This is a genomic window from Rahnella bonaserana (genome assembly GCF_019049675.1).
GTDB classification, from domain to species: domain Bacteria; phylum Pseudomonadota; class Gammaproteobacteria; order Enterobacterales; family Enterobacteriaceae; genus Rahnella; species Rahnella bonaserana.
In genome coordinates, this window is record NZ_JAFMOW010000056.1 from 115,343 (window position 1) to 173,013 (window position 57,671).

Annotated in this window: 47 protein-coding genes, 1 tRNA gene and 1 other RNA gene (2 of these 49 running past the window's edge); 24 read left to right on the forward strand and 25 right to left on the reverse strand. The window is 54.3% G+C overall.

The genetic code is table 11. From position 1 onward, the window contains the following. From J1778_RS06615 to atzF, 9 genes are all read right to left on the reverse strand, one after another. Window positions 1-227: the 5' portion of a hypothetical protein gene (locus tag J1778_RS06615; protein ID WP_217172498.1), read on the reverse strand. Its footprint begins 154 nt before the window's first position; the window shows 227 of its 381 coding nt (coding positions 1-227); the start codon lies at window positions 225-227; its stop codon lies beyond the left edge, outside the window. An 86-nt stretch (window positions 228-313) separates the two neighbouring features. Further along, window positions 314-1,012 carry an urea ABC transporter ATP-binding subunit UrtE gene (gene urtE / locus J1778_RS06620; RefSeq protein WP_217172499.1) on the reverse strand — a complete coding sequence of 233 codons (699 nt, stop codon included), beginning with the start codon at window positions 1,010-1,012 and terminating at the stop codon, window positions 314-316. 11 nt (window positions 1,013-1,023) lie between these two features. Beyond that, window positions 1,024-1,821 carry an urea ABC transporter ATP-binding protein UrtD gene (gene urtD / locus J1778_RS06625; RefSeq protein ID WP_217172542.1) on the reverse strand — a complete coding sequence of 266 codons (798 nt, stop codon included), beginning with the start codon at window positions 1,819-1,821 and terminating at the stop codon, window positions 1,024-1,026. An 8-nt stretch (window positions 1,822-1,829) separates the two neighbouring features. Beyond that, complete coding sequence (gene urtC, locus J1778_RS06630; RefSeq protein ID WP_217172500.1) at window positions 1,830-2,903, reverse strand: urea ABC transporter permease subunit UrtC; 1,074 nt, start codon at window positions 2,901-2,903, stop codon at window positions 1,830-1,832. Then, window positions 2,903-4,471, reverse strand: coding sequence for an urea ABC transporter permease subunit UrtB (urtB, locus tag J1778_RS06635; protein WP_217172501.1), 1,569 nt, complete (start codon window positions 4,469-4,471; stop codon window positions 2,903-2,905). Before urtB ends, urtC begins: the two co-directional genes overlap by 1 nt. Window positions 4,472-4,651: 180 nt before the next feature. Then, window positions 4,652-5,920 (reverse strand): urea ABC transporter substrate-binding protein, encoded by a 1,269-nt coding sequence (urtA, locus tag J1778_RS06640; protein ID WP_217172502.1) that lies wholly within the window; start codon window positions 5,918-5,920, stop codon window positions 4,652-4,654. A 68-nt stretch (window positions 5,921-5,988) separates the two neighbouring features. Continuing rightward, a complete protein-coding gene (locus J1778_RS06645) occupies window positions 5,989-6,711 on the reverse strand; it encodes a GntR family transcriptional regulator (RefSeq protein WP_217172503.1) in 723 nt (240 codons plus the stop codon). A gap of 26 nt (window positions 6,712-6,737) precedes the next feature. Further along, entirely contained in the window at window positions 6,738-10,370 is a 3,633-nt protein-coding gene (gene uca, locus J1778_RS06650; RefSeq protein ID WP_217172504.1) for an urea carboxylase, read from the reverse strand. 10 nt (window positions 10,371-10,380) lie between these two features. Next, entirely contained in the window at window positions 10,381-12,228 is a 1,848-nt protein-coding gene (gene atzF / locus J1778_RS06655; protein ID WP_217172505.1) for an allophanate hydrolase, read from the reverse strand. A 270-nt stretch (window positions 12,229-12,498) separates the two neighbouring features. On the opposite strand from atzF, the gene relB reads away from it, so the two are divergent. The 7 genes from relB to J1778_RS06690 all read left to right on the forward strand — a co-directional run bounded on the left by relB (window position 12,499) and on the right by J1778_RS06690 (window position 17,755). Then, window positions 12,499-12,960, forward strand: a complete 462-nt coding sequence (relB, locus tag J1778_RS06660; protein ID WP_217172506.1) for a type II toxin-antitoxin system RelB family antitoxin — start codon at window positions 12,499-12,501, stop codon at window positions 12,958-12,960. Window positions 12,961-12,963: 3 nt separating this feature from the next. Beyond that, window positions 12,964-14,409 (forward strand): alpha/beta hydrolase, encoded by a 1,446-nt coding sequence (locus J1778_RS06665; protein ID WP_217172507.1) that lies wholly within the window; start codon window positions 12,964-12,966, stop codon window positions 14,407-14,409. Window positions 14,410-14,474: 65 nt separating this feature from the next. Next, the gene (locus tag J1778_RS06670; RefSeq protein ID WP_369920440.1) at window positions 14,475-14,939 is read left to right on the forward strand and encodes a MarR family winged helix-turn-helix transcriptional regulator; all 465 of its coding nucleotides are present in this window, start codon (window positions 14,475-14,477) and stop codon (window positions 14,937-14,939) included. A gap of 131 nt (window positions 14,940-15,070) precedes the next feature. Continuing rightward, a complete protein-coding gene (locus tag J1778_RS06675) occupies window positions 15,071-15,493 on the forward strand; it encodes an organic hydroperoxide resistance protein (protein ID WP_112291684.1) in 423 nt (140 codons plus the stop codon). A gap of 242 nt (window positions 15,494-15,735) precedes the next feature. Continuing rightward, window positions 15,736-17,415 (forward strand): kdo(2)-lipid A phosphoethanolamine 7''-transferase, encoded by a 1,680-nt coding sequence (gene eptB / locus J1778_RS06680; RefSeq protein ID WP_217172508.1) that lies wholly within the window; start codon window positions 15,736-15,738, stop codon window positions 17,413-17,415. 100 nt (window positions 17,416-17,515) lie between these two features. After that, a tRNA-Pro gene (locus tag J1778_RS06685) sits at window positions 17,516-17,592 on the forward strand. Between the two features lie 33 nt (window positions 17,593-17,625). Next, a non-coding RNA gene (locus J1778_RS06690) (RtT sRNA) lies at window positions 17,626-17,755 on the forward strand. Between the two features lie 88 nt (window positions 17,756-17,843). On the opposite strand, the gene J1778_RS06695 is transcribed toward J1778_RS06690, so the two are convergent. Both J1778_RS06695 and J1778_RS06700 read right to left on the reverse strand, forming a co-directional pair. Next, a complete protein-coding gene (locus J1778_RS06695; protein ID WP_217172509.1) occupies window positions 17,844-18,173 on the reverse strand; it encodes a type II toxin-antitoxin system RelE/ParE family toxin in 330 nt (109 codons plus the stop codon). Next, window positions 18,142-18,378 (reverse strand): ParD-like family protein, encoded by a 237-nt coding sequence (locus J1778_RS06700; RefSeq protein ID WP_217172510.1) that lies wholly within the window; start codon window positions 18,376-18,378, stop codon window positions 18,142-18,144. The genes J1778_RS06695 and J1778_RS06700 overlap by 32 nt, the downstream gene beginning before the upstream one ends. Before the next feature lie 953 nt (window positions 18,379-19,331). Between J1778_RS06700 and dppA the strand changes: the two genes are divergently transcribed. From dppA to J1778_RS06735, 7 genes are all read left to right on the forward strand, one after another. Then, entirely contained in the window at window positions 19,332-20,939 is a 1,608-nt protein-coding gene (gene dppA / locus J1778_RS06705) for a dipeptide ABC transporter periplasmic-binding protein DppA (RefSeq protein ID WP_217172511.1), read from the forward strand. A 205-nt stretch (window positions 20,940-21,144) separates the two neighbouring features. Beyond that, window positions 21,145-22,164 carry a dipeptide ABC transporter permease DppB gene (dppB, locus tag J1778_RS06710; RefSeq protein ID WP_152323666.1) on the forward strand — a complete coding sequence of 340 codons (1,020 nt, stop codon included), beginning with the start codon at window positions 21,145-21,147 and terminating at the stop codon, window positions 22,162-22,164. A gap of 10 nt (window positions 22,165-22,174) precedes the next feature. After that, complete coding sequence (gene dppC / locus J1778_RS06715) at window positions 22,175-23,089, forward strand: dipeptide ABC transporter permease DppC (protein ID WP_013573446.1); 915 nt, start codon at window positions 22,175-22,177, stop codon at window positions 23,087-23,089. Window positions 23,090-23,099: 10 nt separating this feature from the next. Then, the gene (dppD, locus tag J1778_RS06720) at window positions 23,100-24,125 is read left to right on the forward strand and encodes a dipeptide ABC transporter ATP-binding protein (RefSeq protein ID WP_217172512.1); all 1,026 of its coding nucleotides are present in this window, start codon (window positions 23,100-23,102) and stop codon (window positions 24,123-24,125) included. Continuing rightward, on the forward strand, window positions 24,115-25,137 hold the full coding sequence (gene dppF, locus J1778_RS06725) for a dipeptide ABC transporter ATP-binding subunit DppF (RefSeq protein WP_217172513.1): 1,023 nt from the start codon (window positions 24,115-24,117) through the stop codon (window positions 25,135-25,137). The genes dppD and dppF overlap by 11 nt, the downstream gene beginning before the upstream one ends. Window positions 25,138-25,256: 119 nt before the next feature. Continuing rightward, window positions 25,257-25,646 (forward strand): polymorphic toxin type 44 domain-containing protein, encoded by a 390-nt coding sequence (locus J1778_RS06730; RefSeq protein WP_217172514.1) that lies wholly within the window; start codon window positions 25,257-25,259, stop codon window positions 25,644-25,646. Next, the gene (locus J1778_RS06735; protein ID WP_217172515.1) at window positions 25,624-26,058 is read left to right on the forward strand and encodes a hypothetical protein; all 435 of its coding nucleotides are present in this window, start codon (window positions 25,624-25,626) and stop codon (window positions 26,056-26,058) included. Before J1778_RS06730 ends, J1778_RS06735 begins: the two co-directional genes overlap by 23 nt. 66 nt (window positions 26,059-26,124) lie before the next feature. On the opposite strand, the gene J1778_RS06740 is transcribed toward J1778_RS06735, so the two are convergent. The 7 genes from J1778_RS06740 to J1778_RS06770 all read right to left on the reverse strand — a co-directional run bounded on the left by J1778_RS06740 (window position 26,125) and on the right by J1778_RS06770 (window position 37,933). Further along, window positions 26,125-27,138: a family 8 glycosyl hydrolase gene (locus J1778_RS06740; protein WP_217172516.1), complete on the reverse strand. Its 1,014-nt coding sequence runs from the start codon at window positions 27,136-27,138 to the stop codon at window positions 26,125-26,127. Window positions 27,139-27,147: 9 nt separating this feature from the next. Further along, entirely contained in the window at window positions 27,148-27,627 is a 480-nt protein-coding gene (bcsD, locus tag J1778_RS06745) for a cellulose biosynthesis protein BcsD (RefSeq protein ID WP_217172517.1), read from the reverse strand. A gap of 18 nt (window positions 27,628-27,645) precedes the next feature. Beyond that, window positions 27,646-31,608, reverse strand: coding sequence for a cellulose biosynthesis protein BcsC (locus tag J1778_RS06750; protein ID WP_217172518.1), 3,963 nt, complete (start codon window positions 31,606-31,608; stop codon window positions 27,646-27,648). A gap of 79 nt (window positions 31,609-31,687) precedes the next feature. Beyond that, window positions 31,688-34,204 carry a cellulose biosynthesis cyclic di-GMP-binding regulatory protein BcsB gene (bcsB, locus tag J1778_RS06755; RefSeq protein ID WP_217172519.1) on the reverse strand — a complete coding sequence of 839 codons (2,517 nt, stop codon included), beginning with the start codon at window positions 34,202-34,204 and terminating at the stop codon, window positions 31,688-31,690. Continuing rightward, on the reverse strand, window positions 34,201-36,300 hold the full coding sequence (bcsA, locus tag J1778_RS06760) for a UDP-forming cellulose synthase catalytic subunit (RefSeq protein WP_217172520.1): 2,100 nt from the start codon (window positions 36,298-36,300) through the stop codon (window positions 34,201-34,203). The genes bcsB and bcsA overlap by 4 nt, the downstream gene beginning before the upstream one ends. 29 nt (window positions 36,301-36,329) lie before the next feature. Further along, window positions 36,330-37,133 (reverse strand): cellulose biosynthesis protein BcsQ, encoded by an 804-nt coding sequence (bcsQ, locus tag J1778_RS06765; protein ID WP_112291838.1) that lies wholly within the window; start codon window positions 37,131-37,133, stop codon window positions 36,330-36,332. Further along, entirely contained in the window at window positions 37,124-37,933 is an 810-nt protein-coding gene (locus J1778_RS06770) for a cellulose biosynthesis protein BcsO (protein ID WP_217172521.1), read from the reverse strand. Before J1778_RS06770 ends, bcsQ begins: the two co-directional genes overlap by 10 nt. A 558-nt stretch (window positions 37,934-38,491) precedes the next feature. Here J1778_RS06770 and hmsP point away from each other — a divergent pair. From hmsP to J1778_RS06785, 3 genes are all read left to right on the forward strand, one after another. Next, window positions 38,492-40,474 carry a biofilm formation regulator HmsP gene (gene hmsP / locus J1778_RS06775; RefSeq protein WP_217172522.1) on the forward strand — a complete coding sequence of 661 codons (1,983 nt, stop codon included), beginning with the start codon at window positions 38,492-38,494 and terminating at the stop codon, window positions 40,472-40,474. Window positions 40,475-40,710: 236 nt separating this feature from the next. Further along, window positions 40,711-42,003, forward strand: coding sequence for a dicarboxylate/amino acid:cation symporter (locus J1778_RS06780; RefSeq protein ID WP_217172523.1), 1,293 nt, complete (start codon window positions 40,711-40,713; stop codon window positions 42,001-42,003). A gap of 313 nt (window positions 42,004-42,316) precedes the next feature. Next, entirely contained in the window at window positions 42,317-43,834 is a 1,518-nt protein-coding gene (locus J1778_RS06785) for a M16 family metallopeptidase (protein WP_217172524.1), read from the forward strand. Window positions 43,835-44,298: 464 nt separating this feature from the next. Here J1778_RS06785 and kdgK read toward each other — a convergent pair whose 3' ends face one another. Both kdgK and J1778_RS06795 read right to left on the reverse strand, forming a co-directional pair. Continuing rightward, entirely contained in the window at window positions 44,299-45,237 is a 939-nt protein-coding gene (gene kdgK / locus J1778_RS06790; protein WP_217172525.1) for a 2-dehydro-3-deoxygluconokinase, read from the reverse strand. 192 nt (window positions 45,238-45,429) lie between these two features. Continuing rightward, entirely contained in the window at window positions 45,430-45,654 is a 225-nt protein-coding gene (locus J1778_RS06795; protein WP_284006203.1) for a 2-hydroxymuconate tautomerase family protein, read from the reverse strand. 303 nt (window positions 45,655-45,957) lie between these two features. Here J1778_RS06795 and pdeH point away from each other — a divergent pair, with 303 nt between their 5' ends. Continuing rightward, window positions 45,958-46,734 carry a cyclic-guanylate-specific phosphodiesterase gene (gene pdeH, locus J1778_RS06800; protein WP_217172527.1) on the forward strand — a complete coding sequence of 259 codons (777 nt, stop codon included), beginning with the start codon at window positions 45,958-45,960 and terminating at the stop codon, window positions 46,732-46,734. A gap of 212 nt (window positions 46,735-46,946) precedes the next feature. Beyond that, window positions 46,947-49,001, forward strand: a complete 2,055-nt coding sequence (locus tag J1778_RS06805) for an AsmA family protein (protein ID WP_217172528.1) — start codon at window positions 46,947-46,949, stop codon at window positions 48,999-49,001. A gap of 69 nt (window positions 49,002-49,070) precedes the next feature. Here J1778_RS06805 and J1778_RS06810 read toward each other — a convergent pair whose 3' ends face one another. The 4 genes from J1778_RS06810 to J1778_RS06825 all read right to left on the reverse strand — a co-directional run bounded on the left by J1778_RS06810 (window position 49,071) and on the right by J1778_RS06825 (window position 53,615). Further along, complete coding sequence (locus tag J1778_RS06810) at window positions 49,071-49,838, reverse strand: CDP-diacylglycerol diphosphatase (RefSeq protein ID WP_217172529.1); 768 nt, start codon at window positions 49,836-49,838, stop codon at window positions 49,071-49,073. A 58-nt stretch (window positions 49,839-49,896) separates the two neighbouring features. Next, window positions 49,897-51,219 (reverse strand): MFS transporter, encoded by a 1,323-nt coding sequence (locus tag J1778_RS06815; protein ID WP_217172530.1) that lies wholly within the window; start codon window positions 51,217-51,219, stop codon window positions 49,897-49,899. A gap of 287 nt (window positions 51,220-51,506) precedes the next feature. Continuing rightward, a complete protein-coding gene (yhjD, locus tag J1778_RS06820; protein WP_217172531.1) occupies window positions 51,507-52,631 on the reverse strand; it encodes an inner membrane protein YhjD in 1,125 nt (374 codons plus the stop codon). Between the two features lie 84 nt (window positions 52,632-52,715). Then, window positions 52,716-53,615, reverse strand: coding sequence for a LysR family transcriptional regulator (locus tag J1778_RS06825; RefSeq protein ID WP_217172532.1), 900 nt, complete (start codon window positions 53,613-53,615; stop codon window positions 52,716-52,718). A 126-nt stretch (window positions 53,616-53,741) separates the two neighbouring features. Between J1778_RS06825 and J1778_RS06830 the strand changes: the two genes are divergently transcribed. Beyond that, entirely contained in the window at window positions 53,742-54,500 is a 759-nt protein-coding gene (locus tag J1778_RS06830; RefSeq protein WP_217172533.1) for an SDR family NAD(P)-dependent oxidoreductase, read from the forward strand. Between the two features lie 2 nt (window positions 54,501-54,502). Here J1778_RS06830 and J1778_RS06835 read toward each other — a convergent pair whose 3' ends face one another. Further along, complete coding sequence (locus tag J1778_RS06835) at window positions 54,503-55,249, reverse strand: flagellar brake protein (RefSeq protein ID WP_217172534.1); 747 nt, start codon at window positions 55,247-55,249, stop codon at window positions 54,503-54,505. A gap of 329 nt (window positions 55,250-55,578) precedes the next feature. Here J1778_RS06835 and J1778_RS06840 point away from each other — a divergent pair, with 329 nt between their 5' ends. From J1778_RS06840 to J1778_RS06855, 4 genes are all read left to right on the forward strand, one after another. Then, window positions 55,579-56,175 carry a cytochrome b gene (locus J1778_RS06840; RefSeq protein WP_217172535.1) on the forward strand — a complete coding sequence of 199 codons (597 nt, stop codon included), beginning with the start codon at window positions 55,579-55,581 and terminating at the stop codon, window positions 56,173-56,175. Window positions 56,176-56,206: 31 nt separating this feature from the next. Further along, complete coding sequence (locus tag J1778_RS06845; RefSeq protein ID WP_132966499.1) at window positions 56,207-56,749, forward strand: tetratricopeptide repeat protein; 543 nt, start codon at window positions 56,207-56,209, stop codon at window positions 56,747-56,749. An 80-nt stretch (window positions 56,750-56,829) separates the two neighbouring features. After that, window positions 56,830-57,285 carry a sigma-70 family RNA polymerase sigma factor gene (locus tag J1778_RS06850; RefSeq protein ID WP_338019638.1) on the forward strand — a complete coding sequence of 152 codons (456 nt, stop codon included), beginning with the start codon at window positions 56,830-56,832 and terminating at the stop codon, window positions 57,283-57,285. Next, window positions 57,282-57,671, forward strand: the 5' portion of a protein-coding gene (locus J1778_RS06855; protein WP_217172536.1) for an anti-sigma factor family protein. 387 nt of this gene lie beyond the right edge of the window; the window shows 390 of its 777 coding nt (coding positions 1-390); the start codon lies at window positions 57,282-57,284; its stop codon lies beyond the right edge, outside the window. The genes J1778_RS06850 and J1778_RS06855 overlap by 4 nt, the downstream gene beginning before the upstream one ends.

The window sequence follows — 57,671 nt, forward strand, 5'->3', positions numbered from 1 at the left end:
ATGTAGCCGGAGTAATGCCCGCCGTCGCCCGGCATGGTCATGCGCGGGATAAATTCAAAGGTTCGGTATTCCCGCACCACATACTGTTTGTTCGGACTCCACTGCTCGGAGACGAGTTTCCCTTGTTTCCACCACTGATGGCCTGCAGCGATGACCGCCAGCAGCACTGCCAGCATTATCCAGCGCTTGCGCTGGCGCACCAGAGCCTCCTGACTTTTGATTTTCATACTTTGTATTCTTTTCAGCGGAATTCGAAAAATGGCTGTAAATGTGGCTGAAAAGTACCAGCTTGTCTTGAAAAAGTCAGTTTCGATTAAATCGCCACCAGCCCCCGTACGCCTTGTGCTTCCATTTCTTCTCCGCGGCCGCGTTTGATGATACTGCCGCGCGACATTACCAGATAGCTGTCGGCGAGTTCGGCGGCGAAATCGTAGAATTGTTCGACCAGCAGAATTGCCATGTCGCCGCGGGCGGCGAGTTGTTTAATTACGGCGCCGATTTCCTTGATGACCGACGGCTGAATGCCTTCGGTGGGTTCATCGAGGATCAGGAGGTTCGGTTTGCAGGCCAGTGCGCGACCAATCGCCAGCTGTTGCTGCTGACCGCCGGACAAATCCCCGCCGCGCCGGTGCTTCATTTCCAGAAGGATCGGGAACAGATGGTAGATTTCATCCGGCACCTGCTTTGCATTGCTGCCGGAAAAACGCGACAACCCCATCAGCAGATTTTCTTCGACGGTCAGACGCGGAAAAATTTCGCGCCCCTGCGGGACGTAGGCAATGCCCGCCTGCACGCGCTGGTGCGGTTTGCGGGAATTGATCACCTGATCCTGCCATCTGATGGTGCCGGATTTCGCCGGGATCAGCCCCATCAGACATTTGAGCAGCGTGGTTTTCCCTACGCCATTTCGACCGAGCAGGCAGGTCACTTCGCCGATTTTTGCCTCAAAAGACAGGCCGCGCAAAATGTGGCTGCCGCCGTAAAACTGATTCAGTTCATTTACCTGCAACATAATGCAATTCCTCAGCGCCCTAAATACACGTCGATAACCTGCTCGTTGGCCTGCACTTCACGCAGTGAACCTTCGGCCAGAACCTGCCCCTGATGCAGCACCGTCACGTGGTCGGCGATGGTTTCCACAAACCCCATATCGTGCTCGACCACCATCAGCGAATGTTTGCCAGCCAGCTGTCTGAACAGCTCGGCGGTGTATTCGGTTTCGGCATCGGTCATGCCTGCTGCCGGTTCATCGAGCAGTAATAAATGCGGCTCCTGCACCAGCAGCATGCCGATTTCCAGAAACTGTTTCTGACCGTGTGACAGCAAACCCGCCGGGCGATGGCGTTCAGCCGCCAGACGCAAGGTGCCGAGCATGTCATCAATGCGGTCGCGCTGTTCGCTGTTCATTTTGGCGCGCAGGCAGACCCACACCGATTTATTGGTTTTCTGCGCGATCTCCAGATTTTCGAATACGGTCAGCGCTTCAAATACCGTCGGCTTCTGGAATTTACGGCCAATGCCGGACTGCGCAATGCGCACCGGATCCAGTTTGGTCAAATCGGTGCGCTGATCGTAAAAAACACGGCCACTTTGTGGTTTGGTTTTGCCGGTGATCACGTCCATCAGCGTGGTTTTCCCCGCGCCGTTGGGGCCGATCACACAACGTAATTCGCCGACGCCAATATTCAGCGACAAATTGGTCAGCGCCTTAAATCCGTCAAAGCTGACGTTAATGTTCTCCAGCTGCAAAACCGGGTCAGTGTGCTGACGATGCCGGTCGGCCAGATGCGGCTGTGTAAACAGGTCTTCGGTCATGGTCATCGGGCTCATCAGGATTTCCTTTTGCGCAGCAGGCCGATCACACCTTGCGGCAGGAATAGCGTCACCAGAATAAACATGCCGCCGAGGACAAATTGCCAGTATTCGGGAATGGCGACGGTGAACCAGCTTTTCGCGCCATTGACGATACCTGCGCCAATAATCGGGCCGATCAGTGTGCCACGCCCGCCGAGCGCCACCCAGATCGCGGCTTCGATGGAGTTGGTCGGCGACATTTCACTGGGGTTGATAATGCCGACCTGCGGCACGTACAGCGCCCCTGCCAGGCCGCACAGCATGGCGGAAATCGTCCAGACGAACAGCTTGAAACCTTTCGGATCATAGCCGCAGAAAATCAGCCGGTTTTCTGCGTCGCGTACCGCCGTCAGCACGCGGCCATATTTACTGCGTGCCAGCGCAAAGCCGAGTGCCAGACTGGCGACCAGCACCAAAACCGTGGCTAAAAACAATCCCACGCGGGTGCCGGTGGCGGTGACCGGAAAGCCGAGCAGGTTGGTGAAACCGGTGAAACCGTTATTGCCGCCGAAGCCGGTTTCATTGCGGAAAAACAGCAACATACCGGCGTAGGTCAGCGCCTGTGTCATGATCGAGAAATACACGCCTTTGATTTTTGAACGGAAGGCGAAATAGCCGAATACAAACGCCAGCGCGCCCGGCACCAGCACGATCAGGCACAGCGCCCAGGCGAAATGCTGCGTGCCCGCCCAGAACCACGGCAACTCGGTCCACGACAGAAACGACATAAAGTCCGGCAGCCCGCTGCCTGCGGCCTGTCGCATCAGATACATGCCCATCGCATAACCGCCGAGGGCGAAAAACAGCCCGTGACCCAGCGACAATAATCCGGCGTAGCCCCACACCAGATCGAGCGCGATCGCCACGATCGCATAACACAGGATCTTGCCGATCAGCGTCAGCGTGTAGGTGGAGATCGCCAGCGGATTTGTGGCGGGAAGCAGCGCCAGAAACGGCATCACAATCAGAATGATGAGCACCAGCGTGCCCACCGAAATCGCAACCTTCGGCGCTTTTTGTACGCCGGTAATCGTCAGCGGCTGGCTCATCAGTCAATCACCCTGCCTTTGAAGGCGAAGAGTCCCTGCGGACGTTTCTGGATAAACAGGATTATCAGCGCGAGGATCAGGATTTTACCCAGTACCGCGCCGATTTCCGGCTCAAGAATTTTGTTCACGATGCCCAGACCAAAGGCCGCCACCACGGTACCTGCGAGTTGTCCGACACCGCCGAGCACCACGACTAAGAAGGAATCGATGATGTAACCCTGACCGAGTTCCGGTCCGACGTTACTCAGTTGCGAGAGCGCGACGCCGCCCAGACCAGCAATGCCGGAACCGAGGCCGAACGCCAGCATATCGACGCGTCCGGTCGGTACGCCGCAACAGGCGGCCATCGCGCGGTTTTGCGTCACGGCGCGCACGTTCATACCAAGACGCGTTTTATTGAGCAGCAGCCAGGTCAGACCAAGCACCAGCATGACGAAGATGATCACCGCGATGCGGTTATACGGCAGCACCAGATTCGGCAACAGCTGAATACCGCCGGAGAGCCAGCCGGGATTCGCCACTTCAACGTTCTGCGCGCCAAACAGCACGCGCACGCCCTGAATCAGAATCAGGCTGATGCCCCACGTCGCCAGCAGGGTTTCCAGCGGACGCCCGTATAAATGGCGGATGACCGTGCGCTCCAGCGCCATGCCAATTCCGGCCGTAATGAAAAAGGCTACCGGCAGCGCGACCAGCGGATACAGCGCCAGCAACCCCGGCGCGTAATGCTGAAACAGCGACTGCACCATGTAGGTCGAATAGGAACCGAGCATTAACATTTCGCCGTGCGCCATGTTAATCACGCCCAGCAAACCGTAAGTGATAGCCAGTCCCAGCGCGGCCAGCAGCAGAATCGAGCCAAGCGACAAACCGGTAAATGCCTGGCCAAGCAGATCGCCGATCATCAGGCGATGCTGCACTGCTTTCAGGCTGGTGAGTGCGGCATTGCGCACTGTTGCATCGGCTTCAGTTTTCGGGTCGGTCAGACTTTGCAGACGACCTTGCGTATCCGGATCGCCCGATGTGCCGAGCAGTTCAACGGCTTTCAGGCGGACCTGCGGACTGGCATCGGCCAGCTGTAAATTTGCCAGCGCGATGGAAAGGGCATCGTGAACCGCGCTGTCTTTTTCCAGTTCAAGACGATGTGTCAGCAGCGGCAACTGATCGGCCTGCGCTTCACGCTGTAAGGCTCTGGCGGCCTGCAAACGAACGGCGCTGTCGGTGCTCACCAGACGGTGTGCGGAAAGGGCATTAGCAATCAAAATACGCAGGCGGTTGTTCAGCCAGACTTTTTTACTGTCACCCTGCGGTTTGACGTCGCCTTCCAGCGGCGTCAGCCGATCGCCATTGCGGATGAATGCGTGTTTTGCTTCGTCGATGACGACGTTTTCCTGCTTTAGTGCCTCGAGCAGCGGCAGCCTTTCCGGCTGAGGATCCGCCGCCCATTGCTGTAATAACGTGGCCTGCTGGCTGCGGCTGGCGGCAGCAAAGTCATTCGCCGCACCCGCCTCGGCCAGCAAAGGAAGACAACAAAGCAGGAAAAGCAGTGATCGGATGAGGATTCTCATAATGTTCTCGCCGCATAAAGTTAATGCTGGTTTGCTCCTCCCCCTGCGAAGGGGGAGGCCGGGAGGGGTTTTTGCAAGCAACACAGTCGCCATTAATACCCCACCCCAACCCTCCCCTTCGCAGGGGAGGGAGCTGACCGGTTTACTCTTCAACCTCTTCGTAAGAAGAAGCTAAAACAATCAGTTAGTCGTTTTCACCGGGGTATCTGGTTTTTTATCGTTACCCGCGATATACGGGCTCCACGGCTGGGCGCGGATCGGTTTATCGGTCTGCCAGACCACGTTGAACTGACCGTTAGATTCGATTTCGCCGATCATCACCGGTTTGTGCAGGTGATGGTTGGTTTTATCCATGGTCAGCGTGAAGCCGGACGGCGCGGCGAAGGTCTGTCCGGCCATCGCGGCACGGACTTTATCCACGTCCGTCGTACCGGCTTTTTCTACCGCCTGCGCCCACATATGGATGCCGACATAGGTCGCTTCCATCGGGTCGTTGGTCACTGCGGTATCGGCGTTCGGCAGGTTGTGCGCCTTAGCGTAAGCCTTCCATTCAGCCACGAATTTCTTGTTGGTCGGGTTATCCACCGACTGGAAGTAGTTCCATGCCGCGAGATCGCCAACCAGCGGTTTGGTGTCGATGCCGCGCAGTTCTTCTTCACCGACCGAGAATGCCACCACAGGGACGTCTGTAGCTTTTACGCCCTGATTGGCCAGCTCTTTGTAAAACGGCACGTTGGAATCGCCGTTGATGGTGGAGATCACGGCGGTTTTGCCGCCTGCGGAGAATTTCTTAATGTTTGAGACGATGGTCTGATAATCGCTGTAACCGAACGGCGTATAGACTTCTTCGATGTCGCTGTCTTTCACGCCTTTGGAATGCAGGAAGGCGCGCAGGATTTTGTTGGTAGTGCGCGGATACACGTAGTCGGTGCCGAGCAGGAAGAAGCGTTTCGCCGCGCCGCCGTCTTCACTCATCAGATATTCCACCGCCGGAATGGCTTGCTGGTTAGGCGCGGCGCCGGTGTAGAACACGTTTGGCGACATCTCTTCACCCTCGTACTGCACCGGATAGAACAGCAGGCCGTTCAGCTCTTCAAACACCGGCAGCACGGATTTACGCGACACCGACGTCCAGCAGCCGAACACCACCGCAACTTTATCCTGCGTCAGCAACTGACGGGCTTTTTCAGCAAACAGCGGCCAGTTAGAAGCCGGATCGACCACCACCGGCTCGAGCTTTTTGCCGAGCACGCCACCTTTGGCGTTGATGTCGTCAATAGTCATCAGCGCCACATCTTTCAGCGGCGTTTCGGAAATAGCCATGGTGCCGGAAAGCGAATGCATGATACCGACTTTAATGGTGTCGGCAGCCTGCGCGCTCCAGGCTAAACCCATGCTGACTACGGTGGCGGAAAGAGCAAAGGCTTTAATAAAACGTCGACGTTGCATAGATGTACCCTCTGGAAAAAGTTAAGAGAACGCTGTTATGTAGGAAGTCGAAAAAACATTTAAAAAAGTCATGACGGGTTGCCCTCGTCACTCTCCGCCCGCGCCCGGTGCAGCATATGCAGGGTAATTTTGCGCACCTCGGCTTTACTGACGGCAATGTGGTCGTGTAACTGGCGCTGTGCCTCCTCAGTCTGTTGTTGGATGATGGCGAGCAAAATGCCCGCGTGCTCTTTATAGGTGGCGTTGACGCGCTCACCTTTGGTGAAATCCAGACGCCGGATAATGCGGATTTTCTCCGTCAGCTCGCGGTGGATACGCGCCATTTCGGCGTTTCCGGCCGCAGCGACCAGCGTCATGTGAAACTCTTCGTCATAGCGCGACACCAGCTGGCCATCAGTCAGTTGCGGCTGATCGATCCAGAAGGCCTTCAGCTCGCCAAGTTGCAACGGCTGAGCGGCGGGCGGCAGGGCACACAGACGCTTCACCGCTTCCAGTTCCAGCACGATGCGCAGGTCATACAGTTGCTCGAAAAAATCGAAATCGAACGGACGAACCTGCCAGCCGCTGCGGAAAAACACTTCGACATAGCCTTCGTGTTCCAGCCAGAACAGTGCCTGACGCACCGGGGTGCGGCTGACCTCCATCCGGTCGGCGATGTCGTTTTCGCTAAACCGGTCACCGGGCAGCAGGCGGAAGCTGAAAATGTCGTCTTTCAGTTGCTGATAAATGCGTTCCGCCAGCCCTTGCGGACGGTTTTTACTGCGTGAAGATGTAGAGCCCGTCAGTTGCATGTAATATTCCCTGTATGTCGGTAGCCTTAAACGGCTGCGTCCAGCCACAGCAAAGCATCGCCCGGTCCGACCGGACGCCCCTGCTGGCAACTGATTTTCAGTACGGTTCCGGCGCACGGCGCATTCACTGACAGCTCCATTTTCATGGCTTCGACCACGATCAGCGGCTGGCCTTCTTCGACCTGCTGGCCCGGCTCTACCAGAATTTTCCAGACGTTGCCGTTCAGGTCGGCGCTGACGACATGCCCGTCCTGATCCGCATCGTCTTCCACTAACTGCACGGCGTTGGCGGCGGCTTCCACCGCGGCGCTTTCGGCTTCATGCCAGTGCGCCACTTCGCGGGTAAAGGCTTCGGTTTGTTTCGAGCGGAAGTCAGCAATATCGGCGGCGTTATCGACAAGAAATTGCGTATATTGCGCAAAATCGAACTCGGTTTCTTCGATGCGGATGTGAGCACGGCCTTCGCGGAACGCCTCGCGCTGGATCTCCAGTTCGGCTTCGGTCACCTCGTAAAACCGCACCTGATCGAAGAAATGCAGCAGCCAGGGTTCGCCGTTTTTAAACTGCTCATTCTTGAGAAACTTATTCCAGATGGGCAGCGTGCGGCCGACCAGCTGATAGCCGCCCGGCGAATCCATGCCATAAATGCACATGTACATGCCGCCGATGCCCACCGTGCCTTCGGCAGTAAAGGTGCGCGCCGGGTTGTATTTGGAACTGAGCAGGCGATGGCGCGGATCGACCGGCACCGCACACGGCGCGCCGAGATACACATCCCCCAGCCCGAGGATCAGATAGCTGGCGTCGAAAATGATGTTTTTTACTTCGTCGCGGCTCGCCAGCCCGTTGGTGCGCTGGATGAAATCGACGTTATTCGGCAACCACGGTGCGTCGGCCCGCACAGTTTGCTGATAGCGTTCGACCGCGCCGAGCGTGGCGGAATCTTCAAATGCCATCGGCATATGCACGATGCGGGTCGGGATTTTGAGCTGGCTGACATCGGCCAGATTGTGTTCCAGCGTCAGTAAATGTTGCAGCAACGCTGTCTGATGCAACACGCGGCTGTCGTAGCGGATTTGCAGCGAACGCACGCCCGGCGACAGTTCTTCAATACCCTGCTGACCGGCGGCTTTGATGGCGTTCATCAGCAGGTAAATGCGCATACGCACCGCCAGATCCAGCACGTTGTCGCCGTACTCAATCAGCACATAGCCATCGCCCGCCTGACGATATTCCACCGCAGGACGTTCAGCCGTCGCCGGTAATGCCGCGAGAATGGTGGCGGAAGCCGTGGTGTCCGGCAGCAACGACGGCACCGGCAGCGCCATCGCGTTGACTGGCATCAGCGAATCCAGCGTGGCTTGCTGCGCCAGTTCCAGCGCCTGTGCCTGTTCAAAACTGACCGGATGAAAACGGATTTTATCGCCCGGTTTCACCTGACCGACTTTCCACAATTCGGCTTTGGCAATGGTTACCGGACAGACGAAACCACCGAGGCTTGGTCCGTCGCGGGTCAGAATGACCGGGAAGTCGCCGGTGAAATTAATCGCACCGATGGCGTACTCGCAGTCATGCACGTTCGACGGATGCAGACCGGCTTCGCCGCCGTCCTGCCGTGCCCACTGCGGTTTCGGGCCGACCAGCCGCACACCAAGACGGTTAGAGTTGTAATGCACCTGCCATTCAGACCGGAAGAAAGTGTCGATAGATTCTCTGGTGAAGAAATCCGGCGCGCCGTGCGGCCCGTAAAGCACGGCGATATTCCAGATGTCGCTGTAAGGCGAAACGATATTTTCCGCCGCCGCCTGTGGCAAACCGACCGGCGCGGGCGTAGTGCAGGCCGCGAGCTCCGGCTGCGAAACGGTGAGCATGTCGGCAACACGCAGCGTCCGGCCGGCATGACCACCAAACTGTCCGAGTGCAAAGGTCGAACGGCTGCCGAGATATACCGGTACGTCGAAACCGTTACGCACGGCAAGATACGTGCGGCAACCCTGCATGGCGCGTCCAATCGTCAGCGTCTGACCGGCTTTTACGTTCACCGGCTGCCAGTAAGAAACAGCTTCGCCATCGAGCGTCGCCGGACAGCGTGCGCCGGTCAGTGCGATCACCGCGTCGCAATGAAAACGCAGCACTGGCCCCTGTAACGTGAATTCCAGACCGGCGGCATCCAGATGATTGCCGACAATGCGGTTGGCGAGACGGAAGGCAAAATCGTCCATCGGACCTGAAGGCGGTACGCCGATATCCCAGTAACCGAGACGCCCCGGATAATCCTGCACGCTGCTGTAAGTGCCGGGCGCGATCACTTCGATGGCGTTTGGTGAGAAGGCAAAACTGTCGAGCATGCGCGTCCACATTTCACCGTCGCGGAACACCGGCGTGGCAACCACCTGACGCAGATAATCGATATTGGTGGCGATGCCGTGCAGGCGGGTGGCGGCCAGCGCGGCAGACATTTTCGCCAGTGCGTCCTGACGGTCGGTACCCTTAACAATCAGTTTGGCAATCATCGGGTCGTAAAATGCCGACACTTCACTGCCGGCAGAAACCCAGCCATCAACGCGCACGTCTTCGGGGAAAAAGACTTCGGTCAGCACGCCCGGACTCGGCTGGAAATTCTTCAGCGGATCTTCGGCATAGATTCGCACTTCCATCGACGCGCCCTGCGGGGCTTTTTCCATTGCAGGCCAGTCCGGCGGCTCGTCTGCGGCGACTTTTAACATGCATTCGATGAGATCCAGGCCGGTGACCATTTCGGTGACCGGATGCTCCACCTGCAAACGGGTATTCACTTCGAGAAAATAAAATTCGTCGCGCGCGGCGTCATAGATAAATTCAACGGTTCCGGCGCTGCGGTAATTCACCGATTCGCCCAGCTGCACGGCGGCGCGATGTAACGCTTCGCGGCTGGCCTGGGGCAGATTGGGCGCAGGGGTCTCTTCCACCACTTTCTGATTGCGGCGCTGCAACGAACAGTCGCGTTCGCCGAGCGCAACCACACGGCCTTTGCCGTCGCCAAAAATCTGTACTTCGACGTGACGGGCGCGATCGATAAAGCGTTCGAGAAACACACCGGCATCCCGGAAAAACTGCTCGCCGAGACGCTTCACGCTGTCCCACGCGGCGCGCAGGGCATCTTCATCGTCACAGCGCGTCAGGCCAATGCCTCCGCCACCTGCGGTGCTTTTCAGCATCACCGGATAACCGATTTCTGCTGCGGCGCTGACTGCATCGTCAAGGCTGCCGAGCAACCCGGTGCCCGGCGTCATCGGCACATTCGCGGCACCGGCTAATTCACGGGCACGGTGTTTGAGGCCAAACTCACGGATTTGTCCGGCGGTCGGACCGATAAACGCAATGCCCGCCGTCCCGCAGGCATCGGCAAATTCTGCGCTTTCGGATAAAAAGCCGTAGCCCGGATAAATCGCCTGCGCGCCGGTTTCTTTCGCGGCGGCCAGAATTTTGTCGATCATCAGGTAGCTTTCACTGGCCTTTTCGCCGCCAAGCGCGATGGCGATATCAGCCTGCGTGACGTGCGGCGCATTGCGGTCAGCGTCGGAATAAACCGCCACGCTGGTGACGCCCAGACGTTTAAGCGTGCGGATCGCGCGGCAGGCGATTTCGCCACGGTTAGCAATTAAAACGGTGTTAAACATGTACGCGCCCTCAGCTTTTTACCGGTGATTTCAGGCTCTGGATGTAACTTCTCCAGCCGCCAAATGCGGTGATATCGGTGGCCTCGCCAGTCGCCCACGGCTCGCAGATAAAGCCTTTGACGATGCGTCCGTCGGCCAGTTCGAGCGAGCCGATACCGAGTGGTGCCGGGATTTCAGCGACGAATTCACCGAAGCGCGCCAGCGGGATATCCCACAGTTCGACGATAATCGCGCTGCCGCCTTCTGCCCGCACCAGCCCCGGTTTTGGCGGTTGGGTATTGGCGAGGGCGTAAAGTTTGTAGGTTGCCGCGGTAGTGGTCTGTTCGACGCGCACCGCATTGCGGCTGGTGAGCTGAAAATTCAGCGGCATGCCGGTCAGGTGTGCGCCAACCACGGCGATGCGCACACTGGCAGCACTGACCGGCGCAGATGTCATGAATTCTTCGGATTTCATTGCCCGCCCGGTTGCGCCAAGCGGCAGGCTCAGGCTGCGCTGCCAATGACGGCCAAAACTGGCCAGTGCATCGTCGTGCCAGGCCGGCGCGATCAGTGTGATCCCGGCGGGCAGGCCGTCGGCACGCAGGCTGGAAGGCAGCGCCAGCGCGGACAAATCCGCCAGATTGGTAAAGTTGGTGTAAATCCCAAACTGCGAGTTGTAGAGCACCGGTTCCTGAACCAGCTCTTGCTGTGTGCGGATGGTCGGTGATGTTGGCACCACCAGTGCGTCAAATCCTTCCAGCGTCAGATTGATTTTGCGTGACAGCTCTGCGCGTAAATATTCGGCGCGCCAGGCATCGCACGCGGTGTAGTTCAGGCCATTGGCGACAATCCCGCGTACTACAGGATCCATCGCTTCCGGGCTTTCTTCGAAAATTTCACCCACCGCCACGGTGCGTTCTGCCACCCACGCGCCGTAATACAATTGCTCGGCCAGTTCGCGAAACGGTGTGAAATCGACGGGGACGAGGGTGATGCCGCTGCTGTTCAGACGTTCCAGCGCCTGATCGAACTCAAATTCCGCCAGCGCGTCGCCGAAGAATTCCAGACTGTCTGGCACGGCAAAGCGCGGATGCGGTGACATGGCGACGGGGGCGGTGTGCGGATTTTTACGTGAATAGGCATCTGCGGCGTCATATCCGCCCGCAGCATGGGCGACGGCCTGAGCATCGGCGACTGTCAGGGCGAAAATCGAGACGGAATCATTGAGGCGGCATGCCGGAACCACGCCGGTATTCGACAGCCAGCCTTTGGTCGGTTTCAGCCCGATAACATTATTAAAGCCTGCCGGAACGCGCCCGGAACCGGCGGTGTCGGTGCCCAGCGAAAAGGCCACCAGCCCGCGTGCCAGCACTGAGGCCGAGCCAGAGCTGGAGCCGCCGCTGACGTAATCAGGATTGAAGGTATTAGCTACCGCGCCGAACGGCGAGCGGGTGCCGACCAGTCCGGTGGCGAACTGATCGAGATTGGTTTTGCCAATCACTATCGCGCCTTTGGCTTTCAGTCTGGCAATCACGGTGGCGTCTGTTTCTGCGGTATAAGCAAATGCCGGACACGCCGCCGTGGTCGGCCAGCCTGCGATATCCATATTATCTTTAACGGCGAATGGCACACCAAACAACGGCAGGGTACTCAGCGAGCCTTCAGCCTGAGCGCGCAGGGTTTCAAGGTGGAGGATTTGCGCCTCAAGCTGCTCTGCGGTGGCGAGATAAATCCAGGCATTGTCGCTTTGACTCAGGCTTCCCATTACCAGAGAAAGCGTGGTGCGCAGGCTGTCCGGCGCATTACGGTAATGCTGCTGCCATTCCCGCAAGGTAAAACCGCGAAAGGGTGATGCGGCGGTGTCTGAAACTGAAGCCATGTTTTGAATCCCATCTGGTATACAAGATTGAATTCATCTAAGCAAAGCCTGTGCCACATCATTATTGATTGATTTTATTAGGTTTGTTTATTGCATCATGACCGGGTTGTATATTTGTTGCACCACGAACGGAATGCAACTGAGCAAAAATGGGGCGAAAATTTGCGCGATGCCTCGCATCAAAAAGATAAATCTGGCTCAGCAGATGTATCGTTATATAGTTGTATGAACCGATGATTTATTATTATTTGCAGAAAGGCTGGTATGGATATGTCTAAAGAAACTATCGACCATTCCACATTAATTTGTCTGGCAGAAGCTGGTGCGGTCAGCCAGTTCAGCGTGGTCGCACAACAGGGAGGATGGATAATAATGATCAGATACGGCGAACATCAGCGGACCCTTATCGCACAACGCAGCGGTAAAGTGCGGGTTTTCAAGCGCTTCGACACGCTGGCGGCTTATTTAAAAGACCTGGGCATAAACCAGTTCGAAGTGGATATTACCGACTATGATCCTGTAGGGAGCGGTAAAGGAACTCGCCCCGACCGGTCGGCAGCGCTAAAAAGGGCGCATGAAGCTGCCGCGATGGATGAAGCCACCTATGATCTGTGGTTCCGGAAACGGGTTCAGGAATCACTGGATGATCCGCGCCCCGTCATTCCTCACGAACAGGTGAAGGCTGAGTTTGCAGCCCGGAAAGCCGCGTTACTTAAGGAACAGGAAAAGTAATTAATGCAACTTCGTCATCTCTCTGAACGCCTGAAAAAGCTGTTACTGGCGCTGATTCTGGTGATTATTACGCTGCTGGCTGTACGCACTTATGACGCCTTACAGGGGCCACCGCTTGAGCCTTGGCACAAACTGGTGCCCGACGAGCTGAGTACAGAGCAACTGGATAAGAGCGACTGGCCGGCGTATCTGCGCGCGGAGCAGCAGGCGTTTGCTGAAGTGAAGCAGCAGGTGACGGACAAACTCGACAGAGAGGACCGTATTCCGCTTAACCGCTATTACGATCGCAGCCCGATTTATCCCGAGCATTTTGCGCAGGACTGGAACCGCTCTTATGAGCTGATGCCCGACGGTAAACCGGTCGGCGCGGTGGTGTTGTTACACGGTCTGACCGATTCCCCTTACAGCCTGCGCCATATTGCGCAGGATTATCGTCGCCGTGGATTCGTCGCCGTCGGTATCCGCCTGCCCGGACACGGCACCGTGCCGGGCGGCCTGACCAGCGTCGACTGGGAACAGTGGCTGGCGGCAACGCGGCTGGCAATCCGCGAGGCACGACGTGCAGCGGGTGCGGATGTACCGCTGCAACTGGTCGGTTTTTCCAATGGCGGTGCGCTGGCCATGAAATACACCCTGGATTCACTCGATGACCCTGAGCTGGCACGGCCTTCGCGCGTGGTGCTGATTTCCCCGATGATCGGCGTGACCAGCTTCGCGCGCTTTGCCGGATATGCAGGCTGGCCGGCAATTTTCCCGGCCTTCGCCAAAACGGCCTGGCTGAATCTGATGCCGGAATTTAATCCGTTTAAATACAATTCATTCCCGGTGAAAGCGGCGCGTCAGTCTTATCTGCTGACCCATGTTTTGCAACAGCAAATCAGTAAAGACGCAGAGTCCGGTAAGCTTTCACAGTTACCGCCTGTGCTGGCTTTCCAGTCAGTGGTCGATTCTACGGTCAGTGCCCGCGCGGTGGTAACCGCCTTGTTTAATCAGCTCCCGGCAAACGGCAGCCAGCTGGTACTGTTTGATATCAACCGCAGTGCGTACGTCGGGCCGTTGCTGCGTCCTTCATCAGAAGCGGCGGTAGAGCGCCTGTTGCCTGCGCCGCCGCGTGCCTATCAGACGACGGTGATTACTAATGCCTCGCCGGATGATGCAGCCACGGTAGCTCAAACCACAGTGGCGGGGCAAAACAGCGCTTCAGTTACGCCACTGGGTCTGAGCTATCCTTCAGAATTCTATTCGCTTTCGCATGTCGCGCTGCCTTTTCCGACAGACGATTCGCTGTACGGGCGCAATCCACAAGGTCCGGCGCAATTTGGGCTTCGGCTTGGGACACTGGCCGCCCGGGGTGAAAGCGGCGCGCTGGTCGTGAGTATGGATCAGCTGATGCGGGTTTCATCTAACCCGTTTTATCCGTATATGCTGCAGCGAATTGAAGGTTTCTGAACCGTCTGGTTGAGATAACATAAAAAACGCTTGCGATAATATCGCGCGCTATATATATTGGCGACATGAACATGACAACAGATACCGACTCAACACAAAACGGCATGCTGCATCTGGATCAACAGATGTGTTTCGCGCTGTACTCCGCGAATCTGGCACTGCATAAGGTTTACCGTAAATTGCTCGGGCAACTCGAACTGACTTACCCGCAATATCTGGTGATGCTGGTGCTCTGGCAGCGTGATGAAGTCACGGTATCTGAAATCGGCGAAAAACTGTTTCTTGATTCTGCCACTTTAACGCCGCTATTAAAGCGTCTGGAAACCGCCGGTTTGCTGATGCGTCAGCGGGCGAAAGCCGATGAGCGCCAGGTGATTATCTCCCTGACCGCCGAAGGCAGGGCGTTACGCGAAAAAGCGCAGGGAATTCCCGAAGCCATTTTGTGTGCGACCGAATGTGAAGTTGGCGAGATTGTGGCGCTGAAGCAGCAGCTTGAAGTCTTACGGGCTAAGCTTCAGGATAAAGCGTAAAACTACGCTTTGAAGAGTGTTAAACAGACGAGTCTGAAGGAGCATCTTGGACTCGTTTGATAGAATCAAATAAGTAGTGTGCGATTAAATCGTTTAGTATTTTATGGCTCTCACTGATTAAGGAACGAAATATGTCTATTGAAAAAGTTGTGTATCGTGCTCATGCCTCAGCCACCGGTGGTCGTGATGGTCGTGCGACTTCTGACGACGGCGTTCTTGACGTCAAACTGGGTGTACCAAAAGAAATGGGCGGTATGGGCGGCGGCACCAACCCTGAACAGCTGTTTGCAGCCGGTTATTCGGCCTGCTTCCTCGGCGCGCTCAAAGCTGTTGCAGCACAGGAAAAAATTAAGATCCCAGCGGACGCGAAAATTGAAGGCGCAGTAGGCATCGGCGCAATTCCTGGCGGTTACGGTATCGAAGTTCAGCTGGATATCACCCTGCCGGGCTTCGAACGCAGCGAAGCAGAAGCGCTGGTGGCGAAAGCCCATCAGGTTTGCCCTTACTCCAATGCTACCCGTGGCAACATCGACGTCACTTTGAATATTAAGTAATTTTTAGTCATACCGCCTTCACCAGGGGCGTTTTAATGAAATATCAGGGAGGCTCCGGCCTCCTTTTTCATGTCTGAAAAACCCGCCATGATCTCTCTGTCTCCCCTGCAGGGCGCTTCTTTCCTGCTGTTCAGCCTGGTATGTATATAAACGTAATCTCGGCATAATCCGTGAACTCGACGGGCATAAACATGTCACAATGATTCAGAATCTTTCAAAAAACTTCCGGAAAACCACATTACATGAATAGAGTGAAGACTCTATCGCAGCAAAATATCTCTTTATTGTTAGCGATTTACATTGGCATCTTCCTGAATGTCTCCGTGTTTCAACGCCGCTTTGCCGCTCTGGTCAATCATTTCACTTCAACTGAACTGATTCAGGCGGTCACCGAAGTTTGTGCCATCGTCCTGTTTACCTTCTTCGTGCTGCGTTTAATTTCGCTGGGTGGAAAATTCTTCTTCCGCATCATCGCCACATTACTGGTGCTGATTTCGGTCGCTGCCAGTTATTACATGGTGATGTTCAACGTGGTGATCGGATACGGCATTGTCGTTTCGGTGATGACCACGGATATCGACCTCAGCAAAGAAATCATCGGGTGGCATCTGTTTATCTGGATGGCGCTGGTCAGTGCGGTTCCGATATTCGTTATCTGGAAAAACAACCTGCGTCTGACGCTGATTGAGCAGATAAAAACGCCGGGGCAACGTGCGTTGCCACTGATCGTTTTACTGGCGACAGCATTACTGGTCTGGCTGCCGCTGCGCTATCTCGACCACGAGCAAAGTGTGAATGAGAAGAAAACCAACGTCGATTTGCCCAGCTATGGTGGCGTTGTCGCGCACTCCTATTTGCCCTCTAACTGGCTGGCCGCGTTGGGTTTGTATGCCTATACGCAGGTTGATGAAAGCCGGGACGCCGGTAATTACTTTGATCCGGCGAAGGAGTTCACTTATGTGCCGCCCGCAGATATCGACGATACCTACGTCGTCTTTATCATCGGTGAAACCACCCGCTGGGATCACTTAGGCATTTTGGGGTATGAGCGCGATACCACGCCGCGCTTGTCGAAAGAAAAGAATCTGGTGGCATTCCGCGGGACGTCATGTGATACGGCAACCAAACTTTCTCTGCGCTGTATGTTTGTGCGCGAAGGCGGTACGGCAGATAACCCGCAGCGTACGTTGAAAGAGCAGAATATTTTCGCGGTGATGAAGTCGCTGGGCTTCACCTCTGAGCTGTTCGCGATGCAAAGCGAGCTATGGTTCTACAACAATGCGGACACCAATAACTTCTCTTTCCGCGAAATCATAGCCTCGGAAAAGCGCAACGACGGCAAGCCGGTCGATGACATGTTACTGGTCAATGAGTTACAGGAATCCCTGAGAACGCATCCGAAAGGTAAGCATCTGGTGATCCTGCATACAAAAGGCTCGCATTATCTCTATTCCCAGCGTTATCCGCGCAGTTACGCACGTTACACGCCGGAGTGTAAGAGCAACACGTGTACCAAAGAGGAACTGATCAACGCCTTTGATAACAGCGTGTTGTACACCGATACCTTTATCGACAACGTGATTGATCAGCTTCGTGATAAGAAAGCGCTGGTGTTTTACGCCTCTGACCACGGTGAATCAATTGATGAGAATTCACATCTGCACGGTACGCCACGTGAGATGGCCCCGCCGGAGCAGTTCCGCGTGCCGATGATGGTGTGGGCATCCGACAGTTTCCTGGAGCAGCCAGATCACAAGCTGGCGTTTGAGCAATTACAGGCGCAACAGCGGGTCGGTGCGAAGAAACGTCACGTTGAGCTATTCGATTCGATTTTAGGCTGTCTGGGTTATACATCGCCAGACGGAGGTATTAATCCTGCGAATAACTGGTGTGCCAAACCTCAGGCAGAACAGAAGCTATAGGTTATTTTGACGGCGTATAGGACAAAATCTGGTCAGTCAGTTCGGATGTTATAAAAAGCCGTTGACGCTCTGAGGGGGTCGCAGTAAGATGCGCCCCATTCGGCGAGTAGCGCAGCTTGGTAGCGCAACTGGTTTGGGACCAGTGGGTCGGAGGTTCGAATCCTCTCTCGCCGACCACATTTGAAAAACCTGCTTTTAAAGCAGGTTTTTTTTCGCCTGTAGTAAAACAGGATGAGAACCTCCGAAGGAGGTTTGAGCCGAGCGAAGCGAGACAACGTTGCTTTAGCAACGGCCCGCAGGGCAAGCATCGCAGATGCGCGTCATCCTCTCTCGCCGACCACATTTGAAAAACCTGCTTTTAAAGCAGGTTTTTTTTCGTCTGTAAAAAGCCCGCGTCCTTCCGGTTGCGGGTTTTAGCTTCTGAGATTTCATTTCATCATCTTCAAATCACCTTTACGGTGATTTTTATGATCCTGATAGAAGTTCTCATGAGAATCCAGGCTCAGCAGATACAGTTCTATTTTCTCTTCCCGCCAGCAGTAGCCCAGTAAAGCCTGCTGTTTTTCGAGCGGAAATTTATGCACTCTTAAATAGCTGAGATCGCCTTTCTTCAGTTCTCCGATCAGCGGATTTCCTTGTATGCGCTCAATTTCATCGTCGACGACAATCTGCTGTGACAAAGGCAATCTTCCAAATGCTCTGGTAAAGCGATGAGATTCAAACGTATCAATCCTTTGACCGCTCAGTCCTTCTGACATAGCGCGTTACCTTGTTGTTATCTATCTCATTTTTGGCTAATAACGTTTCCACAATAAACCTGTAAGTCAGATCGGGATTCTCTTCGGCTACCCGGCCGATTTTTGCCCAGTGTTCGATCTGTTTGGGAATGCTCCGGTGGGAGGCTTCTGCGTGTATTTTCACATCACTCACAAAATCATCATCTAAGCGAATACTGGTTGCCATGGTTTACCTCTGGTCGTTTCATATCCGATAGAAGGGTGCGCCATAACATTGCTTAATGCAACAAATTGTCGCGTAACTTAATTCGTTTCCTCATTTCCTGAGAACCGAGAATAGGCGGCGCTCCCCACGTAAGGAAGGGATTTTTGGCAGGACTTTTGAGGTCTGCGAGGTGTCATGTAATAAGGGTTGTCTGGATATTTTATTTGCACCCGACTTCTGGGACTTTCACGCAAATCGGGCAAGTAGTACGCTCTTACGAACAAGCAAAAAGTAAGCCAGAGTTTAAAAATTCCTTAACATATTCGTTTCAATTCATATCCGTCCTTTCCCTTCCTTATGCCGGAAAAACAGGCTAAACACGTACGCATAATGACCTGCACCAGTAGTGTGCATTTGCGCTATTTTGGGGTTTTTTGGCGGTGCCGGGGCAAACACGTTCCCTGACCGGGCACAGCCGTTTGCTGCACTTCCCAGCATTTTCCGCTGGTTTCCACCCCAATCTCAAAAATAACCGTTCATATATTCATCATTTAGCCAGAAATTTTTAGGGTTTTAAAATGGCCGAAACACCCAGGAATATTCTTTTACAAAGGGGATTGTGTGGTTATTTGCTGCGCAGACTGAACATTCGTCCTGAAATGGTTAACGAAATGTTTTTTTATGTTTGTTTGTTGTAACTCACAGTCTGTGTAAATGCCTGATGGTTATATTGACGTCAAGGAAAGGAGTTGCCAAATTGATAGCCCCAAGGAAGACCAGTGAATATTTCCGGTAAGGTTTTGTAAAGCCAACTTTACAGAACGCAGGAAAAAAATGGCAGTTCACCATGCTCTGGTTGGACTTATTGCAGCGCACGAGCAAACACAGTCACCCGCAAATAAAAATAAAGGGTGACGTGAGCTGTATACACAACACACACATCCACATCACCATTAATCGATGGAGCAGAAGCGATGACAATCTCTTTAGGTAAGTCGGGGCTACTGAAATTCAGTATGGGCCTGATTGCGCTGACCGTTGCGGCCAGTGTCCAGGCAAAAACGTTAGTGTATTGTTCTGAAGGTTCACCTGAAGGCTTTAACCCTCAGTTGTTCACCTCAGGCACCACGTATGACGCAAGCTCCGTGCCTATCTACAACCGTCTGGTTGAGTTCAAGATCGGCACCACCGAAATCCAGCCTGGTCTGGCTGAAAAGTGGGACATCTCTGCCGACGGCAAAACCTACACCTTCCATCTGCGCAAAGGCGTGAAATGGCAGGACAACAAGGAATTCAAACCGACCCGTGATTTCAACGCGGACGACGTTGTGTTCTCCTTCGAGCGTCAGCTGGACAAAAATAACGCATACCACGGTGTTTCTGGCGGCAGCTACGAATACTTCGAAGGTATGGGCATGGGCGATCTGATCAACAAGATCGTGAAAGTCGACGACAACACCGTGCAGTTCGTCCTCAACCGCCCTGAGTCTCCGTTCCTGGCTGACCTGGCGATGGACTTCGCTTCAATTCTGTCTGCGGAATACGCTGACAACATGATGAAAGCGAAAACGCCTGAGAAAGTTGACCTGGATCCAATCGGTACCGGTCCGTTCCAGCTTCTGCAATACCAGAAAGATTCACGCATCCTCTACAAAGCATTCCCGGGCTACTGGGGCACCAAGCCGCAGATCGACCGTTTAGTCTTCTCCATCACGCCTGATGCTTCCGTGCGTTACGCGAAACTGCAGAAAAACGAATGCCAGGTCATGCCGTATCCAAACCCGGCTGACATCGCAGCAATGAAAAAAGATAAAACCATCAACCTGATGCAACAGCCAGGTCTGAACGTGGGTTATCTGTCCTTCAACGTTGAGAAAAAACCACTGGATGAAGTGAAAGTGCGTCAGGCACTGACCATGGCTGTGAACAAAAAAGCCATCATCGATGCGGTTTATCAGGGTGCTGGCCAGCCGGCTAAAAACCTGATCCCACCAACAATGTGGGGCTACAACAAAGATGTGGTGGATTACGAATACAATCCTGAGAAAGCCAAAGAGCTGCTGAAAGAAGCAGGTCATGCAGACGGTTTCGCTATCGATCTGTGGGCGATGCCGGTACAGCGTCCGTACAACCCGAACGCGCGCCGTATGGCTGAAATGATCCAGGCTGACTGGGCGAAAATCGGCGTGAAAGCCAACATCGTGACTTACGAGTGGGGCGAATACCTCAAGCGTGCTAAGAACGGTGAGCACCAGTCTGTGATGATGGGCTGGACCGGCGACAATGGGGATCCGGATAACTTCTTCGCCACCCTGTTCAGCTGTGCAGCGGCGAAAGACGGTTCGAACTACTCCCGCTGGTGCTACAAGCCGTTTGAAGATTTGATCCAGCCAGCCCGTGCTGAATCTGATCACGCCAAACGTGCTGCGCTCTACCAGCAGGCTCAGGTGGTGATGCATGACCAGGCTCCGGCGCTGATCATCGCTCACTCCACTGTGTACGAACCGGTTCGTAAAGAAGTCAAAGGGTATGTCGTAGATCCGCTCGGCAAACACCACTTCGAAAACGTCTCAATGGAGTGATTGACTACTGAGCGCACAGGGAGCTGCGTTGTGCGGTGCTCGCAATTTTCGCCTACCTGATGGTATGTCTCAATTGCTCTGCTCCTCCGCCTTGCTCGCTGAGCGCTCACTACGTCTTTTAGTTCAGCGATATAAAGTTTTGTGAGCTATCAATAAGCCCGGCGAGCTACGGTTCTCCGGGCATTTTATACAGAGAGTACGGGATATGCTGCAGTTCATACTCCGACGTCTGGGGTTAGTTATCCCAACGTTTATCGGCATTACTTTGCTGACTTTTGCCTTCGTACACATGATACCAGGCGACCCGGTCACCATCATGGCAGGCGAGCGCGGGGTTTCCCCCGAACGTCATGCCCAGCTGATGGCAGATATGGGGCTCGACAAGCCTCTTTACCAGCAATATTTCAAATACGTGAACGGGGTGCTGCATGGCGACCTGGGCACTTCCTTAAAAAGCCGCACCCCTGTCTGGCAGGAATTTGTACCGCGCTTTAAAGCCACTCTGGAACTGGGCATCTGCGCGATGATTTTCGCGATCATTGTCGGTATTCCGGTGGGTGTGCTGGCGGCGGTAAAACGGGGATCGATATTCGACCACACGGCCGTGGGGATCTCGCTGACCGGTTATTCGATGCCGATATTCTGGTGGGGGATCATGCTGGTTATGCTGGTCTCGGTACAGCTTAACCTGACGCCCGTGTCGGGGCGAATAAGCGACACCGTCTTCCTCGATGACAGTCTGCCGCTGACCGGCTTTATGCTGATCGACACGTTGTTCTGGGGCGAACCGGGTGATTTCGTGGATGCTGTGATGCACATGATTTTACCGGCTATCGTACTGGGCACCATTCCGCTGGCGGTGATTGTGCGTATGACCCGTTCTTCCATGCTGGAAGTGCTGGGCGAAGACTATATCCGTACTGCGCGCGCCAAAGGCGTCAGCCGTATGCGGGTGATCGTCATTCACGCACTGCGCAATGCGCTGCTGCCGGTGGTGACCATCATTGGTTTGCAGGTCGGTACGCTGCTCGGCGGCGCTATCCTGACGGAAACCATCTTCTCCTGGCCGGGACTCGGCCGGTGGCTGATCGACGCACTCCAGCGCCGCGACTATCCGGTCGTGCAGGGCGGGGTGTTGCTGGTCGCTACTCTGATCATCGTGGTTAACCTGCTGGTAGATGTGCTCTACGGCGTGGTCAACCCGCGTATTCGCCACAAGAAATAAGGGGCGCACAATGTCTCAAACCACTGAGCCGGTCGCTAACGAGTTAGTGACGGCTGCGCCAGTGCCGATGCCGCCTTTGCGCGAATTCTGGCATTACTTCAAGCGTAATAAAGGGGCCGTGGTCGGCCTGGCTTACATCATTATCATGCTGGTCATTGCGATTGGCGCGAACGTGATTGCACCGCATCTGCCTGCTGAACAGTTCCGTGACGCGCTGCTGCGCCCGCCGGTCTGGATGGAAGGCGGTAGCTGGAAATTCCTGCTGGGCACCGACGACGTCGGCCGCGATATTCTGTCGCGTCTGATGTACGGCGCGCGTTTATCGCTGCTGGTCGGTTGTCTGGTCGTCGTACTTTCGCTGATCCTCGGCGTGGTGTTCGGTCTGTTTGCCGGTTACTACGGCGGTGTGGTTGACGCCATCATCATGCGTGTGGTCGATATCATGCTGGCCCTGCCAAGCCTGTTGCTGGCGCTGGTACTGGTGGCGATTTTCGGCCCGTCGATTGTCAATGCCTCGCTGGCACTGACATTTGTTGCCTTGCCGCACTATGTGCGTTTAACCCGCGCTGCGGTGCTGGTGGAAGTGAACCGCGACTATGTGACCGCGTCGCGCGTCGCCGGTGCCGGTTCTGCCCGTCAGATGTTCATCAACATTTTACCTAACTGCTTAGCGCCGCTGATTGTTCAGGCATCGCTTGGCTTCTCCAACGCCATCCTCGATATGGCAGCGTTGGGCTTCCTCGGTATGGGCGCACAGCCGCCAACGCCGGAGTGGGGCACCATGCTGTCGGACGTCTTACAGTTTGCTCAAAGTGCCTGGTGGGTCGTGACCTTCCCTGGCGTGATCATTCTGCTGACGGTACTGGCATTTAACCTGATGGGTGATGGCCTGCGTGATGCCCTCGACCCTAAACTTAAGCAGTAAGGGGTTGGAGATGGAAACAACATTAACGAATGGTGTTCAGGTCGGCAAAACGTTGCTGACTGTGGATAAACTCTCCGTTCACTTTGGTGACGAAGGCACGCCGTTCCGCGCCGTAGACCGTATCAGTTACAGCGTGAAACAGGGCGAAGTGGTCGGGATTGTCGGCGAGTCCGGCTCCGGTAAATCAGTCAGTTCACTGGCGCTGATGGGATTGATCGACTTCCCCGGCAAAGTGATGGCGGAGAAACTGGAATTCGGTGGCCGCAACCTGCAGGGCATCAGCGAAAAAGAGCGCCGCCAGATTGTCGGTGCCGAAGTCGCGATGATTTTCCAGGATCCGATGACCAGCCTGAACCCGTGTTACACCGTGGGTTTCCAGATTATGGAAGCCATCAAGGTGCATCAGGGGGGTAACAAAAAGACCCGTCGTCAGCGCACCATCGACTTGCTGAATCTGGTCGGCATTCCTGATCCGGCTTCGCGTCTCGATGTCTATCCGCACCAGCTTTCCGGCGGGATGAGTCAGCGCGTGATGATCGCGATGGCGATCGCCTGTCGCCCGAAATTGCTGATTGCCGATGAGCCGACCACTGCGCTCGACGTGACCATTCAGGCGCAGATCATCGAGCTGCTGCTTGAGCTGCAACAGAAAGAAAACATGGCGCTGATGCTGATCACCCATGACCTGGCACTGGTGGCGGAAGCCGCGCATCACATCATTGTGATGTACGCCGGTCAGGTGGTGGAATCGGCTAAAGCGACGGAAATCTTCCGTGCACCGCGACATCCGTATACTCAGGCGCTTCTGCGCTCGCTGCCGGAATTCGCCGCTGACAAAGCCCGTTTACAGTCATTGCCGGGCGTGGTGCCGGGCAAATATGACCGTCCAAACGGCTGTCTGCTCAATCCGCGCTGCCCGTATGCAACTGACCGTTGCCGTAAAGAAGAACCTGCGCTGCGTGACCTCGCAGACGGGCGTCAGTCGAAGTGCCATTATCCGCTGGATGATGCCGGGAGACCTACTTATGAGTCCTGATAACACCCAATCTCAGCCGCTGTTGCACGCGATTGACCTGAAAAAACATTACCCTGTTAAGAAGGGCATCTTCGGCCAGGAACGCACGGTGAAAGCGCTCGACGGCGTGTCGTTTACGCTCGAACGCGGCAAAACGCTGGCGGTGGTAGGGGAATCCGGTTGTGGTAAATCCACGCTGGGCCGTCTGCTGACCATGATTGAAGTGCCGACCGGCGGTGAGTTGTATTACCGCGGGCAGGATTTGCTGAAACCTGACGCGACCGCTGAAAAGCTGCGCCGTCAGAAGATCCAAATCGTGTTCCAGAATCCTTACGGATCGCTGAACCCGCGTAAGAAAGTCGGTCAGATCCTCGAAGAACCGTTGCTGATCAACACTAAACTGACCCGCGAAGAACGTCGCGAAAAGGCCCTGGCGATGATGGCGAAAGTTGGCCTGAAAACCGAGCACTACGACCGCTATCCGCACATGTTCTCCGGCGGTCAGCGTCAGCGTATTGCAATCGCCCGTGGTCTGATGCTGGATCCGGACGTGGTGATCGCCGATGAACCGGTTTCTGCGCTCGACGTTTCCGTGCGTGCGCAGGTACTGAACCTGATGATGGATTTGCAGCAGGATTTAGGGCTGTCATACGTCTTCATCTCGCATGATTTATCCGTGGTGGAACATATCGCTGATGAAGTGATGGTGATGTATCTCGGTCGTTGCGTGGAGAAGGGCTCGAAAGAGGCCGTCTTCAGCAATCCGCGTCATCCGTACACGCAGGCATTGCTGTCCGCGACGCCGCGTCTGAACCCGGACGAACGCCGTGAACGCATCAAGCTGACCGGCGAGCTGCCAAGCCCGCTGAATCCGCCAGCCGGTTGCGCCTTTAACGCCCGTTGCCGCCGTGCGTTCGGCACCTGCAAACAGTTCCAGCCGCAGCTGAAACAGTACGGCGACCAGCTCGTCGCCTGCTTCGCCGTTGACCAGGATGAAACCGGCACCACGCAGACCGTTGCCGTAAATCAGTAATATTGCTGATATGAAAAAGCCCGCGAAAAGCGGGCTTTTTTGTGGGTAATTTTCAGACACATTGGCAGATGAGATATTGATATGATGCCGGAATCCCCAAAAATAACAGGACGTTAATTATGGCATCTGTACCCTTATCTGGACCTGGCTCTCAGGTTGTTCAAAACAATATGAGAGAAGCCCGGCAGCATGGAACATCGAGAAACATGGCGACCGCCAGCACCTATTATTGGTTTTATCAGAAAGTGAGGAATCACGGTCCCTGGGATTATAAAGCCTATGATCCTTACTGGGCGGCCTTCGGCAATTTTAACTTTGGTGCGGCAGGAACGGCAGCAGGTATTCCGGCGACAACACTTCTTATGGGGGCTGGGTTTGCACAAGAACGTGCAGGAACATCGAAACCTGAATGGGGAAAATGGACTCAAAAGCCACCTTACGGAGATGACCCGACAGATCAACATAACATAAGAGAAGGGATCGATTATGCCATTCAAAATGGTTATTAGATGGCTACATCGTTTTGTCACTCTCGCCCTATTTCTGCTGGTGATGGGGTTCTGGTGGCTTAATCAGAGCGGGGATAATCCAGCCGGAGATAAACTGCTTCGCACACAAAAAATTAACGATCATATGTGGTTATATCTGACTGAAAGCCAAAGCGGGGGAGCGACGGTTCCTTTCCACTACCGGTATTATCTGGCTGGCGACCTGAAAGGCAGTAACAGTGAAATCGTTAAAAATCTGGCAGAGAGTTTTCCGTTTATCTCAGGGAGTGGAACAATTGCCGGTATCACTACCAGTGCAGATAACCGGGTGATGGTGACTTATAGCGGAAATGTTTTTTCTTTGAGTAATACCGCCAGCTACAAGTATGACGGGCAGAACTATACGACTCATTTTAGCTATCAGATTAATTAAAGGTCTACACATAATAAAAAAGGCCAGTCAGCATCCCCTGACTGGCCTTTTTATTCCAGAGTATGCTTATCCTTTATGACTCGCCCACCAGCTCAGCAGTTGCAGGGTGGAAGAGTAGTAATCGTCTTTCGGTGCCAGATTAGGGCTGATGGCTCCCGCGTTGGCCATGGTGAAATCGCGAATGGCTAACAGGCCCGGCGACATGTTGTAGGCCGCCCTGGTGCCGGTCATCACGTCAATCCACGCCGGTGTCGCGTCACGTGGGGATTTCTGCCACCACAGAATGAACGGCGCCATCTGCGGGCTGCCGGGATGTGCCCAGCCGAGATACAGCGGGATACGCACGGCATCGTAACTGAAACGCGTCGGCCAGCGGCTGGCCGGTTTCAGGGTGCCATCGGCCTGCATATCGACCCAGTCGGTTGGCAGACGGAATTCCCCAAACGCCATTTTACTGAGCATCGCGGTGCCGCTTTGATCCAAATCTTTCCAGACTTTCAAATGGCTGTGAGCGTAAAACGCCTGCCAGGCCGGGAAGATGAAATAGGACGGATTGACCGTCACGTTGCTGGTCTGATTGAAACCCTTCACGCCCGGCAGCATCACTTTGTACCCGGCGTAATCAATCACATTGTATTTAATCAGGGCCGCCTGCAATTTTTCGGAGGCTTTGGTGTAACGGCTGTCGTTCCACTTATCGCCCGCCAGCAGCAGCGCCCAAGCCATCAGCGTATCGCCATCAGAGGCGTTGTTAGTATCCGCCACATGCGGAGTGCTGTTCGGATCGTAACGCCATGAATAGAGGCCGATATCTTTGCGGTAAAGCGTGGTGTTTGCCCACTGCCAGAGTTTGTCGAAAGTCGCCTGATCGTCATTGAAGACCGCCAGCAGCATGCTGAAACCCTGACCTTCGGTGTGGCTGACGTTTTTATTGGCAGTATCGATGATGCGTCCGTCCGGCATCAGAAAGCGGCTTTTATACGCTGACCATCCTGAATCCTGAGCCATTACCGTGGAACTGAAAAATGCGAAAACAAGGCCGAACCACAGCACCAGACTGTAGCGTCGAAATAACAACATAGGGATCCCTTACAAACCATTTTGATAACGGAAAATGAACGCGCCTTCCGGTGTGCTTTCCTGCCAGCGCAGCGGAACATAAGGCTGCCCACCCTGTGACAATAACCATTCAGCGTACAGTCCTTCAAACAGCGAGATCAGCGCGATGCGCCACAGCTCATCATCCTGCCCTTGCGGCGAAACCGGCCACGCAATATGGACCAGCGCGAGCTGTTGCTGAGTGGCTTCCAGTTTCACCACCCCCCAGTCAAAACGGCTGAGAATGTGATTGATATTGTCTTCCAGCTCGCCGAGGGTCGACGAAGCGGGCAGCTGATGCTGGCGCGCCAGATTATTGCCCATCAGCGTGAGAAAACGCCGCCCATCTTCATCATCAGCGGAGGCCAGAATACCTGAAAATAGCACCTGCACCAGGCTTTGCCAGCCCGGTGTGGTATGACGCTGGCGGTAATATTCCTGCGCGACCTGAGTATAGTTATGTTCTTGCATGGTTTTATTTCACCGCGATTAATTTTGACCCATCAGGTAACGGAAGTAGACCTGCGCTGTGCTTTCGTTGTAGTCGCCGAAAGTATCGTAGCCAACCTGTCCGCCAATCTGCATGCTTTTGTTCAGATGATAATTGCCGCCCACGCCCGCGTTCCAGCCGATGCCGTTCTGCGTTTTACCGCCATAATAGGCTTCGGTGCCGTAACCTTCTGCCACCAGATCTTCCAGCTGTTTCTGTAGTTCCGGATTATTCGGGAAGTAAGCGCTCTTATCCTGAGAGTAAGACTGATAACCCACAGCACCGGACAGTTTCAGATCCCAGTCGTCATACTTCTGGGTGTATTCCACCGGGAAGGAGACGCTGACATAGTTTTGCGGGCTGAAGTAACCGCCCTGACCATAGGAGTAGTAGCTGAGGTTTTTGTCGAAGTTCATGTAACCGACGTTGATACCGGTCTTCAGCTCACGATCGTCATAACGGTAAGGGCGGACATAAAGACCGGCATTGGCATTCACCGACTGGTTGCTCTTCACGTTATTACCCAGATAACTGTAATAACCGCCTTCAGCATAGAAACCGGCATCGCCATCATCGTAGGAAAGATTAATGCTGCCGCCGTTTTTGGTGACCTGGCCCCACTCCTTGCCGCTGTAATTATCTTTGGTCCCGACGTAAGACAGAATACTGTCGGTGACGGCACGACGTTCAGCAGTCACGCGCAGGGTGGTGAAGTCCGTCAGTTTCGGTGCCCATTGCACACCCCCGACCAGCGAGTTCAGATCCTGCCCGAGCGGTGTACTGCCGATATCGGCTTTGTAGCTGTCACCGGTCAGTGCGGCGTTCACTTCCACGCCGGTTGCGCTTTGATTCCCTGCAGATGGCGCAGCATACGTCGTCGGATCGGTACCCGTAATGGTGTTGTAGGCCACACACTGATCGGACGTTGCGTTGGCGGAGGTACAATTGGTGCTGGAATTCGCCGAGGCGGCCGCCTGCAATTTGGCAAAAGTGCTGTAGTTGGCGATATCCAGACCGGCTGCGGCCGCTGCGGCCGCCACATCTTTCTGCGCTGACTGTGCTGCGGCCAGAGCGCCCTGGCCGAAGCGGGCGTTAGCCGTGCCGGACGGGCTGCCTGCGCTCAGGGAAACCGGTGTGACGCCAATGCTCAGACGTGAGGTATCAAACGGCACGAAGGCAAAGGTCATCGGCGCTTTGGCTTCGGTCAGCTGGCTGAGACCGCTTTCGCCGTCACGGCCACGAATCGACATATCGCCCTGCGCCCAGGTCGCGGTTTTGCCCTGCAAGTCGTCGAGCATGTCGTCGATCTGTTTTTCTGTTGCATTACGTTGCGCCACTGCTGTCGGTTGTGCGGTGGCTGCCGGAATATTGCCCGGCGTGGAAACCTGATCAGACACCTGCCACGGCAACACGGTGCCGTAAGAGGATTGCGTCGCCGGACGTGAAGCCGAAGTACGCGTTGAGCGGTTGATGAACGGATTGTCGCTTATCTGCAATCCGGCGACCTGCGCCGAACTGTCCGCGCCTTCCAGCCCGATCATCTTACCCTTCGCGGAACGCAGCAATGCCAGTGCCTGCTGATGATCGCCCTGTGCTTCGGCAACGCGCGCTTCTAACAGCAGACGGTCTGGTGTACGTGGCCCGGTCAGGCCTTCCATCAGGGTTTTCGCCCGCTGGTTATCGCCTTCGCCCAGCGCCACGTTAATCGCACCCACGCGGGCATCCTGCGTCGGCGTGTCGTTGCTCATCAGGTAGTTATAGACCTGACCGGCCTGTTTATTGAGTTTGCCGGACTGATACAGGCGCGCCATCGCCAGCATCAGGTCGCGGTTTTGCGGATCAGCCTGCAGCGCGACGACCAGTTTGTCGTAGGCCGCTGCGTACTGACCTTGCTCGCGCAGCTGGTCAGCCTGATTGATCACAAAACCGTTACGCAGATTCGCCAGCGCGGTCGGTGACGTGCCGGACTGAATTTGCGGATTTTGCAGGAAAGCTTGCGCCTCATTGCTCAGACCTGCCTGATTGAGCACGGTAACCTGATCGGCATAATCACCGGCATTGCCGTTAACGCCCTGACGCATATTCTGGCGCACCAGCTGCACCGCCAGCGGAAGCTGACCCGCCGCCGCCAGGTTTTTCGCCAGTGAACCGACATCTGCCGGTGCGGTTGGCGGATTCTGTGCCAGCGCGCGCAAGGTATTAGACGCGGCGGCAGTGTTGCCCTGTTGCAAATAATTTTCCGCATCGGCCATTTGCGCATTGAAGTTGGCGCGCTGCGCCAGTTCACGCATACCCTGATTCTGACTACTGCGCGGAATGCGCGAGAGCAGGGCGTTGGCGGTGGACCAGTTTTTGGTTTCGGAAGCAAAAAGCGCCGCTGCGTACAAATCAGCGGAAGACGCCCCCGGACGCGAAGACGGCGCCATAATGGCCTGCGCCTGCGCGGTCTGGCCTTGCGATTGCAGGATGCGCGCCATGTCCAGTTTCACCCAGACATTCGACGGCTGACGTTCCTGCGCCTGTTGCAGAATATTCAGTGCGCGTTGCGGATCGTTGTTCGCCACCGCCTGTGCGGCCTGACGACGCATTGGCTCAATGACATCTGCCACGGTCGGCGGGTTCATTTTGGCCTGCAATCCGGCTGGCAGAGTTTTCAGCACCTGATTCGCTTCGGCGGTTTTGTTTTGCTGACGCAGCACGTAATACAATCCGGCGCGGGCATCGGCGTTATCGCCCAGTGCGCTGTATTGCTGCTCCGCCCCGGCCAGATCACCTTTGCGGCGAAGAATATCCGCACGCAGCAAGCTGGCAGACTGGCCTTTTTCACCACTGACCTGCGTAAGCGGCGTGATCGCCGCCAGCGCCGCGTCATAACTGCCTGAACCGGCAGCGTCTTTGGCTTTGGCTAACTGTGCGTAAAACGCCGAATCCTGCGCCTGATTGCTCAGTTGCGCACTGTTCGGACCGCCCTGCGCCGCGGCTTTGCTCAGATATTGCGAAGCCAGCTCAAAGTTACCGCTGCGTTGGGCGATATACCCCAGACCGGCCAGTGCATCGGCATCGTTCGGGTTATCAGCCAGCACCGTGTCAAACCTGGATTTTGCGCTGGTGACGTCGCCGCTGTTCAGCGCGGTAAAGCCCTGACCTTTCGCTGCGCCGCCAATATTTTTCTGGAAATAGGCCATCACGCCGGTGTCATTTGGATGACGCGCCTGATAACCCTGATACAAATCACGGTCACCTTCCTGCGGTGCCATCCATAAGAGCGCCTGACGTAACGAGCGGTCCGCTTCGGTGCTGGAACCGGCCATGGTGCTCAGCAGTTTAATGCCGTCGCGACGGGTGGATTCCTGATAAGTCAGCACTTTACCCAGGCCGAGACGCGCCTGGGTGTCGTCCGGGCGGGAGGCGATGCGCTGTTGTAATCCGGCAATGGCCTGCGGCTGGAGCGATTTATCGCCCGCCATCGTCAGATAATATTCGGTCGCCAGACTGTCGAGCGGCTGGTTGCCGTTAAAAATGGTGCGGTACGCCGACAGCGCACCGCTGACGTTTCCTTGCGCCGCCATCTGACGGGCAGAAGCCAGCTGCGCCGGAGGAATCGACTGCATCGCTTTGGCACTGTTGAGCGAGGCCAGACGCGGATCGTCAGGCGAGACGGCGGACAGTTTTTCCCGCCACTGATTAGCCGCAGTTTTATCACCGCTTTGCATGGAATACAGCGACATCAGGTACATCGCCTGCGCGTTGTCCGGCTCCACCAGCAGCACTTTCTGTAAGGCGTCTTTGGCCAGATCATCATGGGCGCGTTCGTGCCAGTAAGCCGCCTGATCAAACAGGGCTTTCATGGCCGGATTAGTGGTGTCCGCTGCAAATGTAGCGGCGCTAAAACTTGCGACTCCGGCGATCCCTACCAGATAAATAGCCCTGATCACCGCCAGGGACAGTTTATGTTTTTTCATTTTCCAGCTCCGGTAATCGCCAGAGGGTCGCCTGAAACACAGGCGACTTTCATTGTTATTGTTATAAAGCCGATGCTTTTCATTTCTGACCCAGACGTTTAGCCGCATGACGACGCAGAACAACGAACAGGCTCAGGCCAATCACCAGCGAAAGCAGGGTGGTAATCAGCGACAAGATCACGATATGTGTGCTGGCATACCAGACGACCATCATGTACCACGGCATTTGTCCGGTCGGGAATTGCTGGCCGACGGAGAAACTGCGGATGCCATTTTCATCGGTAATGATCGCCAGATCACCGCGCACGTTGGCGTTAATTTTTGGCAATTTCAGATCGTTATGGATTTTCAGCAACTGCTGATCGTCTGTGCCGGTCGCTACCACCACCACGTGATCATTAGACCAGCGTGAGCGGTAACTGACGAAACCGCGCCATGCGCCGGTCGAAGACAGATAACGGTCGGCATCCAGCGGCTGGCGGTACCAGTCACCCGTCAGCCAGGCCACCAGACGCTGGACTTCGGTTGGCGTTTTTACCCCCATCGCACCGGCATTCACACTGAACGGCGAGTCAGCGAGCAGTTGCTGATTGAACGGCGTATCGCCAAGCGTAGTGACAGCCAGAATATCTCGGTTAAACAACGGGTTATTCTGCTCGTCGCCCTTCAGACCGAAGGCCACCTGAACATGATTCACCGGCACACCGGTGGCTTTACCGGCGCGTGAAGCAAGGTTCAGCAGGGTGTGGATTTCATCCGCCGTCGGCGTTTGCGGCAACAGCATCAGCGTGTCGGAGAAGTCAGCCAGTTTGGAATACGGATAAGAGGCGCCGACGAAATACGACAGGTTCGGTAACTGGGCGAAGTGATAGCTTCCGCTCAGGTCGATGAAGGATTTCGGATCGATACGGCTCTTGATGTTATCGCTGGTCAGGATGCTGCATGGCGCATCTTTTTTCGGCTTGATGTCGAAATAAAATTGCAGCTGGTTATCGCCGTAAATCAGGTATGGCGCGAGCTGAATGGTATAGCGCTCCTGACGGCTGTCACCGCCAAGACGACGCCAGAGGTTCTCGATCAGTCCGACTTTATTCACCGTCAGGCTGCGCAGATAATTGCTGTTGATGGAGACATTCAGCTTTGAGCTGTCTTCATCAATCCAGTTTTCGGTCGGGAAGCGGTAATCAATGCGCACCGGAATATTATGACCATCCCACATGAACAAGTCCGGTGCAGCGCGGAATGCCACCTGGATACCGTCGTGATAAATCCCGTTGGAAATCAGTGAGTCCTGATCTTTACCCGCCAGTTCACCCAGCGTGACCGGCCGTGACGTGTCAATCCAGCGCGGCGCGTCATAAGGTTTGCTCGAGGGAATGGATTGCTGCGCAACATCCAGATGATCGACGTTATTCGGCATGCCGCTGCTGATCAGGCGATACGCCGCCTGACGCAACTCGTTGTCGTCATTGCCGAGTACCAGCAGCAGTTTGTAGACCGGATTAATCGGGTTATCAATGATCTGAATCGATGCGCCGTTACTGGCCGGTAAGGTCAGCGAACCGATTTTATCGCCCGGCTTACCGAACAGAATGCCGTTCTGATCCGGTAAATCGTTCAGAATGACCGGGAAATCGACGCTGCGATAATCGGACAACATGCCGAGATAAGAAGAAACCATCGCCGCTGCGCTGACATCGCCGGGTTTCATTGATGCGGAGAAACCCATGGTGATTTTGGATTCCTGCATCTGCAGGCCATCAAAAAACGGACGCGGGAAATTACCCAGATTGCGGCCAATATTCAGCTGCTGACCTTCCAGACCAATGCTGGTAGTCGGCAAAATCGTAACCCAGTATTTATCTGACTGATCTTTCTCGCAGGTCATGGTGTTGCTGTCATGCACGCGGAAGCTCAGGTTGTTACTGGACACCACCATCGCAGACGGGATATCCAGGTCGTAAACATCGCCGCCGTTGCTGCTCTGATTCAGCGGCAGATTACCCAGCGGCTGGCCGTTAAGCATCAGTTCAAGCGTGGTATCGCGGGCAATCAGCGCCGGTGAAATTTTCAGCGCCAGCGAAAGATGCGCGTTGGTGACCACTTCGTCCGCAGGCAGGGTGAAGAGAATGCCCGACTGTAACTGGCCGCCGCTGAGCGTCAGCCCGTTTGGCTGGCCCATCTCTGCCACGGTGATATTACTGGTGACCGGCTGAACCAGCGGGATCACCGGTGCCGGCGCTGCGGTCGGATCGGTAACCGGCGCCACAGGCGCAGACAGCGAGCTGCTGTTGTTCACCGGCGTGGTATCGGCCTGCGGCGCGTCAGCGGCAGGGGCCGGTGTGGAATCGGCCAGTGCCGCGTTGCTGACAGGCGATGTATTGTCTTCAGGCATAGGCGTGACCGGCGGCAGCCAGGACGGCGCAGCGGGCAAGCTGGTGGCAGGATCAACCGCCGGTGCCGGCGTTTCTTCTGCCTGCGTGAACGGCAGGCTGCTGAAGGTCAGCAACAGGCCGGTGGTGATTTTTCTGAGCAGGGATGCCCCCGGCACAGCAGAAAAACGGCGCTTTACGGTCGGTTCAGGGGGTCGGTTCATGCTGCTTCACTCTTGCTGGTGGCGTCAGCGGGTTTATCTTTAGCGCGGCGTTCTTTCCACGTGTTGTAGAACAATTCGAACACGCAACGGATGATGCTGAGCAGCGATTTGAACGGGTTATCCTGCGGGTATTCTTCCCCGATCCAGGCGTCCGCACGGCATAACACTACACGCACCAGTTCACGGCGTTTCGAGAGCGGCAGGTTTTCAAATTGCAGGCGAATACGTTCTTTATTGCCGCTGACCTGGCTGACCGGGAAACTTTCCGCGCCTGATGAAAGCTGGATTTCCACTTCTTCAATTTCTTCTTCGAGATACCGCACATCCGGTGTCACCAGCTGTACGCCACCCATCGACATATCAATCGTGGTCGTGCGCAGTGAAATCCCGTTGGCGTAATGAATAATCGCCGGGATCGCCACATCAATACGGATGGTTTTTCGCACCTGACGCGTTTCTTTCGCCACTGCAATTGCCGCCAGCAGGATCAGCACGCTGAAACTGCCCCATGCTACGTTCAGGGCGATAACGCTGGGATCAATGGCAAAGTAATTGTGGAAGATGGCGCGCACCACGCCGTAACCGATACCGATAAACATCAGGATCGCGACAATCAGATGCGGCTTCACAATGTTGAAGTCAAAGAAGCCGACATCAAGTAAACCGCCTTTGTCCGTCACGTTGAACTTGCCGCGTTTTGGCGCTAACAGGGTCACAATCGTTGGCAGGATCAGGTGGAATGCCATGACGGTTTCATAAATTTCACCCCAGAAGGTGTAACGGAAACGGCCATTCATGCGGGAGTTGATATACAGCGACATCACCAGGTGCGGCAGCGCGTAAGCAAAAATCAGGCTGGCGGACGAGGAAATGATATTCAGGTTAAACAGCAGGAACGCCAGCGGAGCGGTCAGAAAGACCACGCGCGGCAGACCAAACTGGAAGTGCAGCATGGCGTTCAGGTAGCACAGACGTTGCTGCCATTTCAGACCACGGCCAAATAACGGATTATCGACGCGGAAAATCTGCGTCATGCCGCGCGCCCAGCGTGTACGCTGAATGACGTGCAGGCCGAGACGCTCAGTCGCCAGACCGGCCGCCAGCGGAATATCCAGAAACGCGGTATTCCAGCCACGACGCTGCATTTTCAGCGCGGAGTGGGCATCTTCTGTGACAGTTTCAACGGCAAAGCCGCCGACTTCCTCCAGCGCCACGCGGCGGATAACCGCACAGGAGCCGCAGAAGAACGTCGCGTTCCAGTTGTCATTACCCTGCTGAACCGGGCCGTAGAACAGGGCGCCTTCGTTGGGCATGGTGCGACCTGCGGACAGGTTGCGTTCGAACGGATCGGGCGAGTAGAAGTAGTGAGGCGTCTGAATCAGCGCCAGACGCGGGTCTTTCAGGAAGCTGCCGACGGTGGCCTGTAAAAACGCGCGGGTTGCCACGTGGTCGCAGTCGAACACGCAAATCAGCTCGCCTTTGGTGAGTTTCATCGCATGATTCAGGTTCCCGGCTTTGGCATGGGAGTTATCATTACGGGTGATATATCCCACGCCGGCATCCGCTGAGAACACCGCAAATTCGTCGCGCTTGCCGTCATCCAGCACGTAAATTTTGATTTTATCTTTCGGATAATCGATGCACTGCGCCGCCAGAACGGTATCGCGAACCACGTCGAGGCTTTCGTTATAGGAAGGGATATACACGTCGACGGTTGGCCACAGCGAAGTGTCATCCGGCAAAGGTTCGATGGTACGTTTTAATGGCCAGGTGGTTTGCAGGTAACCCAGCAATAAAATCAGCCAGACATACAGTTCGGCGAGGAATAAACCGATCCCTAAAATCGCTTCAATCGTAGAATTAAAATGCAGTGTTTCCGTAGCTCGCCAGTAAATATAACGCGTCGACATTATGATGGACATGATGACCATGACCACACTAATGCGGCGGCTTTTACTGATGCCGAGCAGGAATAATAGCCCGATGCTGATCAGGCCAAAAATGTACTGCTTCTGGCTGTCCATCGGGGTGATGATGATAACTGCTGCCACCGGCAGCAGCAGAAGCACAAGCAGGGAAAACAGGAATTTATTCATCGCTTTGGGGTCGCTGTTAACAGTGATAGTTAATAACTGCCAGATTTAGGCGCGGCGTGTAATTCACCATCACCAACTTTAATCCCTAAAATAGCGGCGACTTTTTTGCTGATCAGTTCAATATCGAATGCGGACGCGGATACCGGACTAAAATCAATAATAGAGCGCTGCGAGGCATTCGCCTCTGGCACGCATTCATCCCTGTGGATTGTGCCTAATAATCTTTCATTTAAACGCTGTTCGAAAAATTGTGTGACATCGCGGCTTAATGTCCGGCGGGTGTCACTTTGGTTGACGACGTAATATTCACCCTTCTTATTATTAAGCGGGGTGCCAATTAATTTATTCTTTTCCATTAACGGCAATAAAGATAATGACGCGGTATCGGCAAGCATGACCACAATATGTAAATCCGCAATAGCCTGAACCGCTTTTAATGCCGGACTTGGACCCGGAGGGAAATCAGCAATAATAATTAAACCCGGATAATTTAGGACGGTATTTAATCCGCGCTGTAAAAAATGCGGATCGGTGGCCAGCTGGTGCTCAAATTCAAGACGCTGGTCTTCGTTGACTTCGCCATAAGGTAATACAAACGTATTTGAACCCGCCTTGAGAATAAACTGGCTCCAGTCGGATTCGTTACCCGAACCTGCCACAAAGCCGCGGGTATCGGAAATAGGCACACCGAAATGAAGGCGAAGGGCGTTCTGTACATCAAAATCAATAACCAGCACTTTGCTGCCACTGCGGGCGAGCGAATAGGCCAGGTTGGAGGCCACCGTGGTTTTTCCTACCCCACCTTTCGGTGAACAAACGCAAACTAACGGCATGAGGCAATCATCTCTAACAAGGGTTGAAGCGGGGTGTCGCGATGTAAATAAGCGCTGGCAGGCTGCGGAGCCCGCTGCTTAAACATCTGTTTAAAGCGCTGGTTAGCATCAGCAGACGCCGGGGACGCGGACGCCACTGGCGCTGTGCTGCGCACAGGTGCAGGGCTGTAAGCGGGCGCTGAATGTTGTACCGGCGGCTGGTGATAAACCGTTGCGGCGGGTTGTTGTACTGGCTGTTGCACCTGAACCGGCGCGGGTTGAACCGGATTAGGTGCAGGTTGTTTTGGCGCTTCAGGCATGGCTTTACGCAGCGAATCAAGTAAACCCGACCCGCTGTCAGGAATAACAGACTGTGCGTGCAATGTCGGTGCCGGGTGAACAGGCTGATGCTGTGCGGGCTGAACCGGTGCTGGCGCGGGTGCAGCAGCAGGAGGCAGCGTTTCGCGCAGCGCATCCAGCAAGCCAAATCCGGCAGCCGGAGGAGCCACTTCAGAAGACATTGGCGCGTGTGCCACGGAGGGTTGCGTTATCTGGCGGTTATCCTGGTGTTCATTCACAGGCCGGGCAGCAGATAGGGAAAATTCATCCGCAGAAATAGACTGAGGGGTGGGTTGCGTCGAACGGCCATTATCGAGAGGACCGGCAGGATCTTCGCTGGCGGAAACTTGTTTAATCAACGTCCACTGATTCATTGAACCGGTAATGGATTCACCCGTTGATTTTTCATTAAGCTCTTTATAATCAAGCTTTTCCAACTTCGTCTTATCCATAAAACGTTTAATATCGTCATATTTATTCATAAATCCCGCCCGGTAGGATTATATATATCGGTGTTTTCTGGACGTCAAAACGACCCTGAATGGCCGTTAACAAAGAGTGTGAAAAGTTTAATTTTTTTAAAGTTTTTAGTGGGAATGAGACTCGTCTTAATATATCAGTTCTTTTACAGGATAGAGCAGTTTTTACAAAAAATAGGAATTTCCCGCATAAAAACGAGGGTGATGTAACTGGCTGTCGCAAAAAGGTTTTTGATGTTATTTTACTGCTTGTTTGTCTTAAGGTAGCTGAAAAGTTTGTCTTTATTGTGATGTAGAGCGCATAAACTTCATCAGTGGTGCTGAACCTGGTATGTTCTGGCTGTGGTGATATCCGGTTATGCTTCGTAATGTATGTTTTTCGTAAGTTAATTATCTTAACGGATAGTTAGTTTAGAAGTATTTTGGCAAACATGTTGTTTTTTATAGCCAAAATATTGACTCAGACCTCTTAAAAACGCGTTATAAGGTATACTGCGCAGAAGTACCGTTCCTGTTAAGGTGAGCGGGTCAAAACGTGTCTGCGATTAATGGAGAATAAAGTTGCGGGTCAGGCGTTCATTAACGATCAAACAGATGGCGGCGGTTTCAGGCATCGCTGCATTCACTATCTGTATCTTTATCGTCATCCAGCTGTTTCACTTTGTACAGCAGCGGAGGGACGATTACGCCCAGCAACTTGAAAATATTGCACATTCTGTCCGTGAACCTCTTTCACAGGCGGTACTGGATGTCGATCTGGCAGAAACGCAGGACATCCTTAACACGCTGCAACCGGTGGGTATTCTGAGCCGCGCCGATGTGGTGATGCCAAACCAAATCGCAGCGCTGCATACGCATTTCCCGCCTGGCCGCCCGGTACCGCAATGGGTTATCCGCGGTTTTAATTTACCGGTGACAATTTCAGTTCCTCTCTATTCTGCTGCTGCCAGCCCGACATCGCCTAAGCCGCTGGCCTTTCTGGTGCTTCAGGCAGATTCCTACCGTATGTATCAGTTCATCGTCAGTGCGCTGTCGACCATGCTGACCACTTATCTTCTGCTGGCGTTGATCCTGACAATTTCCGTGAGCTGGATTGTCAATCGCCTGATCGTTAAACCGTTGCGTACGATTGCCAGTGAACTGGAATCCCTGCCCGAAAGTGAGGTGCCTTCTCACCAGCTGACGCTGCCGCAACGCCATGAAGACGATGAAATCGGCATGCTGGTGCGCAGCTATAACCGCAACCAGCAACAACGGGAAAAGTTATCGCAACACAGTGATGACCTGTCACCGCCCGCCGAAAGCAGTCTGAATAATGAAGAACAATTTCTGCAGCACCTGCAACAGCGGCTCAGTTCGACGGAGCCCGTGAAAGGTTTCCACCTGCTGCTGATCGGCATCGAAAGCCTGCGTGATGACGGCCATGTCGATTGCCCGCTGATAGCTTCCATTATGGATGTGCTGCCGGAACACTGTCTGATGGCGCGTCTGAGTTACAACGAATTTGCCCTGCTGGCCGGAGACATTGCGCGTCCCTTTATCGCGATGCGCCTGGCGCGACAAATCATGGAGCGCATCAATGCGCCACAGGAAAGTGATGCCGGCAATATGTCGCTGCACCCGACGGGCAGTATCGGTATCGTCCAGCATACGGGTGAATTCCCGGTGACGGCGCAGCAGATGATGTCTAAGGCGCGTGCCGCCAGACTGTCCGCTTATCAGCAGGGTAAGAATCAGATTCTGTTCTTTGAGCCTGAGCTGACCGAAAAGATTCAGAAACGTTTATTGCAGGAAAACGAAATTCTGCACGCCATGGAGCAAAGCGATTTCACGCTGTTTATCCAGCCGCAAATGAATATGAAAACCGGCGCAGTGGTCGGTGCGGAAGCCTTGCTGCGGCGCAAAATGGCCGACGGCAGCTACGGGCTGGAAAGTGATTTCATCGTACTGGCAGAAGAAATCGGCGTGATGAGCCTGCTGGGTTACAAAATTCTTGAGCTCGGTTGCCAGATCCTGGCGGACTGGCAGCAGCGCGGCATCACATTGCCCTTGTCCGTCAACCTTTCCGGCGTTCAGGTGCAGCAGCGCAATTTCCTGCCGGAACTGCGCAGCCTGCTGAGCCGTTACAAAATCAATCCGGGACAACTGGTTCTGGAAATTACAGAAACGGCGCGGATTGAAGACCTGGATCGCGCTCTTGTGCTGTTGACTGAATTACGTGCAGCAGGCGTATCGATTGAACTGGATGATTTCGGCCTGGGTTATTCCGGTCTTGAGTATCTCAACCGCCTGCGTTCTCTGCCGATTGATGTCATCAAAATCGACCGCAGTTTTGTCAGCGTTTTGCCTGAAGACGAAGTCATGGTGAACATTGTGGCGTCCATTGGGCGTGCAATGAATATCCAGCTGGTCGCCGAAGGGGTCGAAACCGAGGAGCAGCGTTTGTGGCTGCTGAACGAAAATATTCATCTCGGGCAGGGATATTTATTCTCCCCACCGCTTTCCAAAAAAGAATTTGAACGCAAATTCTGTCAGCCTTCCTGAATGCTCTGAATGGCAGGAAACCCCCTCCTGCCGGCTCCGTTTCTGACTCTCTTTGATTTCTTTACTTACTTAAAGCCGGGCTGAATGGTTTCCGCTCTGGTTTTTCATGAGTCGTCATTGCGCAGAGAAACGAAATATTTCCATCATGTTGTGTTGATGTTACTTCAATGCACTCGCCTCATTATCTTTGACCTTAAAAAACCAAGGGCGATGCACTCACTTCAGGATGGTTATTCATGAAAAAATCACTCTTCAAGAGTCTGTATTTTCAGGTTCTTTTAGCAATTACTGTGGGCGTGCTGCTGGGGCATTTCTATCCGGAAATCGGCGCGCAAATGAAACCGTTAGGTGATGGTTTTGTTAAGTTAATCAAAATGATTATCGCACCGGTTATCTTCTGTACCGTCGTCACCGGCATCGCAGGCATGGAAAGCATGAAAGCGGTGGGGCGCACAGGGGCCATCGCGCTGCTCTATTTTGAAATTGTGAGTACCCTGGCACTGATCATCGGACTGGTGATCGTCAACATCGTGCAACCGGGTGCAGGGATGAACGTCGATCCGGCAGCGCTGGATGCCAAAGCCGTCGCGGTGTACGCCGAACAGGCACAAAGTCAGGGCATCATTCCTTTCCTGCTCGATGTGATCCCATCCAGCGTGATTGGTGCGTTCGCCAGCGGTAACATTCTGCAGGTGCTGCTGTTTGCGGTGCTGTTTGGTTTTGCGCTGCATCGCATGGGGCACAAAGGCCAGCTGATTTTCAACGTGATTGAAAGCTTCTCTCAGGTCATTTTCGGCATCATCAATATGATTATGCGCCTGGCGCCTTTGGGTGCCTTCGGGGCGATGGCGTTCACTATCGGAAAATACGGCGTCGGTTCTCTGGTCCAGCTCGGCCAGCTGATCCTGTGCTTCTACCTGACCTGTATTCTGTTCGTGGTGGTGGTGCTCGGGCTTATTGCGCGCTTCACCGGTTTCAGCATCTTCAAGTTTGTGAATTACATTAAAGAAGAATTGCTGATCGTTCTCGGAACCTCGTCTTCGGAATCCGCACTCCCGCGTATGCTGGATAAAATGGAGCGTCTGGGCTGTAAAAAATCCGTGGTCGGCCTGGTTATCCCGACGGGTTATTCCTTCAATCTGGACGGCACCTCGATTTATCTGACGATGGCGGCGGTCTTTATCGCTCAGGCCACCAATACCCACATGGATATCTGGCATCAGATCACCCTGATTGTGGTGCTGCTGTTGTCTTCTAAAGGCGCGGCGGGTGTGACCGGCAGTGGCTTCATCGTGCTGGCGGCCACATTGTCGGCGGTAGGGCACTTGCCGGTGGCAGGGCTGGCGCTGATTCTGGGCATCGACCGCTTTATGTCTGAAGCGCGTGCGCTCACCAATCTGGTGGGTAACGGCGTGGCGACTATCGTGGTGGCAAAATGGTGTGATCAGCTCGATGAAGGGCAATTAAAAGCGACACTGAATGGCCAGAAAGGTCTGACAGAGGCCGAGAAGTCCGCTTCAGGTTTGTGAATAATGGCCTGACCATGGATGAAAGCGTCAAACGATCCTAAAAACGCATTTATTTAGCCTCAAATCCCCTAATATCCACCGGTTGCTTGATGTAACCGGTGGATTATCTTCATAATATGTCCCCAGAACGCTACTTCCGGCTATTATTCCCAGAATATTTTTGACGACTGCGCGACTTTGCAGGAAAAGCGCGGTCTAACGAAGGACTCAATTTTTCGTCCTTAAACTTACGCATTCAGTTCCTGTGGGCGAGTCAACTGACACCGGCAGGACAGCAAATTTAAAATTAGATTGTCATTACGTAGGGGTTCACATGCAGGGCACCAAAATCCGTTTACTCATTGGTGGATTGTTGCTGGCAGCAGCCGCAAGTCATGTGCAAGCTGAAGCATTACAGCCTGATCCTGCCTGGCAGCAGGGGAAGCTGGACAATGGATTTACCTGGCAGTTGCTGACTACGCCGCAGCGCCCGAGCGATCGTATCGAATTACGCCTGGTGGTTCGCACCGGCTCGCTGGCAGAATCTGCTCAGCAATCGGGCTATGCCCATTTCCTTCCGCGTCTGGCACTGATGCACAGCGAAGGATTCAGCACGTCTCAGTTACAGTCTTTATGGCAGCAGGGTATCAATCCGCAGCGCCCGCTGCCGCCGGCTGTCAGTTCTTATGACTTCACAATCTATAATCTGAGCCTGCCAAATAACCGTCCTGATCTGATGAAGGATGCGCTGAACTGGCTGGCGAATACCGCCGGTAAAATTTCTGTGACACCAGCGCTGGTAAGCGCCGCGCGTCAGGAATCTCAGGATCCGGTGGGCTCATTACCTCAAAATACGCAGGATGCCTGGTGGCGTGCGCGTATGGCCGGTTCGACCCTGGTCGGGCACAGTCCGGATCAGTTGCCGACAAAACCTGTCAATATCGAAGCATTAACCCGGTTCTATCATCAGTGGTATACCCCTGATGCGATGACGCTGTTTGTGGTCGGGAATGTGGATGGTCGTGGTCTTAGCGAACAAATCAACCGGACTTTCTCTGTTCTGAAAGGCAGCCGTCAGACACCACAAACCTTGCCGACGCTCTCTGAAGTCACAACCAAATCCATGACCGTGATGGATGAAAATCTGACTCAGGATCGTCTCTCATTAATGTGGGACAACGCCTGGCAGCCGATTCAGGATTCACAGGCGCTTTCCGCGTACTGGCGCAGTGATTTAGCCCGCGAGGCGCTGTTCTGGCATTTGCAGGAAGCCCTGAAAACCGCATTCGAAAATAAGAAAGATGCCACCACACCGGGCCCGTCACTGGGCTTTGACTGTAACGTGCAGTATCAGCGCGCCCAGTGTGCTATCCGTATCGAAGCCCCACAAGCGAAGCTTGCCGAGCTGTTTAAGCGTTTATCCGAAGAGTTGCTGGTTGTGCGTGATAAGGGCATTTCACAGGCCGAGTTTGATGCGCTGATTGCACAGAAGAACGATCAGCTGAGCAAGCTTTTCGCGACCTACGCCCGGACTGATACCGATGTGCTGATGAGCCAGCGTTTGCGTTCACAGCAGAACGGCGTCGTGGATATTGCGCCGGAACAGTACCAGCAGTTGCGTCAGCAGTTCCTTACCACGCTGACGTTGCCGGTGCTGAATCAGGAGCTGAAACAACAGCTTTCCCGCGAACCTGCCATGCTGATTGCACAACCGAAAGGTGAGCCTGAATTGAATGCAGGTGAACTGCGGGCGGTGTATGACAAAGTGATGGCACCGTCGGAGGCCGCTCCGGCAGCGGATGTACCTGCAGCCGAGGTGCCGGCGGCATCGGCGGCGACGAGTGCGCAATAAGGGAGAATCCCTTATTTATTCCCGGTTGGGATGGGTGAAAGTTTCGGTTTTTTAAGTGCAGCGCTCACTTAACTCACCGCGCCGAAACCGATAAAGAGAGGAAAGTGTTTTTCCTCTCTTTAATCTCTCCTCGCTTTTTCACTCCGCGCTATCGCTCGCTGGCTATGTTTCAGCAACCGCAGTGACAGGCTGGAAATCTTGCCGCTGCGCGGTACCTTTGCTCGGGTTTCGAGCCATAGGTCTCGAACCTCTCGCGCAGCAAGCTTTCTGAAACGCCCGTACGATCTTAAATTCAAAACCAATATGCTTTTAGAAAGTTAAAAATGGCGTGATCAAAAATCCTGCTGAACGGAGCGGTTTCGGCGCAGCGAGTTAAGTGATCACTGCAATTAAGTGATCACTGCAATAAAGAAACCGAAATACCCACGGTCAATTTTGGCAGCCCCACTGCAAGTGAAAAACCGTTATCCCCGCCCCGGCATAAACGCCATCGGAATGATCGCCCCGCGATGCTGGATAACGGTGCTCGCCGTCTCATGCCCGCGCACAGCCGCTTCCACCGCACTTCCGCCGGTGAGTCTCACTGCTAAATACCCGGCGCTGAAGGAATCTCCTGCGGCGGTCGTATCGATGACTTTCTCTTTCGGCAATTTTACCGCTGGCACATCGTGCTGCTCGCCTTCGGCGCTGGACACGATGCAGCTGTCGGCTCCGCGTTTTACCACCACTTCGCTGACGCCCAGCGCGTGGGTGCGTGCGATCACTTCCTCATACGGCTTCTGACCCCACAACATATCTTCATCGTCGAGCGTCAGGAAAGCGATATCCGTGCAGGAAAGCATCGCGTTATACGCGGCCTGTGTCCGTTCTTTGCTGGCCCACAGACGCGGACGATAGTTGTTGTCGAAAATGACTTTGCCACCGCGTGAACGGCAGGCTTTCAGCAGGGTCATCAGGCGGTCACGGCTTTCATCGTTAAGGATGGCCAGGCTGATGCCGCTCAGGTAGAGATAATCGAATTCTGCCAGTTTCTGACAAATCTCTTCGGATTGCGGGCTGTCGAGCCAGTAGCGCGCGGCGGCATCATTGCGCCAGTAGTAAAAAGTGCGCTCGCCGGTGTCGTCGGTTTCAATCACATAAAGGCCAGGCAGTTTGTTTTCCAGACGCTGAGTCAGATCTGTATTCACGCCTTCCTGCTGCCACGCCTGTAACATCTCATTGCTGAAACTGTCGGTGCCGAGCGCGGTAACGTAATGCACGTTCAGCGCATCAGGGGAAACCTGGCGGGAAATATAAACAGACGTATTCAGCGTGTCGCCACCAAAACCACGGTGGAGGGCATCGCCTTTCTGAGATAATTCGATCATGCATTCGCCGATTACGGCAATGTTTTTGCGGGTCATTGTACCTGGCCTATGTCTGAAGCATTAAAACGAAAGGAAAGAAAAGACCGTCATTATTGCGCTCTAGTCTCTTCATAAGAATGCGGTCAGTCAAATAAATTAAAACGAGGTTTTATTTTTTTATGCGGCAGGCAAAAAAACGGAGTAAAAATGAAGGGAAATGTGGAAGCGCAACACTTCCACCTGAAGCATCTACTTATTTTCCTGGCGCAGTTCGGTGACAGGACGTCCACCCAGCCCCCAGTTATCGGTGTCGATCTCGTCAATAATCACTGTGGTCGTGGCCGGATTCTTACCCAGCGTATCCACCAGTAATTGCGTTACACCGGCGATCAGCGCTTTCTTCTGCTCGGCTGTCGCACCATCGCGAGTGATTTTGATATTAACGTAAGGCATTTCTCTCTCCGGATTGTGAATAAGGCGTAAACAAAATGTTTCCTCCCTGCCAATGTAAAGCGTGCAGAAAGGAACTTCCAGCCTGGTTTTCGGATTTTTTATGCGCAAATCTCGCAGAGAAATGCGGAGTGATTAAAGTTTCCGCGCGTTACGCCGATAGATAACTCTACTAATGAAAGCCAGGAAACCGGGCTACTTTGCCGCCATGAAACGTCGTGCTTCCCTGAAGTCCGGTCTGTAGACATGGATCCCATTGTAGTCACGCAACACATGTTGCCGCATGTCCCCTGATGATCTGATTCTTATTCATGACGGCAGAAAAATATGATAACTAAGATGATGTTAGGGCTGATTACGCCTTCTTTTACCGCGATTGAACGCGTAAAAGCACAGTCTTACTGGCGTCAGTGTCAGAGAGTGTACCGTTTTCAGCCCATTTATCGCACGACAGGAAAGCTGTTGGGGATTGAATTGCTGACCGGGGTTTTCCACCCGGCGAATCCGCACAAATTTATTTCTCCCGAAGAATATTTTGTTGCGATAGCCGTGGGCAAGCGTCTGCAAATCGTGCAGGAGCAACTCGACCTGTTGCAGCGCTGGCAAAGTCTGTTCATCGACCATGAATTACTGGCTTCTATCAACGTCGATGGTCAGGTGCTGGAAATGCTGCAATCTGACACGGCACTGCGTGCGCAAATCAGCGCGATGCCATACGTGCGTTTTGAACTGGTCGAAAGTGCTGAAAATGCGCTGAGTATTCCGTTGTCGCAAATTGAGCAATCTGACCGTTTATGGCTCGACGATTTCGGTCAGGGGATCGCAAACTTTTCCTCTTTCACCACCTGGCACTACGAATACATCAAAATCGCCCGCGATTTGTTTATTCTTTTGGGACAGAGTGAAGAAGGCTCGCGCCTGTTTTATACGCTGGTGACGCTGATGAACCGCTACAGCAAAGGCGTAATCATTGAAGGGGTCGAAACGGCCTCGGAATGGGCGATGGTCTGTAATTCCGATGCGCTCGCCGCTCAGGGCTATTATCTGGCGCGGCCGACGATGTTCGACAATCTTGATAACCTGCCAATACATTTCAAAGGATAATGGATCACACCTTACCCGCTGAGGCGAAGTCTCAAATTGCCCGGTGCACAAAGGGGGTGTGATTCATTGTTACTCTGTTGATTTAAATAATTTTATAGTCATCTCTCCTGCCTCGTTTTTCTTCTTTTTCACACGCCGGTTCCGGCAAAATGTGACAAATTCAACTATGGTTAAACACTGGGATTCGTTAACTGTCTGAAAGGAACAGCTTTATGACGCGCACAGGTAAAGTGATCTCCTGGGTTGTGGGCATCATTGTGATTCTGTTGATCGCTGTCGTGATTTTCATCGCGACCTTCGACTGGAACCGCCTCAAACCTACCATTAATGAAAAGGTCAGCGCTGAACTGAACCGTACTTTTGCCATTCGCGGCAATTTAGGGGTGGACTGGTCGCGTCAGAAAGATGAGGCGGGCTGGCGGGCGTGGGTTCCGTGGCCGCACATTCATGCCGAAGATATCGTGCTCGGTAACCCTGCCGACGTCCAGACCGGCGAAAAAGACGCGCAGATGGTGAAACTTGCCCGTGTGGACGCCAGTATTGCGCCGCTCGCGCTGCTGCATAAAGAAGTCCTTATTCCGCGTATCTGGCTGAAACAGCCGGATGCTTCGCTGTTACGTCTCGATAATGGCAAAAATAACTGGACGTTTAATCTCGCCAACAGCGACACCAAGGATCCGGCGCAACCGCCTTCCGCCTGGTCATTCACCCTCAATGACATCGTGTTTGACCGCGGACAAATCGATTATAAAGACGCGAAAATGAAAGCTGATTTCCGCGCTGTGATTGATCCGCTGGGCAAACCGCTGCCGTTTACCGAAGTGGTCGGCGATAAAAAAGACGCGGCAAAATCCAAAACGCCGCCGTACGTTTTTGGCTGGAAAGTTGACGGTAAATACAACGGCGAATCGCTCTCCGGCAGCGGTAAAATCGGCGGTATGCTGGCGCTGAAAGACCCGGATGCGTTGTTCCCGTTGCAGGCCGATGTACGTTCAGGCAACACGCGGGTAGCGGTGACCGGGACCTTGCAGGATGCGATGAACCTTGGCGGTCTGGATTTACGCCTGAAATTCTCCGGCCAGACGCTGTCTGATTTGTACGGTCTGACCGGTGTGCTGCTGCCGCAAACGCCGCCGTATTCTACTGACGGACATTTATCGGCGACGTTGCATGGCAAAAACGGCGCGATTTACCGTTATCAGAACTTTAACGGCGAAATTGGCGACAGCGACATCTACGGTTCCCTGACCTATCAGGCCAGCAAACCACGGCCGAAACTGACCGGCGAGGTGGTATCCAAACAACTGCGCTTTGCCGATCTGGCTCCGCTGATTGGTGCGGATTCCAACAAAGATAAAGCGAAACGTGGGGAAACCACCCGCCAGCCGGCGGATAAAGTGCTGCCGGTGGAGAAATTCGACACCAAGAGCTGGCGCGTGATGGATGCTGATGTGAAGTTCAGCGCCAAACGCATCGAGCACGGTAAATCCCTGCCGCTGAGTGATTTAAGCACTCATCTGAAGCTGAACGACGGTGAAATTCTGCTCGATCCGCTGCGTTTCGGTGTGGCGGGCGGGAACCTGAATTCAACGATCCGTCTGGAAGGGGATAAATCGCCAATGCAGGCGCGTGCTGACATTCATGCCCGTAAGCTGAAACTGAAACAGCTGCTGCCAAGCGTGCAGTCGATGGAGCGCAGTCTGGGCGACCTGAACGGTGACGCCACGCTGACCGGCACCGGCAATTCAGTCGCGGCGCTTCTGGGCACCAGCAACGGTGATATGAAAATTCTCATCAACGACGGCGTGATCAGCCGTGGTCTGATGGAACTGGCAGGCCTGAACGTGGGTAACTACGTGGTCAGTAAACTGTTTGGCGATGACGAAGTGGCCATCAACTGTGCGGCTGCCAACGTCAACGTGAGGAACGGACTGGTCACGCCACGGCTGTTTGTGTTCGATACCGAGAACGCGGTCATCAACATCACCGGTAACACGAATATGGCGACCGAGCGACTGGATTTATCGATTAACCCGGAAAGTAAGGGCGTGCGTATTCTGACATTGCGTTCACCATTGTACGTTCGCGGTACCTACAAAAATCCGGATGCCGGCGTGAAACCGGGGCCGCTGATTGCCCGTGGTGCCGCGGCTGTGGCGCTCGGCGCGGTGGTTGCTCCGGCCGCGGCATTACTTGCCCTGATTTCTCCAAGCGACAATGAAGAAAACCAGTGCGGCCCGATATTGCAGCAGATGAAAGAGAAGTAATCGTGTTGGATATACTCCTCCCCGTGCGAAGGGGAAGGAGCTAACCCTGCGCGCCTTCCGGCATCAGAATTACTGAGGCACGGGATCCAGGACCATACACTTGTGGTCCTGGATCTCCTCGGTCGAGGCATTATTGAGTTTCAGTAAATCGCGCTCGCTGGCGAGCAGCAGGAAATCGCCGCCCGGCAGAGTGACCATCGCCATTCCGAAATGCCCCATCTTTTTATCTGCTTCCGGTACACCTTCAGCCAGAAGCCGGAAAGCGCCTTTCTCATTCAGTTCTGCCTGTGTCACTTTGCGCGCCAGATAGGTGTGTCCGAGCAACTTATCCGGCAACTCCTGCCAGTTATATCCCATCTGCGCACCATCTTTACTTAGCGTGGTTTTCACCTGTGGCAGAAGGCAGGAAATATGGATATGCAGCTGGTTCTGCGAGCGGCCATATTGCGAGTTAATCGCCAGAGAGACATTGCTGTCATCAATCGGTTTACCGTATTTATCCGCCATAAAATGCCGCGCATTCCACGCCTGACTGAAAAAGTTCGGTGTTGCCGGTTCCAGTAAAGCAGGGCTTTCCATACCGGTGATCCGCGCGGTGGGCATCAGCAGATATTGCAGTGGTCCGTTCAGGTCTTTCATCACCACAAAACCTTGTTGTTCATCGACCTGCGCGCAGGGTTCAGGTTTGCCCGTGCTTTGCTGATTTGGCACGCATTTTTTACTGATGATGTTCCACAGGGCGTTGGGATTGGAGGTGTGAGGCCAGAAATACCAAAAGGCCGCGGCAATCACGATAAGCAGGATCAGAACAGGCAGGATAAATCGTCGTAAGCGCATAAGAAACCTTCGCTGAAGACACCATGCCGGGCGCATACCGGGCATGGTGTCGGGTCAGTTACAGTGACTGATGGGCGGTTTCTTTGGACAACAGCAGCGCGATCAGGGTCAGCGTTGCCATCGAGGCCAGATAAACGCCCACATAGAACAACCCGTAATGAGTTGCCAGCCAGGTGGCGATATACGGCGCGACGGACGCACCCAGTATCGAAGACACATTATAGGAGAAGGATGCGCCGGTATAGCGAACTTCTGTCGGGAAAAGTTCCGGCAGCAGTGCGCCCATCGGACCGAAAGTCAGCCCCATCACCATAAAGCCGCACAGCAGGAACACCATCACCAGCGCCTGTGAACCGGCACCCAGAATGGTCGGGAAGCACAGGGCGAAGACGATCATCAGCAGCGTAATGCAAATCATGGTTTTGCGGCGGCCAAACTTATCAGCCAGCTGACCGGCAACCGGCACCATCACGCCGAAACCGACCACGCCAATCATCAGCATCAGCAGGAATTCGTTACGCGGAATGCCCAGCCCGACCGGCTTTGCCGCCGTGCCGTAACCCAGCGAATACACGGTCATGATGTAGAACAGCGTATAGGTCGCGACCATGATGAAAGTGCCGAGCAGCGTTGCTTTTTTGTATTTGGTGAACAGCGTGCCGATGGGCACTTTTACCTGTTTACCGGCTTTGGCGATTTTGGCGAACACCGGCGTTTCGTGCAGGGAAACACGCACGTACAGGCCGACAATCACCAGAACCGCTGACAGCAGAAATGGCACGCGCCAGCCCCAGGAAATGAACTGTTCATCAGTCAGCAGCCATGACAGCAGCAGGAACATGCCGTTGGCGAAGAAGAAGCCGATCGGCGCGCCAAGCTGCGGGAAAGAACCGTACAGCGCGCGTTTCTTCGCCGGAGCATTCTCGGTGGCGAGCAGCGCCGCGCCACCCCATTCACCGCCCAGTCCCAGACCCTGACCAAAGCGCGCCAGCGCCAGCAGTAACGGTGCGAAGACGCCAATCGTCGCGTAGGTCGGCAGCAGGCCGATCACCACGGTGGACACGCCCATGGTCAGCAAAGAGGCCACAAGGGTGACTTTACGCCCGACGCGGTCGCCGAAGTGACCGAACAGCGCAGAGCCGATAGGACGTGCAATGAACGCGATAGCGAAGGTGGCGAGAGACTGCAGCGTGGCGGCAGTCGGATCACCCTGCGGGAAGAAAATGTGCGGGAAAACAATTACCGCGGCGGTGGCGTAGATGTAAAAGTCGAAGAATTCGATGGCCGTACCGATGAGCGATGCCACGATGACTTTGCCGCGGGAGTTCTGACTCACCAGGTTGGCGTCAGCTTCTAATTCTGGAGTGATAGTGGCTTGCATAAGTGTTTCTTATTTGTAATGAGTGGGAGGGATCTAATGTAAATAAATGTATATCGAAAAGGCATCTTATGCAGTGCAGGGCGGTATTTCAACGCAGCGGAAGCCCTGAAAAAGGGCGTTAAAAGCCGGATCGGGGGAAAGTTTTATCAGGGCGGGATTTCGCCAATCATAAGTTTGGCGAATGGTTAAAAGGCAGAGTAACTGACTGCAAAACCGCGAAATAAAAGTACGGCTCTCAGTCAGTTATTCTGGTTTTTAGGTCAGCGCCAAGCCTGATTTAGCATTATTCACTGCTTTATAACTTCATTGTCAGGATTAACTGCGGATATATGCATTTCATCTGGCACGATGAGGTTGTCCGGCGTGTATTCACTGTCGTTTCCGGTAGCCGTTTTCTTTGCATCTGCGGCTTTTTGCTTGTGATCCGGCATCGGCGGGTCATCTTTGTATTTTGCCGTCGCTATCCACGCAGCGACAAATAACGTCAGACGGGCGAAGAAATAGAAGAAAGCCATCAGCCCGATGACCGATCCGAACGCCGCGCCGGAAGGCGAAGTCGCCAGTTTCGGCAGCGTCATGGTCATCACGAATTTGATCACTTCAAAGCCAATCGCCGCCAGCAGTGTCCCGCGCAGCAGTGCTTTTTTACGTGGCTTGTGGCGCGGCAGCATCCAGAAAATCCACAGGAACAGCAAATAGTTGGCGGCAATCGAAATCACCAGCGTGATGCTGGTCATCACTGGGCGCAGCCAGTCGATGCCGCCAAGACCCAGTGCATCGACAATGGTTTTTTGCGCAGCCCCGGCAATCGAGGTCAGCGACAGCGTGATAATCAGCGCCAGCACCAGCCCCGTCAGAGAAATAAAGTCGCGGATGTAACGGCGGTAAATCTTTTCCTGATCCTGCGGATTACGTTCCCAGACATCACGCGATTGTGCGCGGATTGCCTCACGCAGATTCCCCATCCAGCTGATGCCGGAATACAGCGCAATCAGCAAACCGGATAATCCCACGGCGGTACGCTGCTGGATGGCGGTGTTCACCGTGCTTTTCAGCGTGTTCGCCAGATTCGGATCGCTGATGCTGTTAACGATTTTGTTGATCAGCTCCGCCAGCAGGTCGGGATTTGAGGCCAGCACAAAACCGACGGCGGCGAAGGACACCATCAGGATCGGGATCAGCGACAGAAAGGAGAAATAGGTAATGGCCGCGCCAAACTGGCTGCCAAGACGGTCATTAAAGCGCTCAGTAGCGCGCAGAAGATGGGCGACCCAGCCCCACGACTGAACGTGTTCCACCAGTCGTGAAAATCTGCCGATGTTTTTATCCACCGTGGAATTACCGGTTTTGATATTAATCAGCGGCTCGGGTTTTTCCTGTGTATCAGGTTCTTGTTTAGAAATGATGGGCATTGATCCATGTTGTCCTTAAAAGTGCATCCGGCTTTAAGTATAGACGCCTGAGCCGCGGCGACTAAGTCGCGACGGTTTAAGCGGTCAGGCAATGAACGTTTGAGTGATGTCGGTCAGCCAGTCCATAAACACTTTCACCCGGCGTGAAAGGTTCAGACGGTGCGGATAAACCAGCGTCACCGGCATTGGCGGCGCGCGAAATTGCGGCAAAATACTCACCAGCTGACCGCCTGCCAGCGCGTCACGTACGCCGAGCAGCGGTGCCTGAATAATGCCCAGTCCGGCCAGACAGGCTGAGACGTAGGTTTCGGTACTGTTGACCGTCACTGCGCCGCCGCTTTTAACCATTTTCACCTGCTTACCGTCGAGATATTCAAACGCGGACGTATGGCTGCCGAGAATTTGTTCGTAATGGACCATCGCGTGCTGCGCCAGCTGGTCAGGGTGATCAGGCGTGCCGTAACGACGCAGATAACCGGGACTGGCACAGTTCACCACGCTGAGTTGTCCGAGCGGGCGGGCAATCAGGCCGGAATCTTTCAGCGTGCCTGTGCGGATCACGCAATCGAACCCTTCGCGCACCACATCCACACGATGATCGGTACAGCTCAGCTCGATTTCCAGTGCAGGATAACGGTTGAGGAATTCGGCCAGGCGCGGCAGCACCAGATTGGTCGCCATGCCGGTGGTCATATCAACCCGTAACCGCCCGCTGACGCTGGCCGGATTGGACTGAAACATCGACTCCAGTTCCTCCATGTTGGCCAGCAACTCTTTACAGCGCTGATAAAACACCTGCCCGTCCTGCGTCAGCTGCACGCGGCGCGTGGAGCGGTGCAGCAGGCGTGCCGACATCCGCGTTTCCAGCTGCTGAACCAGCCGCGACACACTGCCTTTCGGCAAACCAAGACTTTCTGCCGCACGGGTAAAATTACTCAGCTCCGCCACACGCACGAAGACCTGCATTGATTGAATTTTATCCACATTTTGCCCGATTGTTGTTGGTTCTGAGACAGTGAAACTCATTATGAATCATTTATCGCGCTCAGGTAATCCAATAGGCTATGTTTCAACCGATGTATCAGTGTCAAAAAGCCAAAGAGGTCCCAAATGAATCGTAAAATCGCTATTGTGACGGGCGGAAGCCGTGGATTAGGCAAGAATGCCATTGAAAAGCTGGCAAAAAACAACGTTGATATCATTCTGACTTACCACAGCCAGGCGGATGCGGCGCAGGCGGTGGTGCAATCGGTCGACGCGCTGGGTGGAAAAGCCGTTGCGCTGCAACTGAACACCGGCGAGTCAGGCAGCTTTGACGCTTTTGTGGCGCAGGTAAAAACTCAGCTGCAACATGTCTGGCAACGCGACACTTTTGATTTTCTGGTGAACAATGCCGGTGTGGGTCTGCACGAGTCTTTTGCGGATACCACCGAAGAACAGTTTGACCTGATGATGAACGTCCACCTGAAAGGGCCGTTCTTCCTGACTCAGAAACTGCTGCCGCTGATGGCAGACGGTGGCCGCATTCTGAATGTTTCCAGCGGACTGGCGCGCTTTGCGCTGCCGGGCTCTTCGGCTTACGCCATCATGAAAGGCGCGATTGAAGTGCTGACCCGTTATCAGGCGAAAGAACTGGGCGCACGGGGCATTACCGCTAACGTGCTGGCGCCTGGCGCGATTGAAACGGATTTCAGCGGCGGTATGGTGCGCGATAATCCTGAAGTGAACAAAATTGTCTCTGGCAATACTGCACTGGGACGCGCCGGTTTACCGGATGATATTGGCGGGATGGTGGCGATGATGCTGAGCGATGAAGCCGGCTGGATGACCGCCCAGCGCGTCGAGGCTTCAGGCGGTATGTTTATCTAACCTTAATCGTACTGGAAACGTTTTGCTTTCATATGCTGCTGTTTTTCCAGCTCGAAAATAGCCCGTTGCAGGTCACGTTCCTGCGCGGGCGATAAATTTGGAAACTTAAAGCTCAGCCGCTGCGTGCTGACGGTTTCACCTTTATTGCTCACCGATTTACGCGGCATCGCGCCGATGTACTGCAAATCCACTTTGAATTTCCCAAGCTCAGCCAGTTCGATCAGGGAATCTTTCAGTAATGCGCCTGAACTGATTTCCGGCGGCGTCATGCCGTCAATCTCCAGCCCCAGTCCGCCAAGAGAAATATCCCTCACGCGATAAGCAAAGTCCGTGGTGTCCGGCAGTTTTCCGCTGCAACGATAATCCGGCAGCCACGGCACATTCACGCGGAAATACTCACGACGCTGAATGGAATACAACACAGGCGGGACATCACAGGTGAAAGTGGGCAATCCTTCATAGGTTACCTGACGGACTTTACTGCATGAGAATTCGACCTTTGCGCCCGCCGGTTCTGCCACAAAATTTAATGTATCGGCTTCCATTGCCAGACCATTTTCATAATCTGAGCTGCCGAGATCGAACAGGAACTGATGGTTGTCAGCATCGACGTCCAGAATTTTGCTGATAAATTGCCCGCGGGAATGGCTGACCATGACCAGCGTCTGGTTCTTCTTCAGGTCACGCAGAACGGACAAGATTGCCAGCGTGTTCCGCTTCGCAAACGACTCTTTAGATACTTCGCTCACCTGCCACACCTCATAAGGAATAAATGCAATATTATGGCGCAGCCGTCGACGTATAAGGCGCCCAATACGGATTATCGGCCACTCAGAACAAAACTTTATCGCGTAATAACGTGGTTTTTGACCGGCCCAAAGGGAAATTGTGCGCCGCCGGGCGCTGTTTGCGCGTCCCTGATTTATATATAGGCTATCTTTGTGCGTTCTGACGTATCTTTTCTCCTGCGTCTTTATCATTTCAGGCATATCAGACGAAAATTATTTTCCCTCACACCGAATAGAAAGCGGGGCTCAGGTGTTTACCTTTATATCGAACACTGACGGGCACTTTTTCAATGCAACGATCCAACTCAACTTCAGCGCCATCTCCGGTTCTTCGCAGCCGTTACGACGGACTGACTATTCTCCTGCACTGGCTGACGGCGCTGGCGGTGATTTTTCTGTTTGCCAGCGCGCACATCTGGGAAGTGCTGGAGCGTGGCACGCCGCTGCGCAAAGGGCTGCAATCGGTGCATATCTCGGTCGGGATTTTGCTGGCGGCGATTATCACCGGGCGTCTTTTGTGGCGCTTATTTACCGTCAGTACCGGCCGCAGCAAACAGCAACCGGTCGCCATGCCGGCGCTGATGAAAGCCGCCGCGCATCTGACACATCTGGCGCTCTATTTGTTGCTGGTCGCGCAAATCATTCTGGGCTTTTTATTCCGCTGGTCGCAGGCTGAACCGTTCTATTTCTTCGGTTTATTCCCCATTCCTGACGTATTCAATTTCGACAGTGTGATGACCAAAACTTTCGGCTCACTGCATAACAACGTGGCCTGGGCGCTGATCATCATTGCGGGCGTGCATGCGCTGGCGGCGCTGTTTCACCATTACGTTCTCCGCGACGGCATTTTGCGCCGCATGTTACCGGGCAGCGCAGGCCGCCCGTAAGTCATCCGTTAATCCCCTACAGGACATCATCATGAAGACAAAAACGGTAATACAGGCGCTGTCGGTTGTGTGTCTGGCTGGCAATCTGCTGTTTTTCAGCGCGGCAGCGAATGCGATGGGCGACGATTCCGACGCGAAGAAAACGCCGGATTGCCCGAAAGGACAAATCTATGACAGCAAAACCAAAAGCTGCATGGTGGATAAAGGCAGCATGATTTCCGATCAGGATAAAACGCAGTACGCCTATCATCTGGCGAAAACCGGGCGTTATCAGGAAGCGCTGACCGTGCTGGATACGCTCAAAGACCAGAACACCAAAGAAGCCTGGAATTATCGCGGCTACGCCACCCGTAAACTGGGGCGCACCGACGAAGGCATCAGCTATTATCAGAAGTCGATTGCGATTGACGCGAATTATGCCAAAGTCCGGGAATATCTCGGCGAGGCTTATATGATTAAAGGACGTCCTGATCTCGCCAAAGCCCAGCTGGCGACCATCAAAGGCTTATGCGGCACCGGTTGCGAAGAATACCGCGACCTGAGCGCCGCCATCGACGGCCACCCGGAATCCTGATCACGGAGAAACAATAAATTTCACCGGCAGACTTACGTTCTGAACTGAGCCAGTGCCTGTCACGTTTGTGGCGCTACGCGATGGTGTTATCGCGCAAGCACGATGTGGCAGACGATCTGGTGCAATCCACCTGCGTGCGGGCGCTGGAACGCTGCGCGCAGGTGGCCGACAGCACCGGCGTGGATCGCTGGCTCTTTTCTATTCTGCACTCCATATGGGTTAACGAACTCAGGGCGCAGCACGTTCGTCAGGGGCAGGGATTTGCGGATGTTGATGAAACGGAGGCACCGGCTGACACGTTGTCTTTCGAAGACCGTCACTGGCATACGCAGGTTATGCAGCGGGTGAACAGGCTGCCGGAAGCGCAGCGCAACGCGGTGTTTCTGGTGTACGTCGAAGGTTTTACCTATCAGGAGGCGGCAATGACGCTGAGTGTGCCCGCCGGCACCATCATGAGCCGTCTGGCGGCCGCACGACTGACGCTGGCGAAAGATGCCGGTGCCGTCTCACAACCGCAGCAGGGAGAGAAAAAATGACCCGTGAAGTCCTGTCTGCACCTTATTCCGATGAAATACTGGTGGCTTATCTCGACAATCAGTTAAGCGAAACGCAGCGCGCAAAATTTGATGCACAACTGGCGCAGGATGATGTGCTGGCGCAGCGGCTGGCGCAGATGTCGTGCAGCAATTTACCCTTCCACGACGCGTTCGGCGCGATGTTGCAGGAAGCGCCGGTCGGTAAATTACAGGCCGCTCTGGAGGCTATTCCTGATACTCCGGCTGCCGGTTCACCTAAGTTCAGCCGCCGCGCATTGCTCGCCGCTTCCGTCAGTTTTCTGGCTGTCGGGCTGCTGGTCGGGCGTTATTCGACGCTTTTTACGTCCGACGATAACTGGCGTGCGCGCGTGGCGGATTACATGTCG

What these genes read in the sequence shown, in the direction of transcription:
- dppF (WP_217172513.1), top strand. Translation starts at nt 24,115, where the DNA reads ATGAGTCCTGATAACACCCAATCTCAGCCGCTGTTGCACGCGATTGAC.
- uca (WP_217172504.1), bottom strand. Translation starts at nt 10,370, where the DNA reads ATGTTTAACACCGTTTTAATTGCTAACCGTGGCGAAATCGCCTGCCGC.
- J1778_RS06850 (WP_338019638.1), top strand. Translation starts at nt 56,830, where the DNA reads ATGGTGTTATCGCGCAAGCACGATGTGGCAGACGATCTGGTGCAATCC.
- J1778_RS06665 (WP_217172507.1), top strand. Translation starts at nt 12,964, where the DNA reads ATGCAACTTCGTCATCTCTCTGAACGCCTGAAAAAGCTGTTACTGGCG.
- J1778_RS06815 (WP_217172530.1), bottom strand. Translation starts at nt 51,219, where the DNA reads ATGCAAGCCACTATCACTCCAGAATTAGAAGCTGACGCCAACCTGGTG.
- dppD (WP_217172512.1), top strand. Translation starts at nt 23,100, where the DNA reads ATGGAAACAACATTAACGAATGGTGTTCAGGTCGGCAAAACGTTGCTG.
- yhjD (WP_217172531.1), bottom strand. Translation starts at nt 52,631, where the DNA reads ATGCCCATCATTTCTAAACAAGAACCTGATACACAGGAAAAACCCGAG.
- J1778_RS06700 (WP_217172510.1), bottom strand. Translation starts at nt 18,378, where the DNA reads ATGGCAACCAGTATTCGCTTAGATGATGATTTTGTGAGTGATGTGAAA.
- J1778_RS06780 (WP_217172523.1), top strand. Translation starts at nt 40,711, where the DNA reads ATGAAAAAATCACTCTTCAAGAGTCTGTATTTTCAGGTTCTTTTAGCA.
- bcsQ (WP_112291838.1), bottom strand. Translation starts at nt 37,133, where the DNA reads ATGCCGTTAGTTTGCGTTTGTTCACCGAAAGGTGGGGTAGGAAAAACC.
- bcsA (WP_217172520.1), bottom strand. Translation starts at nt 36,300, where the DNA reads ATGAATAAATTCCTGTTTTCCCTGCTTGTGCTTCTGCTGCTGCCGGTG.
- urtD (WP_217172542.1), bottom strand. Translation starts at nt 1,821, where the DNA reads ATGACCATGACCGAAGACCTGTTTACACAGCCGCATCTGGCCGACCGG.
- dppB (WP_152323666.1), top strand. Translation starts at nt 21,145, where the DNA reads ATGCTGCAGTTCATACTCCGACGTCTGGGGTTAGTTATCCCAACGTTT.
- dppA (WP_217172511.1), top strand. Translation starts at nt 19,332, where the DNA reads ATGACAATCTCTTTAGGTAAGTCGGGGCTACTGAAATTCAGTATGGGC.
- urtC (WP_217172500.1), bottom strand. Translation starts at nt 2,903, where the DNA reads ATGAGCCAGCCGCTGACGATTACCGGCGTACAAAAAGCGCCGAAGGTT.
- kdgK (WP_217172525.1), bottom strand. Translation starts at nt 45,237, where the DNA reads ATGACCCGCAAAAACATTGCCGTAATCGGCGAATGCATGATCGAATTA.
- J1778_RS06845 (WP_132966499.1), top strand. Translation starts at nt 56,207, where the DNA reads ATGAAGACAAAAACGGTAATACAGGCGCTGTCGGTTGTGTGTCTGGCT.
- urtB (WP_217172501.1), bottom strand. Translation starts at nt 4,471, where the DNA reads ATGAGAATCCTCATCCGATCACTGCTTTTCCTGCTTTGTTGTCTTCCT.
- J1778_RS06735 (WP_217172515.1), top strand. Translation starts at nt 25,624, where the DNA reads ATGCCATTCAAAATGGTTATTAGATGGCTACATCGTTTTGTCACTCTC.
- J1778_RS06785 (WP_217172524.1), top strand. Translation starts at nt 42,317, where the DNA reads ATGCAGGGCACCAAAATCCGTTTACTCATTGGTGGATTGTTGCTGGCA.
- J1778_RS06810 (WP_217172529.1), bottom strand. Translation starts at nt 49,838, where the DNA reads ATGCGCTTACGACGATTTATCCTGCCTGTTCTGATCCTGCTTATCGTG.
- pdeH (WP_217172527.1), top strand. Translation starts at nt 45,958, where the DNA reads ATGATAACTAAGATGATGTTAGGGCTGATTACGCCTTCTTTTACCGCG.
- J1778_RS06840 (WP_217172535.1), top strand. Translation starts at nt 55,579, where the DNA reads ATGCAACGATCCAACTCAACTTCAGCGCCATCTCCGGTTCTTCGCAGC.
- J1778_RS06740 (WP_217172516.1), bottom strand. Translation starts at nt 27,138, where the DNA reads ATGTTGTTATTTCGACGCTACAGTCTGGTGCTGTGGTTCGGCCTTGTT.
- J1778_RS06695 (WP_217172509.1), bottom strand. Translation starts at nt 18,173, where the DNA reads ATGTCAGAAGGACTGAGCGGTCAAAGGATTGATACGTTTGAATCTCAT.
- dppC (WP_013573446.1), top strand. Translation starts at nt 22,175, where the DNA reads ATGTCTCAAACCACTGAGCCGGTCGCTAACGAGTTAGTGACGGCTGCG.
- J1778_RS06770 (WP_217172521.1), bottom strand. Translation starts at nt 37,933, where the DNA reads ATGAATAAATATGACGATATTAAACGTTTTATGGATAAGACGAAGTTG.
- relB (WP_217172506.1), top strand. Translation starts at nt 12,499, where the DNA reads ATGTCTAAAGAAACTATCGACCATTCCACATTAATTTGTCTGGCAGAA.
- J1778_RS06730 (WP_217172514.1), top strand. Translation starts at nt 25,257, where the DNA reads ATGGCATCTGTACCCTTATCTGGACCTGGCTCTCAGGTTGTTCAAAAC.
- J1778_RS06670 (WP_369920440.1), top strand. Translation starts at nt 14,475, where the DNA reads ATGAACATGACAACAGATACCGACTCAACACAAAACGGCATGCTGCAT.
- J1778_RS06645 (WP_217172503.1), bottom strand. Translation starts at nt 6,711, where the DNA reads ATGCAACTGACGGGCTCTACATCTTCACGCAGTAAAAACCGTCCGCAA.
- urtA (WP_217172502.1), bottom strand. Translation starts at nt 5,920, where the DNA reads ATGCAACGTCGACGTTTTATTAAAGCCTTTGCTCTTTCCGCCACCGTA.
- J1778_RS06805 (WP_217172528.1), top strand. Translation starts at nt 46,947, where the DNA reads ATGACGCGCACAGGTAAAGTGATCTCCTGGGTTGTGGGCATCATTGTG.
- urtE (WP_217172499.1), bottom strand. Translation starts at nt 1,012, where the DNA reads ATGTTGCAGGTAAATGAACTGAATCAGTTTTACGGCGGCAGCCACATT.
- eptB (WP_217172508.1), top strand. Translation starts at nt 15,736, where the DNA reads ATGAATAGAGTGAAGACTCTATCGCAGCAAAATATCTCTTTATTGTTA.
- bcsD (WP_217172517.1), bottom strand. Translation starts at nt 27,627, where the DNA reads ATGCAAGAACATAACTATACTCAGGTCGCGCAGGAATATTACCGCCAG.
- J1778_RS06830 (WP_217172533.1), top strand. Translation starts at nt 53,742, where the DNA reads ATGAATCGTAAAATCGCTATTGTGACGGGCGGAAGCCGTGGATTAGGC.
- J1778_RS06750 (WP_217172518.1), bottom strand. Translation starts at nt 31,608, where the DNA reads ATGAAAAAACATAAACTGTCCCTGGCGGTGATCAGGGCTATTTATCTG.
- atzF (WP_217172505.1), bottom strand. Translation starts at nt 12,228, where the DNA reads ATGGCTTCAGTTTCAGACACCGCCGCATCACCCTTTCGCGGTTTTACC.
- J1778_RS06675 (WP_112291684.1), top strand. Translation starts at nt 15,071, where the DNA reads ATGTCTATTGAAAAAGTTGTGTATCGTGCTCATGCCTCAGCCACCGGT.
- bcsB (WP_217172519.1), bottom strand. Translation starts at nt 34,204, where the DNA reads ATGAACCGACCCCCTGAACCGACCGTAAAGCGCCGTTTTTCTGCTGTG.